This window comes from Bacteroides sp. An269 (assembly GCF_002159755.1).
Taxonomy (GTDB): Bacteria; Bacteroidota; Bacteroidia; order Bacteroidales; family Bacteroidaceae; genus Phocaeicola; species Phocaeicola intestinalis.
In genome coordinates this window covers 1-57671 of record NZ_NFJG01000007.1, presented here as the reverse complement: position 1 = coordinate 57671, position 57671 = coordinate 1, and the positions used below count along the sequence as shown (strand labels likewise).

Here is a 57671-nt window from a genome sequence, read left to right as displayed (position 1 = left end):
CACGGTGGTGATGATTTTCTGCATACCCACCTTGCCATAATCGGCTTCCAACTGCGGAAGTTCCTGAAAGCCAAGTGCCACGCTCACCTTGTTGCTTCGGGCTGTGCCTATCAGTCGGTCTATCTTGTGGAAATACAAGGTCGGCAACTCATCGACGATGATGCTGACAGGAACGTTCTTGCCCTGTCCTGTATTCACCCTCGTTACAAGGCGGTTGAGAATCAAGGCATTCAGTGCACCGATGATGCTCTCCATCTCGGGGTCGTTGGCAATGAGCAGATAACTTGGATTCTTCGGGTCACTGACCTTCAGGTCGAAGTCATCGCCGTCCTTGTGGAATATCCAGTAAGATTCCTTGGTGGCGAGACGGGAGGTATAGACACGTAGCGTGCCAATCATACCTTCCAACTGCTCCATGGCTTTGTTGGCAAAGGCAGTCTGGAACGGGCCAAGCAAGGGGGCTACCTCGTTGTCGGTCTGAAGTACCTCGAAGATGGTCTGATAACTCTCATTGAGGAACGATAGGATATGTGGCATGTCGCTGTACTTGCCCAACCAATAAGCGGGCTGCACCTCCGCGCCCGAATGGTCGAACACCCGTCCTGTGGGTATCAGCCTTTTCGTCTTTGGGTCTTCACGCCGCTCGGCAATCAGCATCTTTCCGTCCTTGTCGTAGGGCTCCTTGCCGTAGTTGCAGAAGAAATAGATGCAGGCGGCAAGGAAGTTGACGGCAGAGGTCTGGAAGAACTGGTCGCTGCCACCGCCGCCTTCCTTCTTGCCTTTTTGCAGGGATTCAAGCAGGGTCTCGGCGGTCTCGCTCGCTGCGGCAAGGTTGTTGATGTACTTCAACTGGATGGGGTTCACACGGCGCGAATACTCCACATCCACAAAGTTGATGATGTTGAACTTCATGCCATGGGGCATCTTGCTGTCCTTGGCATTCTTGTTCTTCAAGTAATGATAGTAGAGTTTGGTGGCGAGAGTGGGAAACTTATAGTCGTACACCACCATGGCAAAGCCCTTCTCGCTGTGCTGCCTGATAAACGGCTCGATGATGGAGAAGGTCTTACCAGAACCAGGAGTACCCACAACCCATGTGCCACGGAACGGATTGACGATGTTCACCCATCCCTTGCGGAACTTGCCCTTGTAATAATAGCGCATAGGGATGTTCACGCTGTACTTGTTCTCCTGCAACTCCCTGCATTGCTCAAAGCTCTCATTCTCGAAGTTGAAGCGGTCTTTCAGCAGCCCTTCCTTCAGGAACTTAGAGATATTGTCGAGGGCGATATGCACCAATACGACACCGACGATGGAAGTGAGCATATAGAGCCAAGTGTTCAAACGGAGGGTATAGAAACAGGGCATTATCGAATGACCGAACAGCCATACGGACTGCACAATCAGCAGCACTCCCGACAGCAGCGGATAGAGCACCTGCCTGCGAGCGTCAAACTCCAGATGCTTCTTGTTGCGCGTTCCCACACAGGTGATACATATCAGCAGGAACGTAGCCACCTTGCTATACACGAGGTTGCCGTCATGGTAAATCATCCACCGCTTGATGCGAGTGTGGATATCCGTCACTACGCCGCCCAAGAAGTCCAACTGCTCCGGCTCCAGTGCGTAGGCGAAGAACTCCATCAGGATGGAGACATAAATCACCGCCCTGAATATCTTGTAAAAACCCTGTAACTCTTTGCTTTCTTCCATTTACTTTACGATGATGTTGGGTGATAATGAGAAAAGATGAAGGATGCCACGGTGGACACCCTCCAATCCTCTTATGAGTTTTATTCGTAGCCGTTGATGGTCTTCTCAGACTCTACTGTCCACGGAGAAATAGTTGCAGATATGACCTCCAAGGTGTTGCGTACAGGCTTCAATGAATAGCTGTAGGAATGACCCGCTTTCCACGTGTCGTTTGTGAGGAATACGAAGTTCTCCCCATTGCTGAGTTGCAATGTCATGTCTGGCATAACCTGTGCAGGAACATAAAGCGTATATTCCATGTGGTCACTTTGTGGGTCGCCGAAATAATAGGTCGTCACCGACTCGTCACTGCATTCTACCTTTCCGGTCTTGATGTTGAAAGTACCGCTGTCAAAATAACCGACGAACGTGAGTAGGCTTCCTGCAAAATCATTGGTGGTGAAACCGTATTCTGGTGAGGTATAGACCTTGATGATGACACGCACCATCTGATGGGTGAAGTTCAATGTAAGGCTCGGATTGGCGTATGATGCCGCTCCACTGGCAAACAGAAAATCATTGACCTTCTGCTCACTCTGTACAGCTGCCTCCGGCACTTGGAACTCTATGAGGTCGTTGGTAGGATTTGCCGTATAGGGATAGTAGGCATTGAAGGTGTGAGTGTCTGTGTCCGTGAAAAACACCTTGTTGGCTGACACAAACTGATTCGTGCCGCCGCTTCGGGTGAACTTCATATTGTTGATCATCCCTGTGGAAGAGATGCCAATCATATCATTGAGTTCCCACTGGTTGTCAACGGCTCGTGTGGAAACGGCAGGTTGCAGCATCTCCAGATTGGTGAATACCTGAAGCTGCTTGGTTGATGTGCTGTCGGTCACGACCACAGAACCTCCGCCACCGGGCAGGTAAATCTCATTGACGATGTCTTGGTCACAGGACGTGAGGAGCATGGCTCCAAGTCCCAACATTAGAAACAAATTCTTTTTCATGCTTTTTCTTTTTTAATTGTTGTACTTTGATGATGATACGGGTGATACTCGATGTCTGTATATGGGCTAATCCATAATCGTGATGATGGGTCTCGCCTTATGCGGCTGCCACTTGGGAGTCTCCTGTATGGCACCGCTTCCCAGTGAGTAAAGCCATGCCTTGGCGGTCGCTTGTCCTTCTACCTCCGTTGAAGTCCAATACCAACAGTCATCATCCTCATCGGGGATAGGTGTGCCGCCGCATTTCAGGATGTATGGGTTGATGATGTCCTTGGCATGATAGAGCAGACGCATCTGTGCCACACTGGGGATATAGGCACTTTGCCCGTAACGCCACATGTCGAAGACACGCTCAGCCAAAGGCGACTTCACATCGGTCGTGCCATAAAGGGCAAAAGTGTTCTTGTTGCCGTCGTAGGCGGTGAGGTCACAGGATGTGTCCTGTTCCACACCGATACTGTCAGCAAAGGCTTCGGGAGCGATGTCCCACAGATAGACGGCATATCCGTTTCCCTCCATTTCTTCCCTCTGATTGACGTTGAACACCACTGCAATGGCTTGCATGCACGATTGCTCGTAGGTTTCGTAGGGCATCACCTTGCCGTCAGTGGTCAAGATATGGGTGACCTTCATGGCTGTGTCGGGAAAGTCCTGATGCTCGTCACAGGCAGTCAGCAACACCGTTGCCGCAACTGCCAAGATTGAAAACAGTTTCTTCATACGCATAGTCATTTTACAGGAAGTTTCACACCCAGGACAATACCCGTTCTGAACAGGTCTTCACCCTTGATCATCACATCGGTCTTCACCTGCCAGAAGAGCTTCCAGCCGTGTCTGAGTGTATAGTTTTGCTCATAGCCGAGGTGGATGCCACCCAAGAACCTGTCAGTATCGCTACCTGCCGATGCTCCTATGCGCATGTTGCCATGGTGGTTGCGTCCTCTTGCCACACAGGGCTTATAGGCAAAGCCGAAACCATAACTGCGGTAGTTGTTCCAAAAACTCTCAGGACAGACATGACCGCACGATGCGCACTCGTTCCACTTGATATATCCGTTTGCAAAATACTCCCACGCATTGTGGTACTTCGTCTCATACTCGTAGGACAGCGTCACGTCCAGTCCTCGCTCATACAGGCATCCGAACCCCAAGGATATGCGGTCGCTATTCTGCTGCGCCATTGCCGGAGTCATGCTTGCCATAAAACAGATGACAACGAGTAAGGTATGCACAAGCCAATTCCTCACTCCTAATTCCTCATTCCTAATTCTCATTATTCCTCCTCCAACAGTATATGGTTAAACGAATCGGCAGACAGCACATCCTCATAGTCGATGCTGAGCGAGATGGTGCGTCCACTTATCTGTTTTTCCGACAGCTCGATGGTCAGCACCTTGTCGTTGGGGAAGGTCATCTTCTTCACCACAATCACGTTGCGATAGCCATACTTGAAGGTCTTCGCATCGTCCAACACAAGAGATGGGGTCAGTTCCACTATCTGCGCATTGGTAGCCTTGCTCTGCTTCTTGTCCGATAGTTTGATGCGCATCTCGTCGATGTCGAAGCGGATGTTGGTCTTGTTCTCCACGGAGAAGTCGATGAAGAAATATTCGCCCACGCTGTAGATGTTGTTCAGGCGCATTACCATGCGGTGCATCTTCGTCGCCACGTTGCGGTATTTGGCAGACGATGACCATATCTGACGTGCATACTTGGTCATGTCGGCAGTGGACAGGCTTACAGCGGGATTGTTGTAGGCATTGCGCTCCGAGCATTCTATTTCCTTATCGGTTACTGCCTCCTGCATCCTCGTGGTATAGAGCAGTGCATACTGCGTGCGGTAGCGTTCCGTCACGATTGTCACTATCGCCAACACCTCACCGTCGGCATACACGTTGTCCTTCGGCTTCAGGCGGATGGTGTTGTTGATGGGTTGGTCGCCCACCACCTTGTCTGTGGATATATCGACAAAGCGGATGGGTTCGGAGGCGGTGATGACGGTGGTCACTTGGTCGTTGACCGTCAGCTGCTCCATCTCCATGTAGGTGGTCTGCGCCTTGGCTGAAAGCACGCTCAGCGAAAGCAATGCACAGACATTCATTTTCTGAAAACAATTCATATTAGTTGATTTTTTGATGTTTATACTCTATGAGCCACCGTTCCCGACAATTCCGTTGTCGGGCAGTGTCTATTTCCTTTTCTCTTTCCCATTTACAAGGTAAACAAACGTCCCATACTTCAGCTTCACTTTGTTCTTCTTGATAGCCTTGCTGATGGCATTGCTTGTCTTCTGGTAGGCATTGGTCACGGCTTGCATTCCCCATTGCGAGAAACTGTTGTTCGCTCCACTCTGGTCGATGTTCATGTTGCTCTGCATAGCACCGCTCGCCACATCTTTCGTGGTCTCACGGAACTGGCTGCCGGGGACATACAGTCCCTCCAGTCCGTCCGTGTCATAAAGCGAAAGCGAAACCTTTATCAGCTCGTCATCCACAAGGATGGAGTTGATGCTACCCTTCACTCGCTGCGAACCGAAACCGCTCATGGTGGCATAGAGGTACGACCCTTTCTTCACCACGGTCTCACCAATCTCAATATCGTCCAACAGTCTCAGCCGCACCCTCGACCCGTCCGTAGCCTTCACGTCCTCGTCAATGATGGCCTTGATGAGCTTTGGCTCATGCTCGTTCTGCGTCAGGGTGTTGAAATAGTCCGAAGTCACCTTCACCTTCTTCACCACCTCCTGTGCCTTGTCCTCCTCGTCCAGTGCCTTCACCGCCTTGCTGTCCTCGGCAATCTGACCTTTCACCTCAATCTGCTCCTTGGGAGGCCCAGCCTGTGTGGTATCCTGGGCCACGGGGGCAACTGCCGCCTGTCCTCTCAGCCTCGCTTCGGCGAGTGCCTTGTTGAGTGCTTCGAGTGCTTCCGCTTCTCGCGCCTTGGCATCGGCCACTTCGGCTGCATCGTCCTTCTCTTCTGCCTGACGGACGAGTTCCGCAAGGTCTTCTTCTGTGTACTTGGATTCATACGCTTCTTTCTCTTCTTCGTTGTCACGCTCAATGTTATCAACAGCCGAATAGTCTGCTATGCGACCATACGACTTCGCCATGTTCTCATACTTGCCACCGATGCCGTCACCATTCTTAATCTGCGCTCCGGGCAGGTTGGGGTTCAGAAACTCGGTGGTCTGCAGGTTCTTGTCCTGCGTTTCCGCCACCTCCGTATTGAACATGTCAAAGACAAAATAGCCTGTGGCAATCAACGGGATGTACACGATGGCTGGCAGCATGTACTTCGGCTGACGGAAGTTTATCTTATCTGTTATTCTCATCGCTGTCTGATTTTGATGTTACTGACTTGTCTCGATTCTCCTCGTTGGTTCGATGCGTCACGGGAGGAGTGATGCAATGGGCTGCATTCATCATCTGCTTCATGCGCCCTTCCTGCCGCTCGATGGCACTTGCAGCCTCCGTCCGATGACCGTAATACCGCACCATCCTGTAGATGTTGATGCCGAAGCACGTGGCGACAAAGCCGAAGACGATGACGAGAAACAGCGTCTTGTGGGCATTGGCAAAGCCTTGCACCTTAGCCGCCGCACGGTCTATCCTCGCGGTCTTGGCAAACTTGCGCCCTGCCGCCACCTCCTTCTCATACCGCTTCTTGTACTTGGGGTCGTTCTTGTCGGGCATATCCTCGCCCACAAGCATCCGTCTGATTCCTTTTACACTCATACCGCTAGGATATTAGAAGTTTGACTTCGACTTCTGCTCAATATCCTTGTTGAGCAAGGTTCTCCAGTTCGTGATGAGCAGTCCATGAGGATTGTTCTCCGTCCTCGGCACGCGCTTCACCTGTCCCGCCGTCACCAATTCACGCATCAGAATATTGCTCCTTCGCTCTATCCTTTGCCTACCGTAGTAGGTGAACTCCATCTTCTCCTTGTTGAACTTGATGCTGTCGCAAAAGATGCTGAACACGGCACTCGTACCCATGATATTGTTGTAAAAGCCCTTTTCCTTCAGCGTATTGTACTGCGCCAAACCAGTTTCATCGACCAAATACATCGCCTTCTCCATCGAATAGCGGATGTACTTGTCATCGGGAGCAAGCGTAAAGAAGTAATGGTGGAACATCTCGATATGGCTCTTTGCCTCCACATCCAGCGTTTCCTCCATCGTGGTGCGGTTCACCAGTATGGGCACGTTGCCGTCCAATACATACACCTTTTGCTGCGCGTCCGTCACCATGCAGCGCGCCGTCCAGATGCTCGACACCGAGATGATGATGCAGCCCATGAGGAACGCAGAGCAGATGATGCCCACCAGCTTGATTTTGTTTTCTAAGTTCTTGATTACCATACGTTACTGCTTGTTTGAGGTCTGATTTCTCTTCATTCTCACATATTCACGGTGCAGGATGGTGTATATGTCCTTCTCAACTTCTTCCACCAGTTTGGCGTAATACTTGATGCAAGCCTCTACGTAGATGCCTTCGTATTTCAGTTGGATCCACACCCACCAGATGTCACGTTCACGTCTCCGTCGATTTCTGTAGATTTTGGCACGATGCAAGCGATAACTCAGGTAATCTACCATAGGCACTACATACTCGTCGTTATCCTCAAAGCCTTCTGCCATCTCCTCATACTGTGGGTCGATGTAGTTGTTTTCGGAATTGAAAAACTCTTCCTTTGCACGCTTGTTGGCAAACGCCATGAATTTCTCATCTTTGAGCCAACGCTCAATTTCATTTTTTGCTTTCATTTTTCTTGATGGTTACTTTTATTTGTTTCAATAGGAGGTGCGGTGACTCACCGCACACTCACATGTTATCTCATCACGGTCGCCATGGTTCCCGTAGCCGTCATCTTGGCTTGTTGTGCCACGCCCTCGCCGAAGTTTCGGGTTGAGAAGGCGGTGTCGCCCTCTGGTATCATCCATGCCGCAAGGTCGGGCACGAGGTTCAGGCATTTCAACGCCACGATGCTCGCTGCCATCAGATAGCCTGCCGAGAAGAACGAGTTTTGCAGATAGGCTGCCATCGTCTGCTCACTGGCGGTGATGGCCGTCAGGTTCTCTACCTGTATGCAGAGCACAATATCAAACAGCAACAGGACGTAGAAACCGACGAAGTAGAGCATGGCTCCGTAGAAATGAACTGTCAAATAACGGGTTAGCCACTTCGCCCACGCTCCTTCCCACTTGGGCAGCAACGAAAATGCCCATTGTATTGGACCGAATATAGTGAGCATTCCGAGCAATATCTGCTGACAGTATATCGTCGCCCACCAACCGATGCGGAACACGATCAGGGCTATCAGCATCACTATCTTGTCGATGCCCACCACGGCCCCTGCCGTCAGTGAGGTGAACCACAGTTTGCTGGCATCCTTCTCCATGTTGGTCACTTCGTCCACGCCCGTCTGCTCCATCGTCGCCTCTATCAGGTTGGGGTCTGATGTGCCCTTATGCGCCACGTCTGCCTGTGCCTGGAGGTCAGTGTACATCGAGTCCCTGACATATACCAACTGCTGCACCTCCTCAAACTTGTCGGAAATTTGGGTCGCCTCTGCCTCATAGAGGTCGTGGGTGTAACTGCCGATGCAATTGGGAATATAGGATAGAAAATCCAATACGCACCAGCTGCTGCCGCTGTTGGTCATGCCTGTGTCAGCAGGTGGGTACCACCAACAGAGGATGATGCTCACCACCAAGGGCTTGAACAGTTTCATCACGTCCAACGGTTCGTTCTTCACCATCATCTTGTAGGCCATGCTTGCCGCCACGATGATAGAGAACAGTGCCGCCAATGCCATACACATTTGGAGGATCCACCAGTAACCACCAATTACTCCAGATGGGTAAAACCATAGGAAAACATATCTAACATAATCTGCCAAATATCACTGATTTATAGTTGGTTATGAATAGAGGCCGTTTTTTGATTGGATAGTTATATTTGCCTAATTTGGGATATAAAAGCACGCTTTTTGTCCCGTTTTTGTCCCGCCGTGAATTATCTTTGTAACGCTTGCAAGTGACTGATAAACAATATAATAACAAATCCAAAAATCGGATAACACAGAAAAGAAAATGGGACGAAAGAAGAAAGAAATCAAAATTAAGGAGCCTGTCCGCATACGCGAGAAGAGGCTCAACGACGGCAATGTAAGCCTGTACCTCGACATGTACTACCGTGGCGCAAGGAAGAAAGAGGGCCTGAAACTCTACCTCGTGCCTGAAACGGATGCCGCCGCAAGGTTGCAGAACAGGAACACGCGCAAGCTGGCCGAGCAAATTAAGGCGCAACGCATCCTCGACATTCAGGAAAAGGGTCTTGTGAACTGGGAGGACGTAAAAAAGGCAAGGATGACGCTCAGCGCATGGGTGGCGAAGTACACTGCCGAGGAAAACGGCCTAAGTCCGGCCAGCATGAGATCGAAGCGGAACGCGCAGGCAAGGGTGGAACAATACCTATTATATATAGGCAAACCAAGCCTCACCCTAAAAGAGGTTGACAAGGATTTCTGCAAGGGCTTCATCGCCTTTCTGAAAACATGCACGTTCAACCAAGGCAAAAAGACATTGAGCAGTACCACTTGCCGAATATTCATGAATCGCCTTGCCGCCGCGTTAAACAAGGCCGTAAGCGAAGGACTAATAGACCGCAATCCATTCAAACTGTTGGAAACAAAGGAAAAGCCGCAGAAGTTGAACGCCATGCGTGAGTTCTTGACAATTGAGGAACTTCGCCAACTGATGGCCACGCCGTGCCGCTACGACATTGTGAAAAAGGCATTTCTGTTTTCCTGTTTCACCGGGTTACGGTACAGCGACATGATGACCTTGAAATGGAGCGAGATACACAAGGCGGCGGACGGAAAGACGCTCTACATCGAGCATCAGCAGGTGAAAACCAAGAACACGGTGACGATACCGCTCTCCAACGAAGCTTTGAAATGGATGCCCCGAAAGTCAAAGGACGAAGAAAGGGTATTTCACCAGTTACGCATCACTTCTACCACAGTGGAAGTGGTGTTGGGCGAATGGATGCAGATGGCCGGAATACAGAAGCACATCACCTACCATTGCAGCAGGCATACGGCGGCGACCATGTTGCTGACCCTCGGCGCAGACCTTTACACGGTGAGCAAGATACTCGGACACCGTAGCATCCGCATGACCGAAGTCTATGCCAAGATAGTGGATAAGAAGAAAATCGAGACGATGAACCTCGTAAACAATATGTTTGTATAACCGATTAAAAGAAGAATTTTATGAAAGTAGAAATCAAAGTGAGAATGTTGACAGCCGGAAACCGCAGCTTGTATCTGGAATACTACGAAACGGGCTTCCGCAAAAGAGAGAACCTGCATCTGTACCTTGTACCCGATGACGCTCCGAACGCAAGGATGCTCAACGGGCAGACCTACCGAAAGGCGCAAGAGATACGGGCGCAGCGCATCCTCACCCCTCCGTCTTTCGCGAAGAAGAAAAAGAGGGAAGAAAACGAAGCGGCCAAGTCCATGACCTGGCTCCAGTGGTGCAGTGATTATGTGCAATGTGCCATGCTGAACGGTAACTGTAAAAAGATGATACAACACAAGGATGTCGTGCGCAGACGGATTGAGACTTATTTGAAACGAGCCAAGAAAACGGATGTCCTGCTGAAAGACGTTGATAGGGATTTGGTAAGCGGACTGTTCGGATATATGCGCAATTACCGCAACAGAAAGCAGATAAAGGCAAATGGTGGCAAGTTGGCGGCTTACACCCTCGTGCTGTTTGAAGAAACGGTAAAGGCTATTTTCAACAAAGCCGTGCGTGACGGACTGATGGCTTTCAATCCCGTTCAGGAACTTACGAGGGAGGAACATTTCCATGCGCCGGACAAGCACCGTGAATACCTTACAGCGGACGAATTGAAACGCTTTCTTGCCGTAGAGCCGCAAACCTTTATGGAAGAAGTTGTGCAGAGGGCTTTTGGTTTTTCCTGCATGACGGGGCTTAGGCTCGGCGACATGCAACGGTTGCGGTGGAGCGACATTAAGGACGTAAACGGTGTACAAACGGTGTCGGTCATTCAGCACAAGACCAAACGGCCAGTTGCTGTGCCGCTTAATGCGCTGGCTCTGTCCTTGCTTCCGCCACGACCCGAAAACGGGGAGGATGGTATCATCTTTCCGTTGGTGAAGAAGCCCGACAACGTGGCGAAGTACGTGCGCCGCATCAAAAACAAGGCAGGGATAGAAAAGGACTTTACCTATCACAGCAGCCGCCATTCGGCGGCAACGTTGGCGATAACGGCAGGTGCGGAACTTTACTCGGTCAGCAAGATTTTGGGACATGGGAGCATCGCATCCACGCAGGTTTACGCAAAGGTGAATATGGAGAAAAAGGTAGAAGCTATGAGCCTTACCAATGGCGTGTTCTAAGTTGAATGATAGTCAAACTGGGGGTTGTTGAAATGACATCCTCCTGTATTTGAATTGTTGTTTAGGGGGTCGATGATTTATCGACCCCCTATAAAGTTCAAATTTGCAGTGGTAGAAACATTTTTTCAAAAAAACACAACTCGTTGGTTGTGCTTTCTCGGATAATTGTATTACCTTTGCATCCAGACAAGATAAGGTAATCTTTCAATGAATACAACGACAGATAAAATGCCTCGTATGGCTATGGAAGCCGTAAGGCAGGAAACTGATGTGAAACAGGATAAAAAGGATTGGGCGGAATACTCGCAGTTGATTGCCGCCGCCATGTCAAAACGGATGACGGAACTCGGCTTGACGCAACAGATGCTTGCCGAAAAGATGAACTGCACCCAGCAATACATATCCAAAGTGCTGAAAGGCAAAAAGAATATGTCGTTGGAAACCATTTGCAAGATAGAAAACGCATTGGGCATTGAGATTATCAGAAGTCTGAACGATAATGAGTAACGCATAAAAGGCAGAACAGGAATATGTCTATACAAAGTGAAGCGGCATTGGAAGCCGGACTTATCGCCACGCTCCAGCAAATGGATTATGAATATGTCCAGATTGCCGAGGAAGAGAATCTTCAAGCCAATTTCAAGCGGCAGTTGGAGATACATAACCATAAGCGATTGGCAGAGCATGGTCGTACCGAATTTACAGATGAGGAATTTGACAAGATACTCATCTACCTTGAGGGAGGCATCCGCTTTGAAAAGGCGAAGAAGCTCCGCGACCTTTATCCGCTTGACACGGCAGACGGCAAACGCATCTGGGTGGAGTTCCTTAACCGTCAACAGTGGTGCCAGAACGAATTTCAGGTTTCCAACCAAATCACGGTGGAAGGCCGAAAGAAATGCCGCTACGATGTGACCATTCTTATAAACGGCCTGCCTTTGGTACAGATTGAATTGAAACGCCGGGGTGTAGAGTTGAGAGTAGCATACGACCAAATCCAACGCTATCACAAAACTTCTTATCACGGTCTGTTTGATTACATTCAACTGTTCGTGATTTCCAACGGTGTCAATACACGCTATTTCGCCAACAATCCAAACGGAGGCTATAAGTTCACGTTCAACTGGACGGACGCAGCCAATGTGCCGTTCAATGAAATGGATAAGTTTGCTGCTGCATTCTTGGAGAAATGTACGCTCGGCAAAATCATAGGCAAATACATCGTGCTGCATGAGGGCGACAAATGCTTGATGGTGCTTCGTCCGTACCAGTTCTATGCTGTAGAGAAGATATTGGATAAGGTAAAGAACTCCAACGACAACGGCTATATATGGCATACAACAGGAGCCGGAAAGACATTGACTTCATTCAAGGCGGCACAGCTTGTTTCCGAACTGGATGATGTGGATAAGGTGATGTTCGTGGTTGACCGCCACGACCTCGACACCCAAACCCAATCGGAATATGAAGCCTTTGAGCCGGGTGCGGTGGACGGCACGGACAATACGGACGAGTTGGTGAAACGGTTGCACAGCAATTCCAAGATAATCATCACTACCATTCAGAAACTCAACGCCGCAGTCAGCAAGACGTGGTACAGCAACAAGATTGAAGCCATACGCCACTCCCGTATCGTGATGATATTCGATGAGTGCCACAGAAGCCACTTCGGAGAAAGTCACAAGCGCATCATGAAGTTCTTTGACAACGCCCAAGTGTTCGGCTTCACGGGTACGCCCATTTTCACGGAGAATGCCATTAACGGGCATACTACCAAAGAGATATTCGGCAACTGCCTGCACCAATACCTTATCAAGGATGCCATAGCCGATGAAAACGTGCTGGGCTTTCTTGTGGAGTATTATCACGGAAGCGAAGAAGTGGAAAAGGGCAATGCCAACCGCATGGAGGAGATAGCCAAATTCATCCTTAATAATTTCAATAAGTCAACCTTTGACGGTGAGTTTGATGCTCTGTTTGCCGTGCAATCCGTACCGATGCTTATCCGCTATTACAAGATATTCAAGTCGTTGAAGCCGAAAATCCGTATCGGCGCAGTATTTACATACGCTGCCAACAGCAGCCAGGACGATGAACAGACGGGAATGAATACGGGGCAGTATGTCAGCGAAAGCACAGGCGAGGCGGACGAACTGCAAGCCATCATGGATGACTACAATGAAATGTTCGGCACAGCGTTCACGACCGAGAATTTCCGCGCCTACTACGATGACATCAACCTACGCATGAAAAAGAAACGGGCGGATATGAAACCGCTTGACCTCTGCCTTGTCGTGGGTATGTTCCTTACGGGCTTTGACAGCAAAAAGCTCAATACGCTCTATGTGGATAAGAACTTGGAGTATCACGGATTACTGCAAGCATTCAGCCGTACTAATCGTGTGCTGAATGAGAAAAAGCGTTTCGGTAAAATTATATGCTTCCGTGATTTGAAAAGCAATGTTGATACGGCCATCAGGCTTTTCAGCAACTCCAACAATCCCGAAGAAATAGTACGTCCTCCGTTTGAGGAAGTAAAAAAGGAATACCAGCAGTTGGCAACTGACTTTTTGCAGAAATACCCGGAGCCAAGCAGCATAGACCTATTGCAGAGTGAAAAGGACAAGAAAGACTTTGTGCTGGCTTTCCGCGACATTATTCGTAAACATGCAGAAATTCAGATATACGAGGATTACAGCGATGATGCGGACGACCTCGGCATGACCGAACAGCAGTTCATGGACTTCCGAAGCAAGTACCTTGATATTCACGATACGTTTATCTTAGTTGACACTGTTTCACCCACCAAGCCGTGGAATGATGAAACGCCGGGTGATGAAAGGTTGGAGGATGTGGATTTCTGCCTTGAACTCCTGCACAGCGACATTATCAATGTAGCTTATATCCTTGAACTGATTGCCAACCTTGACCCGTATAGCAATGACTATGCAGAGCGGCGCAAGAACATCATTGACACGATGATAAAGGATGCCGAAATGCGTAACAAGGCGAAACTCATTGACGGCTTCATCCAAAAGAATGTGGATGATGATAAGGAGAACTTCATGATGCAGCGGCAAAAGGCGGACGGTACAAGTGAACTGGAAGAACGATTGAATAACTATATCACGACCGAGCGCGAAAAGGCCGTGAACTCTTTGGCACAGGACGAGGGACTTTCTTCTGATGTACTCGACCATTACTTGAAAGAATATGACTACCTGCAAAAAGAGCAGCCGGAAATCATACAAAAGGCTCTCAAAGAGAAGCACCTCGGACTGATTAAGACACGAAAGGCTTTGACAAGGATAATGGATAGGTTGCGCAGTATTATCAGAACTTTTAGTTGGGATTAAATTATGGACGAAAATGTTTTTCTTGTAAAGTGGTATGGCCCATTTACTACTTCAGAGGAAGAAAGATTATGGGAAAAAGAACAATCATTCAAGTGTTCTTTATATTTACTACATGGCAAATTAAAATACGCAAAGTCACGTGAAGTCTATTATTGCGGGGAATCCACACGGAACGTATATAAAAGACTTTGTGATAAAGGGCACCATATCGCCGAGATAAAAGAGCGTTTGAACTCAATTTATGTAGGTCGTATATCCAACATCAAACATCCTACAAGAAGCCAAATAATGTTAGTAGAAAAGACTATTACAGCATATTTGGCTGAAGAGCTTGGGGAGCAGAATCTACTTAATGCAACAAATTTCTATTATTCAAGCCAAAATGTATATGTAATTAACGAGTGGTGGAAAATAGATGGTGAATCCATGTGGGCACGTCAACCCATAAATGCACCATCCCATATTGTGCCAGATGTAATATGCTCTCATTGTACGGAGAACAAAGATATAGAGCTGTATGGTTGTAAGAAAATGAAACGGTTGTAACCAATAAAATCTCAACAATGAAGTTAGGCAAATTAGAACAAGTAACAGACCTCCGCTCTGTTTGGAAGCACGAAGCTAAGGATTTCACTCCTTGGCTGGCCAAAGAAGAAAATTTAGAGATTCTTAGTGAAGCGGTGGGCATAGATATAGTTGTCGAAGAACAGGAATCCAATGTAGGCGATTTTAGTGTTGACCTGTACGCTACAGAGGAAGGGACAGGGCGGCGAATTATCATAGAGAACCAACTGGAAGAAACTAATCACGACCATTTGGGTAAGATTATTACGTATGCTTCGGGTAAAGATGCGGAGGTGATTATTTGGATTGTCAAGAAAGCACGTGACGAGCATAAACAAGCCATAGAATGGCTGAATCAACATACAGATGACAAATTTGAGTTTTTCCTAATAGAGATTGAATTATGGAAAATCAACGATTCTGAACCAGCTCCTAAGTTCAATATCGTAGAACGCCCCAATAATTGGGCAAAGGCTATGAAAAAGACTGCTGGACTTTCGGAAACTGAAAGTCTGCAACTCGCTTTTTGGGAACAATTCAACAATGAAGCTCCCAAATATTCTGCTTTTATGAAGAATTTCAAATTACGAAAGCCGCAAGCTCAACATTGGTATGACCTTGGGATGGGGTCATCCGCATATCATCTTTGCATGACATTGAATACTAAAAATAACAGTCTATCTGCAGGATTGTATGTTCACGAAGACAAAGAAATTATTGCAAAATTCAAGGCTAATGAAGAACTTGTCACCAAGATTTTAGGTATATCAGACCAAAATGAAATCGAATGGCGTTTGAATGATAACAAAAAGTCAAGTCGTTTCTTAGTCCTTCATTCTATGGGAGATATGAATGACAAAGATAATTGGAATAGAGGCTGTGCATGGCTTTGTGACATGTGCATAAGAATAAAACAAGTAGTTAAAGAGATACTAAAATAGATATGAGCGAAGAATTACAACAGAAACTCCGTGACCAACTTTGGGAAGTGGCCAATAAGTTGCGCGGTAATATGTCGGCCAGTGATTTCATGTATTTCACTTTGGGCTTCATCTTCTACAAATACCTTTCGGAGAAGATAGAGGCATACGCCAACAATGCTTTGGTGGATGATGAAGTGTCATTCAAAGAATTGTGGACTATGGAGGGCGAGGATGCCGCCGAACTGCAAGAGGAACTGAAGAAGCAATGCTTGGAGGGTGTCGGCTACTTTATCGAACCGACTTACCTTTTTTCATCGGTAATAGACCGAATAAAGAAGAAAGAGAATATATTGCCCATTCTTGAACGCTCGTTGAAGCGCATCGAGGATAGCACATTGGGACATGACAGTGAGGAAGATTTTGGAGGTCTGTTCTCTGATATTGACCTCGCTTCACCGAAATTAGGCAAGACGGCTGATGACAAAAATACCCTCGTCAGCAATGTATTGTTGGCTTTGGACGATATAAAGTTTGGTGTGGAGGCATCGGAAGAAATAGACATTCTTGGCGATGCCTACGAGTATATGATTGGCCAGTTTGCCGCTGGAGCCGGAAAGAAAGCCGGGGAGTTCTACACGCCACAGGAAGTCAGTCAGATATTGGCAGAAATCGTATCTATTGGTCATGCGCGGCTTCGGAATGTGTACGACCCGACTTGCGGTAGCGGCTCGTTGCTTCTTCGTGCGGCAAAGGTGGGTCATGCCGTGGATATTTATGGACAGGAAAAGAACCCGACAACTTACAACCTTGCCCGAATGAATATGCTGTTGCATGGCATTAAGTTCAGCAATTTCAAGATAGAGAACGGTGATACGTTGGAATGGGATGCCTTTGGTGATAAGCAATTCGATGCGGTAGTGGCTAATCCTCCGTTCTCCGCAGAATGGAGTGCAGCCGATAAGTTCAACAACGATGACCGTTTCAGCAAGGCTGGACGACTTGCACCGAAGAAAACCGCCGATTACGCTTTCATCCTCCACATGATATACCACTTGAATGAGGGCGGCACAATGGCTTGCGTTGCACCTCATGGCGTTTTGTTCCGTGGTAATGCCGAGGGCGTAATCCGCCGTTTCCTTATCGAAAAGAAAAATTACATTGATGCCATCATCGGTTTGCCAGCCAACATTTTCTATGGTACAAGCATACCTACCTGCATCCTTGTGATGAAGAAATGCCGTAAGGAGGATGATAACATCTTGTTTATTGACGCAAGCAAGGAGTTTGAAAAGGTCAAGACCCAAAACAAGCTCCGTCCGCAACATATTCAAAAGATAGTCGAAACCTACCGCGACCGTAAGGAAATAGAAAAGTACAGTCACCTTGCCACGCTGCAAGAGATAGCCGATAATGACTATAACTTGAATATTCCTCGTTACGTTGACACCTTTGAGGAAGAAGAACCGATTGACATCAAAGCGGTAATGTCTGAAATCAAGGAACTGGAAGCCAAACGTGCTGAACTGGATAAGGAGATTGATGTGTATTTGAAAGAATTGGGAATTATATAATTAGATATAATCATTTGAAGTCGCAATCTGCGACTTCAAGATTTGTAAGCTATGGCTAAAGAAAGGGAAAAAATAGAGGGCAAAGCAAGTAAACCGGTCGCAAATTGCGACCAGTTACCTTTGGCTGCGGAACATCAGTTCTCCGGGCAGGAAGAGATTGCGCAACTTATTATGAATGTAAGAGGGATGCAAGTTATGGTTGACCGTGACTTAGCTATTCTTTATGGTGTTGAAACCAAACGTCTTAATGAGCAAGTTCGCCGTAATATTGAGCGGTTTCCTGAACGCTTCCGCTTTCAATTGACAAAAGAAGAAACGGATGAACTGGTCGCAAATTGCGACCGCCTCAATTCCTTAAAACATTCTTCGGTTATGCCTTATGTCTTTACAGAGCAAGGTATATCCATGCTTTCAACCGTTCTCCACAGTCAAACGGCTATAGCTGTAAGCATAAAGATTATGGATGCCTTTGTATCCATGCGCCGCTTCATCGCTACCAATGCCCAACTGTTTCAACGGCTTGAAACGATAGAATATCATCAGCTTGAAATGAAGCAGCATCAAGAAGTGACGGACAAACGCATTGATGAAGTGTTCAGACGGTTGGATGCGAATATTCCACCCATACAAGGTATTTTCTATGATGGGCAAGTGTTTGATGCATACCGTTTTGTGTCTGATCTGATGCGAAAAGCCAAGCGCTCAATCGTGTTGATTGACAACTATGTGGATGACACTGTACTTACGTTGCTTGATAAAAGGGGAAACGGGGTTACAGCAACTATCTACACACAGCGAATTAGTAACCAGTTCCAATTGGATGTTGACCGTCATAACGCACAATATTCGTCCATTGAAATAAAGCAATTCAACAAAGCACACGACCGTTTTTTGCTTATTGACGATGAAGTGTATCACATAGGAGCATCCATCAAAGATTTAGGTAAAAAATGGTTTGGTTTCACCTTGATGCGTGACATCACGGCAACAGAACTTATCAACAAAATTAAAGAGTAATAACTATGGCAGATAATAAAGAAAATAAAGTCCTTAATGTTCCGGCTTTACGATTCCCGGAGTTTACAGACGAATGGCACAAACAGTCGTTAGGTGAAATTGGAGAAACTATTATAGGCTTAACATATAAGCCGTCTGATGTTGTAGAGAGTAATGGTACAATAGTTCTTCGTTCTTCAAATATAAAAAACGGGGTAATTGATTACTCAGATTTAGTTCGTGTGAATAAGCCTATCAAAGAAAGAATCATAACCAAGGAGAACGACATTTTGATATGTGCAAGAAACGGGAGTCAACGTTTAATTGGAAAAAATGCCATAATAAAGAAAGAAGATGCCAACAATACATTTGGGGCATTTATGATGGTTTATCGTTCTAAAGATAATCCATTTATATTGCCATTACTTAGCACGAAAAGATATTTTTCACAAGTAGGAGAAAACCTTGGTGCAAGAATAAATCAGATAACCACATCAGATTTCAATGGATTTGACTTCTATTTTCCCAACAGCCATGCAGAGCGTGCCAAAATAGCGGAACTGTTCAGGCTCATAGACGAGCGTATAGCTACCCAAAACAAAATCATTGAGAAATATGAATCCTTAATTCAGGCAATTATTTATCAGAAAAAGACAGATGGAATACGCAAGGGGAATTGGCAGAAAACGGAATTAAGCAAAGTCCTACAAGAGAGAACTGAAAAGAATATAAATGGCTATACCGTTTGTTCCGTATCTGTAAGTCAAGGTATTATAAATCAGATAGAATATCTTGGACGCTCTTTTGCAGCCAAAGAAACATCACATTACAATGTCGTTAAATATGGTGACATAGTTTATACAAAAAGCCCAACAGGTGATTTTCCTTATGGGATAGTAAAACGCAGCTATATTAAAAACGCTGTTGCGGTATCACCTCTCTATGGTGTATATAAGCCGATTGATGATAACATCGGAGTTATTCTGCACTTCTATTTCATGCAGCCCAACAATGCGTTCAATTATTTGCATCCACTTATACAGAAAGGAGCGAAAAACACTATCAACATTACTAATACTCGTTTCTTGGAAAACTCCATTCCTCTTCCAAAAACAGAGGATGAAGCAGTCTATATTGCTAACGCCCTGACAAGGATTCAGACAAAGATTGATATAGAGAAAAGTTTGTTACGTTCGTATGAGAGAGAAAAACAATACCTACTTCGTCAGATGTTTATATAAACAACTGACGTAAGAGGAAACTTTTCTGTTCACAAAGTAATTTGGCTATACGCTTTTCAATAGAAAGCTTATCCGAATAGGCTTTGAGAGTTGTGTATATCTTGTTCTGTTTTTCTACCATTGGGAAAAGAAACATTTTGTTCATGAAATCGCTCTTTTGCAAATTGAAACGTGTACTGCCTTGTGCCAATGGGAAAACAGCCTTTCTAAATGATTTGGTTGAAATATAGTATGCTAAAAACGGAGGGAAAATCTTACTTTCGTCTATAATACGGACACCAAAGCAAAAACTATTCAGGTATAAAGGATAAGTATCACCCAAGTACACAGCACCCATTCCGACTTCATTTGGCGTTTCAGACGACAAGGTGAAAAGAATGTCGCCATAACGGACAACTGATTGTTGTTCTGTTTCATTGATTTTGACTAAACCGACATCAGTTGTATCAATGATTTGATTCTGATAGACATTCATATATGTTATGTACTGGCATCCCTCACCAAAATCTTCTGCACTTTTACCAGATAAACCTGAATATGGCTCTCCAAAATCGTTAAAAGATAATTCGACTTTATGTTGTTCTGCTTCTATTAAGGTATCGCATATTGCCTGAATTAAGGATTTGTATTCGTAAATTAAAGGGATTACAATTTTACTGACAACCAAAGGAAAGCCTAATGCGACTATCGCTCAATGTTTAGAGTGCCACAGTTCAACGCTTCAAGAAAGTGAAGTTTCACACAGTGGATTGTATAAAGTGTTTGGCGCAAACGGCTTGATCGGATATACTGATATGCCGCAAATGAAAGGTGATGCGATACTGATAATCAAAGACGGTTCTGGTGTAGGAACAGCATCCTACGTACAAGGTGAATTTTCAGTAATTGGCACGCTCAATTATCTTACAGCCATAAATAACTATGATTTACGGTATCTATACTTCGTTCTGTCTGTGTTTAATTTTCAGTCGTACAAAACAGGAATGGCAATACCACATATCTACTTCAAGGATTATGGTAATGCGAAAATATATTGTCCTCCACTTTCCGAACAAAAGCGTACTGCTAATGTACTTGGAAAATTGGAGAGCAAACTCTGTTTGGAGCAAAATATTCTTGCATCATTCAATCTACAAAAGCGGTATCTATTGGGGCGGATGTTTATATAAACAGTTGCTTCAATAAATATTGTTTCAAATCGAATAGCTTTTCCAATATGGTTTCTTCTATAGAAAGTTTCGCTGAATATTCCAGTATGGTTGAAACGATTTTGTCTTGTTCTTCTATATTAGGGAGTTCAATGGCAACATTCGCAATCTCATTATAATGTAAATGAATTATGGTTGTTCCTTTTGCATACTTAGCCAACCGTTTATTGGCAATGTAATTGAAGTAGTAGCTAAGGTAAATAGGATTATATGCTTCTGAGACTTTGATACCAAACATATCTCCACCTAAAATTATACCCTTTTGCATTAAAGCTGACGGAGCAATCAGTGAGACTGCATCTACGGTAGTTGATGCAGGAAATAACAAGTCTCGCCCATGACTTAGTGTAGATGATACTATTTCAAGACTTGTTCTGCTCTTTACTTTATCAATGACACAACCATATAATGTAAAAAGTTCACCATAGAAGACGCATAGATTACCGTCATTCGTGAGCTGTTCCTTAGACATTACCATTGTTGAATATGCCTCTCCTAATTCTCGAATTTTGACTTTTATTGTATGGGCTGTTGTTGAGTAATGAGAAACTATAATCCCTTTAATTAAGGATTGCAGTTTCTCAATGATTTTGTTTTGGGTAATAATACGTTCATCGATAAGAGATAAGATTTTGGCAATTTTTGCCTGTTCTATTTTTGATGGTACGTTTATATTTAGCCGTAATAATTTGTTTACGGCTAAACCGGGTTGTGCAGATTGGTCTGAATACTGTCCCAATTTCATCTTTTGAAAAAGATATTGTAAAAATGTCGTTTCATTTTCCTTTGATGCACAAACAGCAATGGCATGTTCTGTTACATACGTTTTTCCTGTAACTTTTCTGATATTTCCACATAAAGCACCTTGTCGTCCAATAAGTATATAATCTCCATCATGATTATAACTTTCTGTAAACCCACGTAGGCCATTCCCTCCGTAAACAGGATAAAGTCCTTGACCAGTTATCATTTCTGCTTTAATGTTTTTACCACTCTGGAATTCCGAGCAAGCTTCTTTAATAGTTATGCTTCCCCACTCATCTGTAAACTCCGGGAATCTCAGATCCGGAACATCGCACACTATATTTCTCTAATTATAAGAACCAATTATTTAGAAATCATGATTCATAAAACAGTTAGAGAAATTGCGGCGGCTTGGAAAGAATACAAGCGCCCTTATGTGAAGCAGTCCACGATGGCGGCTTATGTGTTAATCTTGGAGAACCACGTTCTTCCTTATTTCGGAGATGGTGATTCGCTTCACGAACAGGAGGTGCAGGCTTTCGTCTTGCAAAAGTTGGAACGTGGTTTGAGCGTTAAAACAGTCAAGGACATTCTGATAGTCCTTAAAATGGTAATGAAATTTGGGGTCAAAAATGAGTGGATGACCTATTATGAATGGGATATAAAGTACCCCACGACCTCCACCAACAAGGAACTGGAAGTGCTGTCTGTTGCCAATCACCGAAAGATTCTGAACTACATCCAAAGTCACTTCACTTTTACCGGGCTTGGCATCTATATCAGTCTTAGTACCGGGCTGCGCATCGGAGAAATTTGCGCATTGAAGTGGAGCGACATCAATGTAACGGACGGCACAATAACAGTAAGTCGCACCATTGAGCGCATCTATATCATTGAGGGAGAGAAAAAGCATACAGAACTTATCATCAACACGCCTAAAACCAAAAACTCCTGCCGCGAAATTCCTATGAGCAAGGAATTGTTGGCTATGATTAAACCGTTGAAAAAGGTAGTCAATGAAGATTTCTATGTGCTTACCAACGATGAACGTCCAACAGAGCCACGCACATATCGCAACTATTACAATGGTTTGATGGTGAAGCTCGACATCCCCAAACTGAAATATCACGGCTTACGTCATAGCTTTGCCACCCGTTGCATTGAAGCCGGATGCGACTATAAAACTGTCAGCGTATTGTTGGGCCACTCCAACATTTCAACCACGCTCAACCTTTATGTCCATCCCAACATGGAACAGAAGAAGCGGTGCATTACCAAAATGTTCAAATCACTGGGCAAGTAGAAGTTGTATTTCATCTTCTGAATACAGCCCATAAGATTACGGCAAGATAACTGACAGTCAAAACTATCACCACGAATATGAGCCACGGTGTAGAAAGCCAAATGCCTTCATTGCTTTGGAGGTGTTTGGCCATTTTGATGCTGTGCTTCTCCAACAGCTCTTCTTCGGCCTTGATGTGTTTGGCTGTGCATTGATGTACTTTCGCCAGTTCATCGGTGCCGATTTTGGCATGGATGACGGTGTGCTGTTCCGCCTTGACAATGGCACGGTTGATGCCGTCCACGATATTGTCCGCACTGTCCTTTGCCGCAACCAAGGCATTGAAGGCAGTTCGTTCACGTTGGGCGGTATGCTTCAAGCTGCCGTGTATGTCATACAACTCTTCCTTGAGCGCATTGATTTCTTTCAGCAGATTGCGAAATTCGATTAGTTGGCAGTTGATTTCCTGAAGCAGTCCTTCAAGTTCCTGCCTGTCCTGTTCCAACTCATCTTCGGGTGTATAATTGGCAAGCCTCTCACGGAGAGCCGCCGTATCGGGTTGTTTCATTGCATTACTGTTTTTTAGGTTTGTCATTTGCGTTTTATTCCGCCTTTGGGATGTCTGCCGATTCTGTTTGAAGCGGCTTGTGCACATCTTCGGGCAAACTCAATCTCATCCTCTTTCGGGTCGCGTCCCCATTTGAGGTCTGACTGAGAGCCGCCACCACCTCCACCTGATGTCACCTCATAGGGGGATGCTATAAGGGTGAAGTAAGCCATAGCCAAGTTCTGCAAATCCTGCCAGTTGGCCAGTTCCCGGTAGTCGAACTCATCATTGAAGAAGTCAAGCACCTTGTCAGGGAGATAACGCTTGTAGGCCTTGCCGTCATAATCAAACTCCGTAGGTTGGCTGTTCGGCTTATAGGTCGTGTAGCCCTCGAATATAGGATTACTTTGCCGTATAACAGGCTGTGGCTTTTGTTGCGTACCATTGGGAACGGACGGCGTCGGTAAAACAGGCTGTTTGGTAGCAGTGCGGACTTGTTGCGCCTTGTCTTGATGCAGTTTCTCCCATGTCTGCTTGATATGTGATGCGGTCAGATTGCGCCCCTTACCAAGTTCCGATGCCTTGAATTTCGTGTTACCTTTAAGAAGCACATAACCACGAATGACATCTTTCTTATCCTTACGCAGATATAGCTCGTAACCTTTGGCGGCAAGCCGTTCCTTGTAACCGTCCCATGACCATCTGTCAAGCTCGCGCAAGGCTTCCATACAGTCGGTACTTACTTGGGGTATGTTCGTTTCATGTATGTGCATGGCTGTAGTCCATCTCCTTTGCCTTGCAATCATTTCCGCCGCCCGTTGTGCGCGCAGGTGTATGGCATGGTCATTGTTGATGTTCCCGTCCTCGTCCACGCGGCTGATGATGGCATGAAGGTGCGGTATGCCACTCTTAGATTCCTCATGCAGCCACACGGATGATTTGCTGCCTGATATGTTCGTCCTGCTGGAAACTACCTTGCCGTACTTGTCGCGGATTTCCTGAATGTCGAAAGCGGCGGCGAAATCCTGCCACAGTTGCTGCCAATCCTCCAAAGTGAAGTCCTTGGTATGCTCCATCGCCGGGCTTATCTCCATGCGGATGACATTGTTCCTGATATTCGGGTGGTTCATCGCGGCGAACTTCATTTCCGTAAAAATGCCTGTCGCGTCCATGCCTTGCGACATGAAGTTGTCACAGATACGGGTAATCCTTTCGGGGTGTTTCTTGTTTCTCGATTCACCCGACACATACAGCATCGCCCTTATACCGTGGGCTACGGCCTTTGCCTTGGCTATCATGCTCCGTCCTCCTTCGCTTCTTCATTTGTTGTCCCTGCCGGATAACTGTTGGCCGTCTGTGCGGACTGCAAGAAGTCGGTGACACGGTTCGTGACATATGCCACTTTCTCGTACCAGTCAAGCATGGTCGGCTGGTGCCGGAAAAGTTTTACCTTCTCATTGTCGCTCAAACCATGCAGGGCGTTGGCGAAGTTCACCATGTCCGTCCTGCAAGCCGCAAGCTGGCGCAAACCATCCAATTCCGCATCGGAAAGCCTCAATCTTGGCTTATAGCCGAGTGCCCTTGCACGGATGAAGTCGCTGCGGGTCATGCCGCATTGGTTGGCGGTGCTTTTGATTTGTGTAAGCTCCTGTTCCGTGACTTTGGTGACCACCACCTTGTCACGCCTTACAACAGGCTTTTCCTGTTCGGATTGCTGCTTGGAAGTATCTTCTTCATATGCCATAAACAAAAGTTCTTAAAATGGAATAATACGGTATCTACAAAAGGGATGGTGCGAGCCTGCGAGCGGCAAGGACAACGGGCTGCCAGACCGTTGCGAGAGTGTCGTGGTAATACCGTCCGAAGGCGGTAATACCTCGGCATATCTCGCAACTCAACGCTGACGCTCCACGCCATTCATCCCTTACGTTAGCCATCGGAAAGCCTTATGTGTGCCGGATGATTTGCCGGATTGGAGAACAACGGGAAAGCGGGAAATCAGCCAGTCTGCCCGTTTGCCACCATTCAGAGCGGTTCTATTCTTTCCCTTTGTTTGTGGATGAACGGATTAGAAACTACGCTGCCATCCTTTGTCATCCATTGCAGGAGGCATGGAAAAGTCATCACGGACGCAACCCTTGAACGGGAGGTGTCTATGAGTTCCAGTCTTGCCAGTTCGTCCAACAGGCGGCGGATGCGCTTCCTGCCCATATTCCATTGTGTTGAAAGCAGTTCCTCGGAATACTGCGCCTGACCGACTGAAAGCATAAGCGGTCTGTGGAAACCTTTGGCCGTACCGTCCGCAAGAGCCATCCTTGCCAAGAGGTCGCCAAACAATGTGAAGTTGCCGATTTCCCTGCCGTCATCATCCGTTGTTGTCCCGTGCAACCATTGCAATGCTCCTGCGGAGAATATGAACGCAAATGTTTCAATCCCTGTCGGGCGCAAGAAACCGTATTTTTCCTTGTCCATAAAATTTTGTTGTTATAAGTGTGATATAAATGTGATGCTTTTGCTGTAAGAGTGGAATGAAGCCGTACAAGTGTATGTACGGAATTGCCTGTTTAGTATTTCGTTGTACCCTGTACGGCTTCATCCTTTTGTGTAATGCCTAAGTGGAAAATTGTATTGCCGACAAGCAGCATCCGTCCAAAAAAGTGTTCCAATCCGAAATAAGGGAAGAAAAGGAACGGGATGCAGCCATAGACTTGTCTGATTTTACATTGGCACTTGGATTTTCCAATCTACATACAATTACTTTCCTGCGCCGCTGGTGCCAGTATTATTAGGGAACGGTTGCCCCGATGCAGGACGCTTGTCAAGTGAGGAAACGGCTCGGCTGATGTCGGTCGCGTCCACGGCGATGGAAAGCAATGACCTATTCACCGTGACTAATTGCCGCTTGTCGCAAAACTCCGACACACGTTCCAACAGTTGAAACGCACGGTTGAGCCGATGTTCCTGCGCATTGTCCGCAGTCATACGCTCGTTGTCCTTTCCGCTGTTGAGCGCAAGGCGGTCATCCGATGAAATGTTTGTTGCCGTGGCCTTGCCGTCAGCGATGGCGATGCTCACGCGCAATGCGTCCGCCTCGTAAACGCTCAGGCTTTCCAAAAACGAGCGGATGGCCAACACATCCTTTCCGCTGGTTTCACGTTTTCTACTCTCGTACTTCTTCCCTGTGGAAACGATCGAAGCTGCTCCGGCCTGTTCCAAATTTCTGTTCTCTTCCATTTTACTTTAATTTTAGTGTGAATGATAATGGTTTACTGCCTTTCGTTCATTTCCTGAATCTTGGCGGCTGCTTCCTCCTTGATTTCGTCAACGGACTTCGACTTTGCGCCACGCACCCAATCAAGCAAGGCTTTCTTCTCAAAGAAGATGAGTTTTCCCGAAGGCTTGAAATAGGGCAAGTGGTTCTCATGTGTCATCTTGTAAAGAGTGCTTTTGGCTATGCCGAGAAAGGTTGCCGCTTCCTCCAGATTCAATACATCCTTGGCCGCATAGCAAAGGTTCTCCAATCGGTTCACCCGTTCTTGGAGTTCAATAATCCTGCGTTCCTGTTCGAGGTTCATTTTCGAGTTTCTGTTTTCCGTCATAATCGTTCTATTTTATTGTCTTGTTAATCAATTTCGGTCGCAAATGTATATGGTTTGATTTGTAATTCGGATAAATTAGAATGGGATAATTGCCTGAATTATAATCATTTAATTCTTTGAAAATCAGCGATTTTATGGCATTGTACAAAGTCTGCATTGTCGCATTGTCCGGCGATTGTCCCATGTCGCATTTTTGAATAACACGTTGATTTAACATCTATTTGGAAGCACTAAAACCGGCAAACGGCTTGGACACTTCCGATGTGCATTGTACAGCGGTGAAGTTGCCATAGTGTACAAAAGCTGCAAAACAGATTTTAACAGGGCTTTTACACCCAATCGCAGAAATGGAGTACCGATATTTGATGTATCTTCTTGAAAATGCCCAATTCCTCGGAAAGTATTGTTTGACAGCATATTTGTAGTAATTTTATGGGGTTATGCTTGGTATTCACGGGACAAAATCGTACCTTTGCGTCGTGAAAAGGTATCTACGGTAAGGGATGTCCGACAAAGAGCGTTCTTGATTTTATTTTCCAGTGGTTTTGTCCCGTTTTTGTCCCGTCAGGGATTTGTATCACGATACAAAGTTTTACAATGTCGCTGAATGTCAATGTTTTGCGAATGGTAAAAGTGAGAAAAATGCGCTAACCACCAGAACGGCCCTTGTGAGCCTGTGAAGGTGGCATCGGTCAGGAACTCGTTGGTCTGGAATATCACATCGTCAATCTCCTCTTCGAGGATGTTGATGCCGAAATCGCTGAGTATGTTGTCTGCCATCAGTGCCTGGTTCTATTGTTGATAATCTCTTTGATAAACTCTATGCCTTTCGGTGTCCATGACAGATAGAAGTGGTAGAAGCAGCGCATCCTGCCTGTGACATATACCGCAATGCCCTTGTCCTGAAGGTCTTCACGCAGTTTCCACATTCCATATTCCTTGGTGATGATGCCTTCCTCTTTGAGGGTCTTCACAATCTTGCCGTAGTAACTTCCGACATATTTGTGAAGCTTTGACATTGAAACTACCTCTAAATCAGATGGCATATAATGCTCATCAACGATGGGTGTCCTGCCGATAACGCTGATTCGCTTCGGCATCCTTGACATCTCCAACTGCCACTTGCCGTTTTTCCTCTTGGCGGCATAGAGACGTAACTGTATTTTTGATATTGATTCCATAGCTATTTCTTTATTTTATGTTCTTTCGATAACAGGAATGACTCCCACGCTCTTCAGTTTCTCATAGAGGAAGCGGCGACCTTTCTGTGTCCATTTGGTGTTCATGCGCACATCCTCCGTACCGTCCTTGTGTTTAATGAGGTAGGTCTCGCTGGTCACATAACCGCAGTCCTTGTAGTCGGCATACAGAATCCACTGCTTGCCACGCTGATACTGGATGTTCATCTCCTTCAGACGTCGGTTGAAGCGGATGGACGACTCGCCATAGTCCTGTGCTATCTGTGTGACCAGGACACTGCTCTTCGTGGCAAGGATGATGTCAAGGTAACTCACCTTGTCCTTCATCTCCGTCACCTCCTGTTGCAGGTCATCCACCTTGGATCCCAACTCAACGATGCGTGTCCTTTGGTGTTCACACTCCTGTTCGACAAGCAGACGCTTTTGTCGTTCTTCCTTCAGATTGACTGCTAACCGTATCAGGAAGTCTGGCTCTGCCAATGCCTTCTCGATGGTCTGCTGTGTCATATAGGCACCATGCTTGCGGATAGAGGGGAGCACCTCCGATGTCACCCACTTGCGGAAACGTTTGGCTTCGGGTTTGCGACTGTCAAGGATGACATCATACAGTCCGTCTTCATTGATAAAGTTTGTAACCTGTTCTCTTCCAAGACTATCCGAGATGGGGTACTTTGAAAGTACATCATCCGAAAGTCGTTGTACCAACTTGCTGGTTTTTAGTCCAAGAACTCTTGCCACATCAGCCAAACAGAACAAGGGTTGCTCTGGTGTTCCTGTGGTTCGGACTGCTCCAAATTCCTCGTTGTTGAAAATCTGAATATCGTTCATATCTCTATGCTGTTTTGTGATTATTTCTTCTCTTCCCTTATTTCTATCTGTTCACACTTTCTTCACCCTCACCGCTGTTGGCATCATCGCCGTCAGTGCCTGTCGAGCTCCTCACGCCCTTCATGTTTTCCTGCCAACGGCTCTTGGCATCGCTGATGATGCTGCCTTTATGTACTACACGGTCGTTGGTGGCTGCCAAGAGGGCGGTAGTCTGGCTTTGGGTGTTGAGCTGCACAAGGTATTTCAGTAGTGTCTCGTTCTGTGTCGTCAGGTCGGCATAGATGCTAAGATACTGCCGCTTTCTCTGTGCATTGGGCATATAGGCATCCTTGGTGGCTTTCACGGCACACTGGTACATATTGTACAGTTCCTCCCACCGACGCTTGTCGTTGATGGTGCCTCCTGTAGGGATGATATGGTCTATGTTCGCCTTCATCTTGTCCAACTGACCGTTGATCTTGCTGCTTTCGGCAAGCCAGGCGAGGTCTATCTGTCGGTCGGCTACGTTCAAGGCTTCCACCTCAGCACGCTTGGTGAGGGCAGAGTCTATCTTCTCCGCATCATCTACTTGGTTGTAGAGGTTGATGCCGGCAAGAGTGCGGAAACCTAACTTGTTCTTCTCTGCCGCTGTCTTCTTATAGTTGTTATGTAACAGCCAATAATAGAACTCAGGGGTGAGAGAACCGCCACCTGTCTCCATCACCGTTATCTGGTTCTGCTTGGAGGAGTCGTGGTTGTAGGTCACGCTCTGGGCTGTGGCTTTGATGGTGGTTGCTACCGCCATGATGAGTATCATTGTCTTCTTCATGTCCGTTCTTCTTTTGTTTACAATCCGTCAATAGTCAAGTTTTCCTGCCACTTTCCATCGGCTGAAGGCATCTTCCAGTATCTCTTCCTTCGTCCTCGTCCGATACACCTTCTCCTTCCAATAGCCCATGCGCAGCTGCACATACCGCCATGTCTGGAAGTAGGCTTGGTTCAGATGTTTTTCTATCAGGTCCAACGAATTGTTGATATTGTCCAACACCATCAGCAGGTCGGAAGTTGAACAGGCTGCCGCTCCTGTGGCATACAACACGAGGTCGTTGACGCTATGGTAGAGTTGGCTTCCTTCGTTGTATATGTTGTCGATGGCTTTCTTGTTGATGCTGATGAGCATCGTGTCAGCCAGTTCGATGTGTTTCCGCTTGATGACCTTATCATTGAAGTCCTCCAACAGGTTCTTGTAGTCACTGATGCGGTCGCTCACCGTCTGGTAGGTGCTCTTCACGTTCAGCACCGTGCGCAACGACTGGTACATCACATCGATGATGTCGAAGGCCCGGGTGTATTTGTCCAAATCCACATTCAGTTCCTTGTATTTGCCCACCTCTTCACTGCTGTATTCATGCAGCAGTTGATTGCTGTACTCCAAAGTGCTGCGTGCCAGCAAGAGGCTGCGCTGCTTCTTGTGGTCGTTGATGTATGCTTCCACCGATACCGCATCGAATCCCCATTGCGCCAAGGCTGTATTGGGGAAGAGGGTAATCAGCAGGAGAGCTATGATGATGGTATGTCTCATTCTCCGTTCCTCCCTCAGTTTTCGTTCTCGTTATCTTCACCATTCCCTCTGTTAGGGTCTGCATTCTCTCTCCATCGCTCGTAGCACTCTTCAATGAGTGTCCTTCTGCGACCTTGGTCTGCGTCGATTGAAGGAAGAATGTCCTTCAGCACGTCAATGATGCTGCGCTTGTAGTGCATCATTTTTTCTAATGATACCAAGTCGGCGTAAATCTTGGTGATACGGCTATCTACTTCACGGGCTATCTCCAGACGGTCGCTCGACCAGAGCAGGTGTATTACATCGTCATTGTCGGCGGTCTGGGTTGCCTCGCTCTTGGCATATTCTGTGGTGATGCTGCACGACGGGAACTCCTGGGCTATCTCCGAGATACGGCTGTTCACCTGCCTCGTCTTCTCCTCGTCAGAGGCATTCGGGTCAAGGGTCAGCACATCCACCACCTGTGTGTCGGTGTATTCCGAGGTCAGCTCCCACGATATTTGCAGTATCGCACGGTGTATCTTGATGCCAAGGAAGTACTTGGGCTTCCTTGCAATGGACAGTGTCGCCTTGAAGGTGATAATGCCGTTGATGTTGGGCATGGTGGCAGTTCGGACGTAGGTGTAGCCGTTCCACGAACCGGCACCTTGCCACGTGAGATTGTAGGCTGACTTCACATCCTGCATGATGGCAGGGATGCGGTAGTAGTCATCGGTGGAGGTGGCATTGTCGTTAGCCGCCTCGCTCTTGGCATTCTGTATGTCTGCCAACTGCTGCTGCCATGTCGCCAATTCCTTCTTCAGGTTGTCTATCTTCGTCTTGTTGACATTATGTTGCTGCCGCAAGGCAGGGGCTTCCTCCACAGAGGCATTGGCTATCTGCGTGAGCAGGTTCCTGTTCTCTGTCTCCAACTGGCTTATCTGCGCCTCCAACAGGGCTATCTTGCTATTCGCCTCACGTTCCTTCTCGTCCAGTTCCGATAGGTCGAGATTATTTTCTGATACGCTTGTCCTCATGGCGCATTCCTTGCTGTGGGCATTGAGCGAACCGCCGCACTCACGGCACTTGTACTGCGTGCTGCCCTGTCCGAGGGTGACACCGTCCGAACAGGTGACGCTGATGGTCACGCTCTCCACGCCCTTCAGTTTGGCGGCATCGGTGGCTTGATAGTAACGGCGTGCGTCACTGCCGATGTAATAGACATAGCCCTCCTCGTTGTCGTTATACTCCGAGAGACGTGCCTGCAACTGACGCTTGAAGGTATTCAAGTCCATGCTGTAGGAGTCGAAGACATCCTCATACACCTCTTCCACGTTGTTCCAGCTCTTGGTAACGTGTATCTCGTAGGCGTAGGCCTTCTTGGTCTGCTTGCCGCCACGGCTGATGATGTACGACGACATCCAATAGTTCATCGTATAGGTGAAGCCGTCGCTCTGGGCGTTGAGCTGCTGCACACGGCTGCGGCTCCATCCGGCATGGTTCTCCGAGTTGGCCAGTATCTGCTCTCGCTGCGTGCTGTTAGGGTAGAAGTTGGGGTCGGAGGTGTTGATACGATACCAATGGTCACCGTTCAGAATACTGTTGTCATCGGTCGGCGGATAGTAGTCACAGAGGCTTACGCTGCCTTGGTCTCGTCGGGCAATGTACCAACGCTGTGTATAGTAGTTGCCCTGCGTCTCGCTCAGATAGTCTGTCATCCACGAGGTGATGTTGTAGTTGGAGAGGTCGAAGAGGGCTGCCACGTTGTCCTCGCCACCCACCAGACTAAGGAGTGTGCTGCCGATGCCGTTCTCTGCCTGTTCATAGAGGTCATGGTAGTTGTCATAGATGTCGATGATTTTACTCACCTTGCCATTGAAAAGGTCGTTGAAGGCACTCTGCTGCAAGAGTGCGCCTGATGCCCCGTTGATACCTGCCGTCGCCAACGATGCTCCCATATTGTAAAGCGTCTCGATGTCGGCGGTGAGGTTCTCCACGGTGAAGTTGCCGGGCACACTGGCGATGTCATCCAACAGCTGCTGCCAATCTACATTGCCTATCTCCGAGAGTTTGAGGATGGCGGCTATCTCTTGGTTGATTTCCAAGAACTGAATGTCGGCAAAGGTCAAGCTACTGTTGGTCACGACACTCTCAAACTGCATACACAGCGACTTTGTGTCGGCACATATCTTCATCAGGTAACTGCCCCAGTAGAGGGCGGTCTGCGGACTTTTCAGCATCATTCCTGCCACCGTCCATATCTTGGGCATAATCTTGTTCGCCACCATATTGTGGATGCGGCGGTAATAGTAGTTCTCCGTGCTACTGCTCCAAATGCCGAGGTCGGTGAATGCCTTGCGCTCCAAGAACTTGGCAGCGAAGATGCCGGCAGTGGCAACCTCTGCGGCATTGTAGTGCTTCAAGATTTCGCCCACCTGCTCGTTATAATAGCTCTCTGCCATAGCTCCAGCACCGAATGCGGCAGCCATGGCGGCAACGATCTGCTTGTCGTAGTTCACGCTGTAATACTGCGCATGAACCCTTCCCACGACAAGTGTAAGACACATATATATTATAATAAGGTATAAACGTCTCATTGCTTCACTACTTTACGTTTTTACTACTTTCAGTTTCTACTATTCCACTACTTTACTACTTGTAGTATTTACTATTGGTAGTATTCACTACTAATCGTATTTACTACTAATCGTAAATACTACCCAGCCACCGTTCCCGAAAGTTTTGCTTTCGGGCATCTGGGCTTTACGTCTATTCCGGGATTTCCGTTTCCATCAATCAGCCCCCGTGCTCGCCGTGTCAGCGGCGAGTGGCTCCATCGTCCGTCAAATTGAGCACATGCCCCGCCTCATTGACCTTCTGCGCAAATGCCAACGACTTCCCGATGCCACTGGCATCCCAATCTCTGCAATACCGCTCGATAGCCTCCTGATGTCTGCACTTCAGTTCATGCTTATAGAGTTTCAATGCCTCCTTCTCAGCTCGCTCGGTGGTGTAGGTCATATAGCACTCGTGCGGCTCCTCCACACCATACACTCCGCTCGTCGATCCACGTCGGATAAACACCTCACGGAAGAAACTTCTTCCCTCCTTGTTATCCAAGCGGTTGACAGTGAATATCTTCTTGCAATCCACATCCGTCAATCCTAATATCGCCTTGATCTCGTCGAATCGCTCACGAAATTTGCTTTGGTCGAGCAGCATCACCACGTCGGAGTTGTTGATGATGGCTTCCTTCACGATGGGACTGCCGATGATGTCCTGTATCTCCTGTGTCACTACGCCCACGCTCGCCCAGAACTTTCGGGCTGTCTTGTATAGGTACTTGATGTACTCGGCCATCAGCGGCGAGGCGATGGCTTTCCATGCCTCCTCGATGACAAGGCACTTGCGGTTCTTCTTCAGGCGCATCTTCTGCAGGAACACGTCCATGATGATGAGCGTCACGATGGGGAAGAGCTGCTTGTTCTCCTTGATGGCATCCACCTCGAAGACGATGAAGGTCTCGTCGAACAAGGTGCTATCCACGTTCTCGTTGAGAATCTTGTCGTACTTGCCGCCACGGTAGAAGTTTTGGAGCATATAGGCGAAGTTGTCGCAGTCGATGGTGGTGATGTTGTTCTCGATGCAGATCTGGTCGAGACGCTCACAGGCGAACTCATAGAATGAGTCGAAGGAGAGGGTCTTCACGCTCAATGCCATGCGCCGTTCCTCCAGTCCCTTGATGAGTTTCTCCACCTTGTCGTGTATCTGCGTCAGCTCCGTGCCGCGCCGCTTCTCCATGGTGGAGAGGTTTTTTCTCAGTGTCTCCTTCTGTGAGGAAGGATAGGGCTGCACACCGTTGAAATAGAAATCGTAATACTCCGTCACCAACTGCTCCACGACACGGAACTCCAGTTCGGGTATCTGCGTCTCCGAGCCTTTCCATATCAGCAGTATCAGGTTCTTCAGGAAGTCTATCTTCTCAATGTTCAGCTCCCGCTTGCTGATGTTGAAGGGGTTCATGGTGATGGGCTTGTCCTCCGTATAGGCGATGTACTTGCCGCCCACATACTCGCAGAGTCCCTCATACGAGTTACCCGTATCGACCATGACGATGTCGGTGTTCTGCTCCCACAACTGACGCACCACGCTGTTCATGTGGAACGACTTGCCGCTGCCCGAAGGACCCAAACAAAAAAAGTTCGAGTTGTCGGTCAGCTTCTCCTTTCCCTCCTTTCCTGTGATGTCGATGGCTACGGGCACACCTTGGCGGTCGGTATAGTATATCTTCAGCGGGGTGTCCTCATTATGCACGATGCGCTCCTTGTACATCAGACAGGTGGCGGCATCGCCGAGGGTGAGGAATCGGTCGTAGTCGGCATTCATGCCATAGCAGTTGCCGGGGAAAGAGTTGACGAACAGCTCCAACTGGTTGTAGGCCCGCTTGCTGATGTGGATGCCCATGCGCGAGAAGGAGTTTTCGAGATGGTTGGTGCATTTCTGTATGTCGGTGTCGCCGCTCACTGCCACCACGAGGTTGTAGTGGGTATAGACGAGCTGCTTGCTCTCACGGGCTATCACCTCCTGCACACGCTTGATGTCCTCTACAGCCATCAGGTTGCTGGGGTTGGGCATGGAGGCATGGCGGTTTTTCTTCTTGTCGAGTAGGGCAAGCTCACGCTTCTGGTTGGGCACGAACACCATCTGGTTGAACACCACGCAGTCGGCTCCGGGCACGCTATCGACGATGCTCACGAGATCAACGGGCATACTGGTGTTGTTCACCTCGATATTTGCGTAGGGACGGATGACCGACGGCAAGTTGGCATAATCCACATCCACAAGGCTATACACCTTGCAGCTACGGTCCCCCATGCCGATGGTCTCGTCATCGACCTTGAAGTTGGTCATCGACACCACCTTGTCACGGAAGTTCATGGAGAAGAAACGGTCCACATACTCGCAGGCTTCCGTTTTGCCGAGGAATCGGGACTTCACGCCGGCATCCCTCAGCTGGTCGTGCACCTTGCGTATCTTCACCAAGAAGTCACGCCATTTCTTGTTGTCGAACGACATCAGACGGCTCTTCTTGTTCTCCTGTGTGATGGTGAGGTAGCAGACGCTGTCGGTAAAGGGTCTGCCGTTGAAATAGCGGAAGTAACTCTCGCTCAGGAACTCATGATTTCCACCGTTCTCTTCCTTGAATGCCTTCCTCACAAACACGTCCTGCTTGTGCAGCGCATAGCCTTCGCCCAAGGTCTGGGCAAGGGCGGCGAAGAGGTGGGTGAACTCATAGTAGGCCTCGATGTTGGCGGAATACTTCTGCACAGGGTTCTCCATCTTCAGAACAGCGGAGTATTCGCCCGTCTTGGTATAGAGCACGCCGATGCCATCCACTTCCTCGATGGAGAAGTAGATGTCCTGGAAGATGCGCTTGCGCTTCCCTCCCGTGCCGAATGCCTTGACACTGATGGCCATGCCCACGCAGATGGCTGAGAATATGAGTATGATGTATAGGGTCATTGTTCTTTTTCTTTTTTAATCGCAAAAAGGCGGGCGCACCCTCATGCGTGATGCCCCCACCTCCATTCACTTACAATCATTGATAGCTTTCCACTTGGACATAATGGATTCTCTTTTTTGTTTTACACTTTCTTTGAATAGGCATAGATGAATATGCCGTTGTCACTCTTCTTGCTGTGCAAGCCCTTGCGCTGCTTCATGACGATGAGAACGCCACCGACAGCTACGGCGAGGACTAGCAGCACGAGTCCTGCCACGAAACCGAAGATGCAGTAGCCGAGGATGAAACCCGCAACGGCTCCTCCTGCGGTGGCTGCCGCCCAGTAGATGTAGCGTCCCTGCAACCCGAAGAACTCCAATGGACGTTGCAGTCCCTTGAAAATGGGATAATCCGGAAAACGCTCTTGCTTTGTATCTGCCATAACTGTCAGTGTTTTAACGTTCTACATACTCACAATCTCACGCTGCGTTTAACCTCCAATGCCGAAGAACAGAGGCAGTGCCTGGGCTGCTGCAATGAGGAAAATACATGCGCCGACGACCATCATGATCTTCTTTTTCACGTCCTGTTCCTCGTTGTTCATGGCGATGTAAACGCTTATGGCTCCGACAATTGCAACGACACCTGCAATGGCATAGCAGAGCTTCACCACGATAGGTACATACTTGGCAATCTCCTCCGTCACTGTGGTAAGCGCGGTCGTTCCTGCCGAGTAGTCGCCGGCTGCGTTCTGTGCCATTGCTGCGGTGGTGCCGACAAGCAACATCAGGGCGAGCGTTTTCATGCGCTGTGAAGAGAAGAATCCCTTCACCTTCTTGTTAATCCTTTCAAACATTCTTTTTACCTTTTAATTTGTTACACTTTGAGTTATCTTATCTCGTATCACCTGTATCTCAAATCTGATAACCGAAGAAAGCGGGGAAGACGATGGTCGCTCCTATGAGGAACAGGCAGGCTCCCACCAGCATCATGATGTTCTTCTTCACTCCTTCTTCGCCCGTATTCATCTTTATATATATCTGCAAGGCGCTGACTATGACCACGATGCCCGCCACTGCATAGCACAGATAAACGATATAGAGCATCATCGTCACGGCATAGTCATGGGCACTCGCAAGTGCGTCCGCTCCCCAGCTGTAGTCCACGTTGCCACACTTAGCACTGGCCAGAGCTGGGGTTAAAGCGGCATATAATGATAGAAATGCACTTCTTGTTTTTGACATCATATCTCATTATTGAGTGATTCCACCTTGACCATGTCACGTCCATTGTGACGAAGACCGCGGGCGATGATGGTGTTGTTCAATTCTTCCGAATACATGGGGTCGGAATAGGTGGTATTCACTTCCTCCATCTTCTTCTCGATTGCGCTTTGTATCTTTTCAAGCACATGAGGCTTGCTCTCTTCCGCAGTGGCGGCTGCCTCCTCTGTAGGCTCTGCAAGCTGCTTCTCCTCGTAGGCTGTCTCATATTGGTTGTCGCCTACGCTGAAACCACCGTCGCTCTCGCTGACCGCTATCGACTCTTCCTCGTCGGTCATGTCACTGACATCAAACGACTCGCCCTGTGACTTCTCGTCCTTGGGCTTTCCGTACAGATCCTGCACGATGATGACCGTATAGTAGATGACATAGATTATGGTCACGACAATGGCGAATATTACAAATGACTTCATATTTTCAAGTTTGATTTTACTATGGTTTGGCTTATTGCCGATGCAAAGGAACTACCTTTTCTTCAATCTTAAACCGAAATGACTTTCCGCGGAGCCAAATCTTAACTCTAATTTTGATTACACTCGCAATCATACTCAAAAATCAAACTCGAAAGGCACAAAAAAAGCCCTTCCGATAGGGAAGAGCTTGTAAAGAGGGTGGATGAAAAAAATGTGGATGGCTATATGGTCAGGTACTTGCCATGGGAGAAGTCCTGATGTTCGTTAGAGAAAACATAGCCCAACTGGTTGGACAAGCATTGGGTGTTGCCTATCCTGGCATCGATGTTGGTGTGCGAATGTCCGTATATCCAATAGTCTATGCCGCTATCGGTGATATAGTCCTCCAACTCTACGGTGAACGCCACGTTTGCCTTGCTGCCTTGAAACTTTGGGTGGAGCATACGGAACGATGGTACATGATGGGTGACAACAATCTTATGGGCTGCTTGCGAATATGCCACTGCATCCTTGATAAAGGTGAGGCAACGTTCATGCTCAGCATTGAATTGGGCATGGGTCATCAGCTCACCTTTATATAATATACGGCGGAAGTCGCTTATCACTTGCTCGGTGAAGTAAGCGTCCTCCAAAGGAATCCTCGACCAAAGGGTGGAGAGGATGATGTCGGTGTCGCCAATCCTCGCAATACCGTTGTAGTGGCTGAATACATTGGGACGTACCTCCAAGAGATAGCCGTCGGGCAGTGTCGCCACATCATAATATTTGTAGAACTCATGGTTGCCCATGCAGCAATGCACCTCCTTGTAGTTCTCCGATGCCCAGTCCCAAAAGGGATGCTTGGAGTAGTTGTCATCGCCGAGATAGCCGATGTCGCCGGCAAGCAGCAGTATGTCGCCCGTCACCTCCAAGGGGTGGGCTTTCAGATACCGCCAATTGTCGGCAAACTCCAGATGCAGGTCGGATGCGTATTGTATCTTCATATTGGTCATGCTTCTATAAACAATTCATCCAGTTGATCTAACAGTCCGGTCACAAATGCCTCGTCTTGACCGAGTGACTTTGACAATGGTTCTGCGAGAGTTGACCAGTCGGCTCTGATGGAGGCGACAAACTCCCTTATACATGCCACTATTGAAGCAGGAGCCTCAATGTTGTCCTCAGTCATTATGACCACATTTTTCAGGATGTCCGAACGGTGCTTCTTGATGTCTTTGGTGTTCACATGCTTGCCGTCCCGCTTGTCTGCCATGAGATTTAGGTAGGCTCTTGCCTTCAGTGCTATCAAGGCAGCGGAATTGGCATGGCGTATGCCATCAGTCAGTTGGCTGTGTGCGATAGTAAAGTGATAGTAATCATCGTCCATGATGATGGCACTAAGACTCGACACATCTTCATCGGTCGGGATAGGTTCTATGACAAATCCCTTTGGCTCTCCAAGCACGTCGGGGTGGCGTGACAGCAGTTCTATCATCTCGGGATAGCCGTCTTTACCATCAAGGAAACGATACATTTCATACCTTGGTGGCTCACCAGCCTCCTGTTTCCTCTTTTCAGGTCGATAGCCAGCCTCCCGCACAAACTGCCAGAAGCGATTGGCGAAAGCCTCGGTCATGTTCTCTACGATGACTATCATGTCGATGTCGTGTGTGGCGCGTGGACGCACCACGGTATTGGTCATGGTGATGTCACAGGCTGCTCCGCCTATCACCACATAGTTTTCTGAGTATTCCGCAAATGCTTCACGGAACTTGACTAATCCTTCCATTTCTGTTCACTGATTATTCGTTCTACTTCTTTTTCTACTCTCGGATCATCATCATCTCTCAACGAAAGGACAAGGGAAAGGCGATCAACCCACTGGCTTTTGTCGCCCATTTTGCTGACAACAGGGTATTTCCATACCTCTATGATATAGTTGCCGTCATAGATGTTGGGATTCTCCATGACATCAGCCGACTTGACGGCACGATATTCCTTGCTTGTCATCATTATCATCTCTTCCCGGTCACGATTAAGCATGGAATAATGTGCCAGGGCATTGATGCCGCATACGGGGTATTCCGCATCCAAGCGTATGTCATCGCAAAAGATGCGGTTCTCCACAGGTGACAGCAAGACGTTCTGAGCCTTGTCCCACAGTTCCTTGCCCTTCAACTCGAAGTGTACCACCTTGCTGCGCTGTCCGTTCTGAATCTTTTGACACAGTCCTACATCTTCAAGACAGGTGACACCCAACGTGACGCTTTCGTAAGAATATGGAAGCAACGGTGCAATATCCCTTGGCGACATTCCTTCAATACTGCCCACCTGTAGGTGATAGAGTAGTATGTATTGCGCCACAGGGGTCAATACTTCGGCAATCTTCCTGTTGCTTGTCTTCTCCAATGCTATGATGCCTGGCAGATGGGCATATTCCTCGGACATGACAAAGAAGACTCCTTTGTCTGCCAGTCTGTGTCGCTCGTAGGTGGGTCCGGGCGCAAGGATAAACACCGCAGGCAGTCCCAGGGCTTCGGTCAACCGCTTGCCCGTGATGGCGCAAGTCCGTGGAGAGGGATTGCCCTTCTTGGGCTCAACGAACAGCAGGGGCGTGCCTTGGTATGTGCCATCATAGAAACGGTATGAGAGTTTCTCGCCAACCGTGATGCCTTTCAGGCTTTCCTTGGCACGAGGTTCCACCTCAAAGCGTCTGCCCAATATCCTTATTTCTTTTTTCAATTCCATTCTGCTACATTTTAATAATGTATTAAAACGATGCAAAAATAAGGATAATAATTGAGAATCAAGCATGTTTGGGCGAAAAAGTGCAGATTTGATATGTAATTTCAATGCATTTGAGCCATTTTTGCATCAAATGATGGTGTTTTCGTCTTTATAATGTCATTCAGATGCCGTTCGTTTCTTCCTCATCAGATAGTCGTTGACATCCTTGTAGTCGGCATATCTGAAGGACTCGTCCGTCACCCTGTACTCGAATACATTGCTGATGCTCTCAACCGTCTTGCGTCCTGCCTGGTCGTTGTCGAGGAAGCAATGGATGTGGGTGTAACGGTCAAGGTAATGCAATGCCTGTTTGAGGTTGGCGACTGAGTTCAGTATCATATAGTCGCAAGGGCTTTCAACGACAAACCATCGGTCTTGCTGTTTAACGAGGGTCATATAAGCAAGGAAGTCCATGAAGCCCTCAAAGACCAGACAACCGTTTTGCCACTCGTTGAACGTATGGGCAAGCAGGGTGATGTCCTTATGCCCGATGCAGCCCTTGAAATAGGGATTGCGCACCTCATGTCCTTCACTCAGATTGCCAAAGGCAATGCCATAGTAATGTTTTTGCTCAACCTTGTAGTGTATCTCCCTGCAATACATCCTGCCAATGGTGATGTCTATCCGTCGGCTACTGAAATAGGACAGCAGAGAATGGTTGCTCAGTGGGAGCAGCTTCACATCGTTCATCTTGGTTGTCGTGTATTCCTTGGCTGCGATAGCGGTCTCGATTGCCTTATCCACAGTGGCAATACTCTTGGACGCAAGGTAGGCAAGGGCATCGGAAACGGATTGTTTGTTATACATACGCTTTACCAGCTCCACAAGGTCACCGCCCTCCTTAATGGCGTAGTCGTACCACAGGTTCTCCTTCTTGCTGACCTTGAACGATGCGGTCTTCTCGTCCCTGAAGGGTGACAGATACCAGTAGGCATTGCCCTTCTTCTTTTTCAGCGTTACATTCTCCTTGTCTAAGAAGTCTATAATGCTCAGTTTCTTCGATTGTTCAATATTCATTGTACTTTCATTTGTTCGGTTTTACTTTGTCCATGGAAACAGTTTACTTTACCCTTTCTCCTATATAGGCACACCCGTAAACTAAACCATTTGCTAAACTACTTTTCCGCTTCCCAATTCAGCCTCCGATTTCGGTTTACTTTGGCCTTATTTCTTATATATAGGTACGGACGTAAACTAAACTGGTTTCTGAACTGTTTTTATTCCTCTTCATGGAACAGGTCAATCTCGGCAGGTGTATATCCGAAATAGTAATGATTATCCCGCTTCACTATGAGCTTTTGCTCGTTAATCAGGTATTTCAGCATTTTGATGATGACGCTTCTGCCACGCTTAAAGCCAATGTCTGCATAGGCTTGCGTTAATTCCTCCACCATGCGATCGAATCCTTTGATAGGTTTCTCCTTGAATGCAGCCGTCAGCGCCTCGTTATGCTGTTCGGATGTCAAGTCTTGGTAAGTAAACCTTGACGGTTGCTTGTCACCTTCTTCCTTCTCCGGCGTGTGCTCGACAATCTCTGGCAACCCTTCCTCATTGACTGTAAAGGCAAACGGCTTGAACTCCTTCTCACGGATGTGCATCGCCTTCACCTCGCTGATGTCGGGATTGGTGGTGCTCTTGGTGATGACAAGCACCGTCTCTGCCTTGTTGTTCATCTCCGTACCGATATGCCCGCGCACGTTATTGTCGCCCTTGTTCTGATGCAATACGCAATGGATGTGCAGGTCATACTTTGATGACCATTCCATCATCTTGTTGATGACCTCGACCGATTCTCCCGCATTGTTGATGTCGAGAAGCAGGTCTCTGATTCCGTCGATGATGACCAGTCCATAGCTTTGGTCTTGGGCAAGCGCATAGTCTATGACCTCTATCCTGACGGAGGGCGTGTACTCTCTCAGACAGATAAAGTCAAGGTTCTCGTTGTCGATGCTTGTAGGTAGACCAGCGAGCTTCAGGATGCGCTCCAGCACATTATGGCAGTGATAGCGGCTCTGCTCCGTATCTACATACAGTATCTTGCGTTTCCCCTCTGGCAGACTGGCGCGATAGTTCAGTACCTTGCCGTTGGCGAGGGAAGCGGCTACCAAGGCAGACACGTTGAAGGTCTTTTTCGCCTTTGCCTTACCAGTAGAAGCACTGAAGTTGCCCAATGTGGCTATGCTGGAATTATCAACCCATATAATCTGAGGAGGTGTTTTATAAGTATCTGTTGCCTTTATCAACGATTCGCTCAATATGCGATTGAGACGCTGTACTCCTTCCTCTTTTGAGTTAGGCTGTACATGTTTGTTATTTTCTTCCATTTTCATTCTTTCGGATTATCAATTTCTATTTTCGTTACCATTCCAATGACCTCTTGTTTGTTTTGGAGCAGCCACTTGTCGATTTCTTCTCTATTAAAATACAGCATTTTTCCCCTTGGCTTATAGTGTGGAACTTCTTTTGCGGCTGTAAGTTTGTATAGCAGGCTTTCAGAAACACCAATATACTTACATGCTTCGTCAAACCCCAAGACGGTTTTGGTCTGCTTGACCATCTTCTCCAATTCCTCGATTCGCTCTATTAGTTTGTCAATAGGTCCCAAAGCCTCCAAACTGTCTTCTATTGCGACAATTCGCTCATAGAGTCTAAAATGTCTTTCATTCATGTGTCACGTACCTTAATTAAATTGTTTACAGACAGTAGCACGGTTATATTAGCCGTCTATTCTTTCTTTGTGTAGATAGTACATATTCCTCTGCTTCTCTTTGAATCTCGTTCTTCGATTTGCCCTTGGTTCCTTGAAGCCATTCATCTATCTCAGATTTGAGGAACATGATGCGTTTGCCTCTCTTGTGAAACGGTATTTCCCGATTGCTTGTCCAGCAATATATGGTATGCTCTACCGGATGTGTTGGGAGATAAGCACATAATTCAGCAACCGTAAACCATGTTTCTTCTTTTTCTGATTGAACAAGTTCATATATACCATCAATCTTGTCTTCTAATGATGACAGCTTTTTCAGTACCCCCGTTATAGCGTTGGGAATATCTTCAAATCTTATACTATTTTCTTCCATGCTAATTATTTTTTATGATTTTTGATGCAAAGTTATGGGGAGACTGTCACTAAATAGAAAAAGTAACGTGATAGTAAGGCAGTATCAACCAAACTATCACGTTTTTACTTTCATTTAGCAGAATTATTGTGATTTATTCCTCTCTTAATATCTGTTCGATGGATTTGCAGATGGCATATTGACTTGCTGTCATGGAAACGTTTCTTCTTATCCTTGAAAGAGAAGAGGAAAGACAACTTGAAGTTATGAATTTCTCTGTTCCATCCTTTTTGATACTGGTTAAGAAGCGACCTTCTCCCATGACATATTGCCAATTATTGTTTATCAAATGGTATTGAGCCATAGCGTCAAACAGTACGGCTACATTACGTACATTCTTTACACGGATAGATGCGTCCAAGTCGCACTTGAATAGGCGACACAACTCGCTACGCACATCACTGTTGTCGGCAAAATCAAATATGTCGTGACTTTGGACAAGTTCTACCAACAAATCCATCTGTCTGTCTGACAATTGGCATCCCAAAGTGAGGATGGACGATTTCTTTCGGGTAAGGATTGGCAGACCAGTACCCACATGTTGAAGAAACAACTCAATAAGTTCCTGCTTGGAATAATCTTCTTTTTTCTTGATTATTGACACACACTTAGAGTCTCTAAACAAAGTACCAATAATGCCAATTGCCATCTGTCGCGAGTTCTTACAACGTGCACAATCACAGTCAATATATTGGTGACTGCGCTCAAATAGTTCTATGAAGTACTCTGTCTTCATATGATTCTTTTCAGCTTGAAGATACCAACTTCTTGCGATCTCAAACAACTCATACAGTTCTCTGTAGAAGTCTTCTGTACACTCCACATGTTTGTGGACACGCTTGCTCTCTTCAAAAAGAGAGAAGCCAAAAAAGGCTGTCTTTTTTCATTTTTATCTGTTTATTGTTATAAATGTTTGGTTTCCACGAAAGGTTAAAGTGCCAAAACAATAGCATCATTACATAGAATGTTGAAAATGAAAGGCACTAAAAACCACCTGTACAATAAAGGACTTATTGATACAAGTGGTCTTCTATACTAAGTGCTTACAAATGATAATCACTATTCATCTATGTCCAACTTAAAAGCTTCTGTAGCTTCATCTTTCTTCTTGTCAATTACTTTTGCGTAGATTTGCGTGGTTTTTACATTGGTATGCCCTAACATTTTGCTTACGGTATATATGTCTGTACCGTTAGCCAATTGTAACGTTGCATAGGTGTGGCGGAAGCAATGAAAGGTGATGTGCTTGGTAATCCCTGATGCTTTTACCCACCGTTCCAAAGGCCTAGATATCCATGAAGGGTCAGGCAGTCCGGCAAACACCAACAGTTCTCCGTCTTTCTTGCGCTCACCGCAAAGCTTGTATGCCTGTGGCGATATAGGCATGTATTCAACGCCCTTAGTCTTCTGCTGAGTGAAATTGAGACGGTACCCACCATTGTATTCTTCAACCTCTGACCATTTAAGCTTTTGAATATCGCTATGTCGCATTCCTGTCAGTGCAGAGAACAAGGCTGCCCGTTTTAGTATATCATCACACGGAGTCTTTGCCAATATATTAAGTTCTTCCAGTGACAGATACTCTCTTCGAGCACTCTGAAACATGATATTTTTAGCCTTGGCAGCAATATCACAATTCAGATAGCCATCCACGAAAGCTTGTTTGAGTGCCGCCTTGAAGATAGAGAAGTACGTCGATGCCGTATTCCTTGAAATAGTTCCTTTCTTAGAACCACCCTGCGGTGCCTTTATCAAGAAGGAACGGAATGCCTCAATATACTTCATGTCAATCTGCGAGAACTGTATGTAGTCACACTTGGCAAACATTGACAACAGTGTGTGCAATCTGCGCCAGTTGACAACTATCGATTCTGACGCAGTTTCCTCTCTTTCTTTGATTAACTTCTCAATATACTCCAGAACATTGCATTTTGAGCGTTCGCTTTGTTCTGCCATTTCCATTTGCTGGTCAGTAAAGAGAGCCATGTTGTCGTACTCTTTTTGACGCAGGACTCGAACGCCATCCGCATAAAGGCAAGTTTCCATATCTTGCTTGGATTTACACTGAATAACGCCATTGTCATCTCGCTTGGGCTTGTACTTTATTCTACCAGCAACGGCTCGCTCGCTTCGTCGTTTATCCCATATAGGGGTAGTAATAGACCTCCTGAGATATTCACGCACTCGTTTGGGTTTGTCATTTCCCGTCTCATAAACAGGATAAGCTTCAAGATAGATGAACCACTCATCTCTCCACTCACTTTTCTTTAATTTGACGGAGACTTTAGTATAATCTAATCTTTTCATAATGGTTTTATATCTTTATAAAGTTTGTCTATTGATTCCTTGTGAGCATACACATAATTACCGATTTGCCGGGTCGGTATTGAGTATTTTCGTATATGAGCATACACGGTGCTGTCATCCAGATGAAATTTCTTGGAAATCTCACCTATTGTATAGCAATCCTCTGGTTCCATGCGGTACATGGTAACTGGTTTCCTTGGCTTGGTGTCAAGCGGAGACTGTCTTAACGGAAACAGATTCATTAGTTCTCCTTTGCATACAAGTCGTATTCCTTTCTCTGGCTCAATGAAGGAAATCTTTTTCATGTAGATGAGCCTATAAATGGTTGAGCGGCTTGCACCAAACATAGCATACGCTTCCGTTATGCTGATATACTCTTTAGACTTGGGCATATTGCTTACAATCTTGTCCAGTTCAAGTTGGCGTTTTTCTTCATCATGCTTACGCTTCCACGCCACCTTGGAGCATTTGGGTGAACAATACCAGGACTCCAAAGTCCTTGCGAAGAACTCTTCTCCGCACACAGGACATTTCCGTACTATCTTATACTTTGCTACTGCCATAATTCATTCATTTTGTAGTTCTTAATATCTATTCTTCTCATCATATCTACTTTTTCTTACAGGTACAAATAAGGTACAGATGTTTATAATAATAACGCAAAGATAGCAATATTATTGTGTACGGCCAAAAACAAGAAAAGCGTGTAACTCATTGAGCTACACGCTTTCCATTTGATATTGTATTCTTATTTCTCTATGTGCTTATTTCACCTCTTCAAAATCCGCATCCTGCACATTGTCTTTGTTGTTTGTGCTTTGGCTGTTGTTTGCCTGACCAGCGTTAGGACCTGCTTGTGCACCTCCTTGAGCACCGGTCTGGGCATACATTTCTGCGCTTGCTGCTTGGAAGGCAGCCTGCAGTTCTGCGCTTGCGGCGTCTATGCCTGCCAAATCCTGAGCCTTGTGAGCATCTTTCAATTTCTGAAGAGCGGCTTCGATAGGAGCTTTCTTGTCGGCAGGAATCTTGTCGCCAAGGTCTTTCAACTGATTTTCGGTGGTGAAAATCAAGCTGTCTGCCTGATTCAGCTTATCTACTTTCTCACGTTCCTTCTTATCGGCTTCTGCATTGGCAGATGCTTCGGCTTTCATACGTTCGATTTCTTCTTTGCTCAAGCCAGAGGAAGCTTCGATACGGATAGCCTGTTCCTTGCCGGTAGCCTTATCTTTGGCAGATACTTTCAGAATACCGTTGGCATCGATATCGAATGTAACCTCAATCTGGGGGACACCACGGCGTGCCGGAGCGATACCTGTCAAGTTGAACTGACCGATTGACTTGTTCTGTGCTGCCATCGGACGTTCGCCTTGCAATACGTGGATGGTCACTTCGGTCTGGTTATCGGCTGCCGTAGAGAATACTTCGCTCTTCTTGCACGGGATAGTCGTGTTGGCGTCAATCAGTTTGGTCATGACACCACCCATGGTTTCGATACCCAAGGTCAACGGAGTGACATCCAGCAATACGATGTTGCCTACACCAGCTTCTTTGTTCAATACGGCACCCTGAATAGCTGCACCTACGGCTACTACTTCATCCGGGTTTACACCTTTTGAAGGAACTTTACCGAAGAAGTCTTGAACCAGTTGCTGAACTGCCGGGATACGTGAAGAACCACCTACAAGGATGACTTCGTCGATATCCGAGTTGCTCAAGCCTGCATCGCTCATGGCTTTCTTGCACGGTTCCAGACAAGCCTGGATTAAATCGTGGGTCAATTGTTCGAATTTAGCACGAGTCAATGTCTTAACCAAGTGCTTGGGCACACCGGCTACCGGCATGATGTACGGCAGGTTGATTTCGGTAGATGAAGAAGAAGACAATTCAATCTTTGCTTTTTCAGCTGCCTCTTTCAGACGTTGCATAGCCATCGGGTCAGTAGTCAGGTCGGCACCTTCATCGTTCTTGAATTCTTGAACCAGCCAGTTGATGATAGCTTGGTCGAAGTCATCACCACCCAGGTGTGTATCACCATTGGTTGCCAATACTTCGAATACGCCGCCACCGAATTCCAGTATTGAAATATCGAATGTACCGCCACCGAGGTCGAACACAGCTACTTTCATGTCCTTGTTGGCTTTGTCGACACCGTATGCCAAAGCGGCTGCTGTCGGTTCGTTGACAATACGTTTCACGTCCAGTCCTGCAATCTGTCCGGCTTCTTTCGTAGCCTGACGCTGTGAGTCTGAGAAGTATGCCGGAACGGTAATAACGGCTTCGGTTACTTCCTGGCCCAGATAATCTTCAGCGGTTTTCTTCATCTTCTGAAGAATCATGGCTGAAATTTCTTGCGGAGTGTACAGACGTCCGTCAATGTCTACACGCGGTGTATTATTTTCTCCTCTTGCTACTTGATAAGGAACACGAGAGATTTCTTTCTGAACTTGGTCGTATGTTTCACCCATGAAACGTTTGATAGAATATACTGTACGTTTCGGGTTCGTGATAGCCTGACGCTTAGCGGGGTCGCCCACTTTACGTTCGCCGCCGTCTACGAATGCTACGACTGAAGGAGTGGTGCGTTTGCCTTCGCTGTTGGCAATCACAACCGGTTCGTTACCTTCGAATACTGCTACACATGAGTTTGTAGTTCCTAAGTCAATACCAATAATCTTTCCCATAATTGTATTTTTTTTATTTGTTTGCTAATTAAGTTGATTTTGTAACACCGAAGCGTTACGCTTATTAGTAAACAAATGCCGTGCCAAGCGTAAAAGTCCTTTGTTTTGTTTTGTGTGGACTGACAAAATGTCGGTCGAAACTGACAAGCTAAATAGATATGCTTAGACAGTGTGTCGGATAGAAGTGCAGATTGTGGCTTTTTCGAACCGGATATCAATGCAGTATTGGCAGGTTGTTACTGTTCGATTTAGACTTTATTAATGCGGATGTGTCGGGTTTTTCGTTATTTTTGCCCTTTCGTTAGCAAAAGAGTCATGAAATATCTATACCTTATTATATATATAGCAATCGGATGGTTCTTGGGAATAACAGCCGCACAAGCTCAACATCAGATAGTGACCGGACGGTTGGTATTGGAAAACGGGAATCATGAAGAACCTCTTTCATATGCCAACGTGGCGGTTTTTCGTTTACCGGATACGCTCTTGGTGAAAGGTGTGGTTACGGATACCAGTGGACATTTTTGTCTAGACTTCAAGAGAAAAAGTAAAATCGGCTATTTATTGAGGGCTTCATTTACCGGATGTGTTCCTTTGCTGAAAGTACTTGATGAAGTGGGAGATACTATCCGGTTGGGAACGTTGCGGATGCATGATGAAGCTTTACGTCTCTCGGAAGTGGTAGTGACAGCTCCACTTAAACCGATGGAACAGAAGGGAGATACTACCATTTACAATGTAGCGGCATTTCCTACTCCCGAAGGTTCATATTTGGAAGCCTTGGTACGGCGCATCCCTGGGTTGTCGTATGATTCGAAGAGCGGAGAAATGAAATTTAACGGCTATCCTATTCGGCAGATTACGGTAAACGGGAAAGACTTTTTCCGTGGGAACAAAGATGTGGTTCTGGAAAACCTGCCTGTTAGATTTGTCAGCCAGCTGAAAGTGTATGACAAACCGACAGAACAGGAAAAGATTACCGGCATGAAATCGAATGAGAAAAATTATGTGCTCGACTTGCAAACCAAACGGGAGTTTAATGGAACCCTGCTGGCAAATATTGAAGCTGGTTATGGCACGCACAAACGTCGTGATCTGAATGGCAGGATGATGCGTTTTAAAGAGAATGGGGATAATTTTATGGTAAGCGCACGTTCGACTAACCGCAATTCTACCACCGCTGATGAAGACAACATTTCCAATTCGGTCAACCTGAATGTTTCGAAGAATGTGAAAGAAGGATTAAGTCTGTCGGGAAATGTCAATTACATGTATAACCGTGACGGAGGGCTATCAGGGACATATAGTGAACAATACTTGAGTAGTGGTAATCAGTATCTTTTGTCGGAAAATGATCAGTTGGGGAAGAACCAGAATACGAATGGACGTTTCGATATGAACTGGGATATCAGCAAGCAGACCACTCTTATCTTTTCTGCTATGGGAGGTTATGGCGATGATGAAAGCCGGAACGAAAGCCGTACCGCTACTTTCAATGCTCCTCTGGATGCTGATACGAAAGCACCTTTTGCCCATATTGACGAGATAGGTAGGGAGATGTGGATAAACGACAACCGTCAGCAAACTTTGGGGCGAGGCAAACGTTTCAATTATGATTTGCGCCTGGAACTGGTGCAGAAAATCGGCACGAAGGGAGATTTTTTAAGCCTTGATGTCAACCATACTTATCAAAAGAACCGCCAGCATGCTTATACACTTTCTTCTATAGACTATTACCAATTGCAGAATGTGTCGGGAGGTGATTCGCTTTATTACCAGAACCAGTACCGCCATACGCCTCAAAGCTCGATGAATGATGAAGTGCGTTTGGGCTATACACATGCTTTTACCAAGAAATCACATATACAGCTTTCGTACGGATTAGAGAATGATTATGAACGTTTAGACGGTATGACTTATGATTTGTCTCGTCGGGAAACCGGGCATTTTGTCTTAGGTGCTTTGCCGGAAGGATATGAAGTGGATGAGGTGGATAGTCTGCGTACAAGAAGTCATAGTCGTACTCTTGGACATAATCTTTCATTTCGTTACAACTATACGGATGAAGTTTGGGGAATGGTGGCAAGTGTGGACATGACTCCCCAACGCCGTTCTATTGAACAGGCTACGGGCGAACATTATGCTGATACAGTGGTACGTTCGGTAGAATGGCGTTCGCAACTGAGTTTTTCGTACCAGAAAGACGGACGTTTTTTTGTGTTAAGTTATAACGGGAATACTTCGCAGCCTCGGTTGGAAGATATGATGGCACCTACCGATTACAGTTCGCCCTTGTATATTCGCCGGAGCAATCCGCACTTGCGTCCTTCGTACCGGCATTCGATGCATGCGATATTCAACAATTTCCAAAAAGGTTTTATGGCTTCGCTTATGTGGAATCAGACTTTCAACGCGGTGACGCGTGCTACCTATTATGATAGAGAGACAGGAGGACGCGAGACTCTTCCGGTTAATATTAACGGTAATTGGGGGATTATGGGAAACGGGTATTACGACAAGCGCATCAAGCAATTTCATGTGAACATAAATGCTTCGGGAGGATACGACCGCAACGTGAGTTTAATCAATGAAGACGGGACTCAGAATAGCCGGAGTGTGACGGGGGCTACTACATTGAGCAGTAACGTGCGGTTGGCTTACTTGCCGTCGTGGGGCAATATTGATTTGACTGGTACATGGACATTTTACCAATCGAAGAACTCGTTACAGAACCGTAATACGTATACCCGGAACTATACGTGCGGCATAGAAAGTTCGGTTAATTTGCCGTTTCATTTCATGGTAAGTACAGATGCCGGTTATGTATTCCGTAGTGGAACCGGTATGGATGGAAAAAGCGATAATGAACTTTTGTGGAACTTGAAAATTTCGTGGAAGTTCTTGAAAGAGAGGCGAGGAGAATTGTCAGTTTACTGGGCAGATATCCTGAGCCAGCGGAAAAGCTTTACGCGTTATGCCAGTGCTACGGCTTTCAGCGAACGGTATGAAGAACAATTGAGAGGGTATGCCATGGTTTCTTTCATTTATCGTTTCGAGCGTATGAAGTGAAAGAAACGCTGCTTGATGCGGATTGAGGTGGATGCGGTTACGATTTGAGTTTTTTAGATGAATATAGGTGCAATCCACCATGCAATCAACATCAAGCCGTGTTGCAGTCAAGTGATTAGTTGCCCGAAAGCTTTTCACCTGTGTTGCGTGTCAGCGTCAGAATTTCGGTACCATTTTCGTCCAGCAGGGCGAGGGTTTGGTCTTGGTTGGAAGAGAAGCTGTTCACTTTGCTCAGTGCTTCCAGAATCTGACGTTCAGTTTCCATATCAGGGCAAGCCATCATCGTGGAAATCATTTGTGAGAATTTCAACGAGTTATCTTTGCCTTCTTCTTGCGAGAAACTTCCATTGATAACATTACAACCGGCATTGCCGTGTACCCGTTTCTGTTCGATATCAAAAGCTAGGAACGGCGTGTTTTCGGTTTTGCCAAGTTGTGTATTGCCGATGGCACTGACAATCCATTCACCGTTTAGGTCATTGATGGAAAAAGCGGGGAGCTGGCGTTTCTCCAGTGTCATAAGCGCTTTGCCTTCTGCATCGGTCAGGCTTAAGCCCTGGGCTGTTTCGGTGTATCCCGTTACGTTGTCCAATGCTTGCAATACTTTGCTTTCTGTTTCCATATCCGGACACATCATACGGGTCGTTCCTATTTGTCCGAACTGTATCTTCCCCGGATGTAATGAGTCTATCTCGAAACTTCCTGTCATCCGGTTGCATCCGGCATTCCCGTATACTCGTTTTTTTTTCATGTCCAGTCCGATAAATGGTGTGTTGGCAGCATTGATTTTATCGCCGTTTACCGTTACGATGTTCCATTCTCCCGTCAGGTCAATAGGCTGTACGGCTTGTTTGCTACTTTTACATGCACTCATTCCTATGCCTGCACAAAGCAGGACAGCTGCTTTTAAAACTACTTTCTTCATAAATTTTGTCCTTGTTTTAGATAGTTTGCTATTACAAAAATACGGATATACTCGGAATACTGCATGAAGTTTCGGAAAAATTTATATCTTTGCAGGGTGAACGGTAACGTTTACCGGGCATTAAATCTGAAAAATAAGAAATGAGTAAAGTATTGATTATCGGTGCAGGCGGTGTAGGTACCGTGGTTGCACACAAAGTGGCTCAACATCCCGAGGTGTTTACGGAAGTGATGATTGCCAGCCGTACCCAGTCGAAGTGCGATGCAATTGTAAAAGCAATCGGCAATCCCAACATCAAGACCGCTAAGGTAGATGCAGACAATGTAGACGAACTGGTGGCTTTATTCAATGGGTTTAAACCCGAAATCGTTATTAATGTGGCTCTTCCATATCAGGACCTGACGATTATGGAAGCTTGCCTGAAAGCGGGCGTGAATTATCTGGACACGGCAAATTATGAGCCGAAAGACGTGGCTCACTTCGAATATAGCTGGCAATGGGCATATAAGAAACGTTTCGAGGATGCCGGGTTGACCGCTATCTTAGGTTGCGGCTTCGATCCGGGGGTAAGCGGTATATACACGGCATACGCAGCCAAGCATCATTTCGACGAAATCCAGTACTTGGATATCGTAGACTGCAATGCGGGCAACCATCATAAGGCTTTCGCCACCAACTTCAATCCCGAAATCAACATCCGCGAGATTACCCAGAACGGACGTTATTACGAGGACGGGAAGTGGATTACCACCAAGCCGCTGGAAATCCATAAGGATTTGACTTATCCCAATATCGGTCCGCGCGACTCGTATTTGCTTTATCACGAGGAACTGGAGTCGTTGGTGAAGAATTTCCCGACCATCAAGCGTGCCCGCTTCTGGATGACCTTCGGCCAGGAATACCTGACCCACCTGCGTGTGATTCAGGATATCGGCATGGCAAGCATCGAGCCGATTAATTATAACGGAATGGAAATCGTGCCGCTCCAGTTCTTGAAGGCAGTGCTGCCTAATCCGCAAGACCTGGGCGAGAATTACGAAGGCGAAACGTCTATCGGATGCCGCATCCGGGGTATCAAGGACGGTAAGGAGCGTACCTATTATGTATATAACAACTGCTCGCATCAGGAAGCCTATAAGGAAACCGGCATGCAAGGCGTAAGCTATACGACGGGTGTTCCGGCGATGATTGGCGCGATGATGTTCGTGAAAGGCTTGTGGAAGCGTCCGGGTGTATGGAACGTGGAAGAATTCGACCCCGATCCGTTTATGGACGAACTGAACAAGAACGGCTTGCCGTGGCATGAGGTATTCGACGGCGATTTGGAACTGTAATTCAGTGAATAATTAACAATGAATAATTAATTAACGGGATTTGCTTCGTTGTTAGTTATTCATTGGGGATGTCACTATTCATTATTAACTATTCATTATTAATTAAAGAAATGATTGTAGGCGACAAGGCTCCCGATTTATTGGGCGTGGACCAAAACGGGAAAGAAATACATTTGAGCGATTACAAAGGGCGTAAAGTGGTGCTTTATTTCTATCCGAAAGACATGACCTCGGGCTGCACCGCTCAGGCATGCAACCTGCGTGACAATTACGATGAACTGCGCAAGGCAGGTTATGAAGTGGTAGGTGTAAGCATCAACGACCAGAAGTCGCACCAGAAGTTTATTGAGAAAAACCAGCTTCCCTTTACGCTGATTGCTGATACGGAACATAAACTGACCGAGGAATTTGGCGCATGGGGTGAGAAGAGCATGTGCGGCCGCAAGTATATGGGCACGTTCCGTACGACATTTATTATCAACGAAGAAGGTGTCGTAGAGCGTGTCATCTCTCCGAAAGAGGTGAAGACAAAAGACCATGCGGCGCAGATATTAAAATAATCATGAAGGTACGAGGTACCAGTTGACTAGGTACTAGGTTTTAAATAGGTTTACTTATGTATTTAGAGCCTGGTCAACTAGTACCTGATACCTAGTCAACTAAAAGAATAAGGTATGGCAAAAAAAGATGAATTGGCATTTGAAGGAGGGGTAGAAAGTGCTTCTTCGAAACCGAATAACAGCGAGAAGTTAAAGGCATTGCAAGCTGCAATGGATAAGATAGAAAAAAATTTTGGTAAAGGGTCGATAATGAAAATGGGTGATGACCATGTGGAAGAAGTGGAAGTCATTCCTACCGGCTCTATCGCCTTGAATGCGGCATTGGGGGTAGGAGGTTATCCCAAAGGACGTATTATTGAAATCTACGGACCAGAATCTTCGGGAAAAACGACACTTGCCATCCATGCCATTGCGGAAGCACAAAAGAATGGAGGTATTGCGGCATTTATTGATGCTGAACATGCGTTCGACCGTTTCTATGCGGCAAAGTTGGGAGTAGACATTGACAATCTGTGGATTTCCCAACCGGATAACGGCGAACAGGCATTGGAAATCGCTGAACAATTGATTCGCTCATCGGCTATCGATATTATTGTTATCGACTCGGTGGCTGCCCTTACTCCGAAGGCAGAGATTGAAGGTGATATGGGCGACAATAAAGTCGGACTGCAGGCACGCTTGATGTCGCAGGCTTTGCGCAAGCTGACTTCGGCTATCAGCAAGACCAATACCACGTGTATTTTCATCAACCAGTTGCGCGAGAAAATAGGCGTAATGTTTGGCAATCCCGAAACTACTACCGGAGGAAATGCCTTGAAGTTTTATGCTTCCGTACGTTTGGATATCCGCCGTATCTCCCAATTGAAAGACGGGGAAGATGTAATCGGAAACCAAGTGCGTGTGAAAGTGGTGAAGAACAAGGTCGCTCCTCCTTTCCGCAAGGCAGAGTTTGACATCATGTTCGGTGAAGGTATCTCGCACAGTGGAGAGATTATCGATTTGGGGTCAGAATTGGGCATTATCAAGAAAAGTGGTTCATGGTATAGCTATAACGATACTAAGTTGGGGCAAGGACGTGATGCTGCCAAGCAGTGTATTCAGGATAATCCCGAACTGGCTGATGAATTGGAAGAGCTTATCTTTTCAGCTTTGAAGGATAAAGAATAATATGAAAATGTCCGCCAGTCTTATTTTGAGAGATAAAAGTTAGATGAAGATTGATTGCGGATATTCAATAGAATAAAATGTAATACCAATATAGAAGGTGGACCGTCATCTTCGGGCAGGGAGGACGGTTTCCCTTTTTTAATCTATCTAATTATGAATATGAAATTGACACATCTGCTTTTTACTGTCGGTGCTTTGCTGTTGGCTGTTGCCGGCAAAGCTCAGAAAGTTTCGGCCGATATACCTTATCGTTTTGCTACGCGGGCAGAAGCACAGATGCTTATTACCGACATAGACCAATATACTAACAGCTGGAACCAGTTCGATATCAATGCGCGCCTTCAGTCCCTAAACGGAAGGAAGTCACAATTATTGACATTGGCTATGGAGTCGACTCGCGAATGGGGCGATGCAGACCGGTCAAAATTGAATAAAGCATTTATGGCAGTAGAGGCGGCTATCAAAAAACAGAAGTTGAAACTTCCTTTTCCTTCCGAAGTGATTTTGTTGAAAACTTCTATGGCAGAAGAAGGAGGAGCGGCTGCTTATACTCGTGAGAATTGGATAGCTATCGGTGAACAGGTTTTGGAAAAAGCGTCAGATGATGATTTGGCACGTCTTATAGCACATGAACTTTTCCATCTTTTGACAAGGGCAGATGTTGCATTCAAGAAAAAGGTTTATTCTGTAATTGGATTTAATGTACTTGACCGTCCGATTGTTTTCCCTGCCGATTTGATGCAAAAACTTATTTCCAATCCGGATGTAAGTTGTCATGACAGTTATGCACCATTTACAATAGATGGTAAGTCAATGAATTGTGCCATGGTGATTTATACCGATAGGGCTTATACAGAGGGTTCTTTAAATCAATATATACAAATAGGGCTTGTACCTTTGAATGAACAATTTATACCTTACCAGCAAAACGGAATAACTACGATTTATGCTCCTGAGCAAGTTTCTGACTTTCAAGAACGGATAGATAAGAATACAGCGTATGCCATTGATCCGGAAGAAGTATTGGCAGACAATTTTTCTTATGTATTGTTTGGTAAAGCTGATTTGTCCGACCCGCAGTTAGTGGAAAACTTGGCAAAAGCCATGCAGTAAGAAAGTATGTTTGGAGTACAAAGACACGAAAAACACCGTTTTTTCAATGGATAATTGACGTTTTCTCTCGGTGTTTTTCGTGTTTTTATATTCTATTTTTTACATTTTTAGCTGGTAGGTAAAAGTATGTTGTAAAGCAGGGGCTGATTATTCTTATTTTTTTGTGAACGTGCACGGGAATATCCAATTTTTTTTATATCTTGCAAACGTAACCTTTTAAAAAATATACGATTATGGAAGTACATCATGATGAAGCGCAGAGAAAGTTTTGGGTAGAAGTTGATGGCTATAAGGCAGATATGGCTTATGTATTGGGTAAAGATCATTTGGATATTCGCCATACACTTGTACCGGAAGCGATTGGTGGAAGAGGCATTGCCTCAATGTTGGTGAAAACTGCATACGATTATGCTCGGAATAAGGGTTTAAAGCCCGTTGCTACATGTTCTTATGCTGTACGATGGTTGCAAAGGCATCCTGAATATCAAGGCGAAATCAGCGCGGATTATGCAGGAAGTGGTACTTGCGCCTTATAAGAGAAGTAAAGAATAGGGGGCAAAATTCAATTTTTGAAATATGAACTTTCAATTTTAAAAACTGTTTTTGAATTTAGTTCCTATGTTTGTAATGTGCTAGCAAAATAGCATAAAGCCAAGAGAATTATTAAATTTGTAAATGAAAGAAATAACTTAATAAAACCTATGACTTTATGCGT

General features: G+C 46.3%; 57 protein-coding genes and 1 pseudogene (1 of these 58 running past the window's edge). 17 read left to right on the top strand and 41 right to left on the bottom strand.

Annotated elements, in window-relative coordinates; genetic code table 11:
- From B5F71_RS03185 to B5F71_RS03140, 10 genes and pseudogenes are all read right to left on the bottom strand, one after another.
- Positions 1–1713, bottom strand: the 5' portion of a protein-coding gene (locus tag B5F71_RS03185; RefSeq protein WP_005816140.1) for a type IV secretory system conjugative DNA transfer family protein. The gene continues 477 nt to the left of window position 1, outside the view; the window shows 1713 of its 2190 coding nt (coding positions 1–1713); it begins with the start codon at positions 1711–1713; its stop codon lies beyond the left edge, outside the window.
- An 80-nt stretch (positions 1714–1793) separates the two neighbouring features.
- Positions 1794–2702 carry a fimbrillin family protein gene (locus B5F71_RS03180; protein WP_005816138.1) on the bottom strand — a complete coding sequence of 303 codons (909 nt, stop codon included), beginning with the start codon at positions 2700–2702 and terminating at the stop codon, positions 1794–1796.
- Positions 2703–2768: 66 nt separating this feature from the next.
- Positions 2769–3422, bottom strand: a complete 654-nt coding sequence (locus B5F71_RS03175) for a DUF1566 domain-containing protein (RefSeq protein WP_206423820.1) — start codon at positions 3420–3422, stop codon at positions 2769–2771.
- 8 nt (positions 3423–3430) lie between these two features.
- On the bottom strand, positions 3431–3976 hold the full coding sequence (locus B5F71_RS03170) for a hypothetical protein (protein ID WP_005816135.1): 546 nt from the start codon (positions 3974–3976) through the stop codon (positions 3431–3433).
- Complete coding sequence (gene traN / locus B5F71_RS03165; protein WP_005816133.1) at positions 3976–4821, bottom strand: conjugative transposon protein TraN; 846 nt, start codon at positions 4819–4821, stop codon at positions 3976–3978. Before traN ends, B5F71_RS03170 begins: the two co-directional genes overlap by 1 nt.
- A 69-nt stretch (positions 4822–4890) precedes the next feature.
- A complete protein-coding gene (gene traM / locus B5F71_RS03160; protein ID WP_005816128.1) occupies positions 4891–6033 on the bottom strand; it encodes a conjugative transposon protein TraM in 1143 nt (380 codons plus the stop codon).
- A complete protein-coding gene (locus B5F71_RS03155) occupies positions 6017–6436 on the bottom strand; it encodes a hypothetical protein (RefSeq protein ID WP_005816127.1) in 420 nt (139 codons plus the stop codon). The genes traM and B5F71_RS03155 overlap by 17 nt, the downstream gene beginning before the upstream one ends.
- A 12-nt stretch (positions 6437–6448) precedes the next feature.
- Positions 6449–7063, bottom strand: a complete 615-nt coding sequence (gene traK / locus B5F71_RS03150) for a conjugative transposon protein TraK (RefSeq protein WP_005816126.1) — start codon at positions 7061–7063, stop codon at positions 6449–6451.
- 3 nt (positions 7064–7066) lie between these two features.
- A complete protein-coding gene (locus B5F71_RS03145) occupies positions 7067–7468 on the bottom strand; it encodes a hypothetical protein (protein WP_005816123.1) in 402 nt (133 codons plus the stop codon).
- A gap of 65 nt (positions 7469–7533) precedes the next feature.
- A pseudogene (locus B5F71_RS03140) lies at positions 7534–8544 on the bottom strand (hypothetical protein); the annotation flags it as partial.
- Between the two features lie 253 nt (positions 8545–8797).
- Here B5F71_RS03140 and B5F71_RS03135 point away from each other — a divergent pair.
- The 9 genes from B5F71_RS03135 (at position 8798) to B5F71_RS03095 (ending at position 19790) form a co-directional block, all read left to right on the top strand.
- On the top strand, positions 8798–9961 hold the full coding sequence (locus B5F71_RS03135) for a site-specific integrase (protein ID WP_087207631.1): 1164 nt from the start codon (positions 8798–8800) through the stop codon (positions 9959–9961).
- A gap of 20 nt (positions 9962–9981) precedes the next feature.
- The gene (locus B5F71_RS03130) at positions 9982–11139 is read left to right on the top strand and encodes a site-specific integrase (RefSeq protein ID WP_087207630.1); all 1158 of its coding nucleotides are present in this window, start codon (positions 9982–9984) and stop codon (positions 11137–11139) included.
- A 207-nt stretch (positions 11140–11346) separates the two neighbouring features.
- Complete coding sequence (locus tag B5F71_RS03125) at positions 11347–11646, top strand: helix-turn-helix transcriptional regulator (protein ID WP_087207628.1); 300 nt, start codon at positions 11347–11349, stop codon at positions 11644–11646.
- A gap of 23 nt (positions 11647–11669) precedes the next feature.
- A complete protein-coding gene (locus B5F71_RS03120; RefSeq protein WP_087207626.1) occupies positions 11670–14495 on the top strand; it encodes a type I restriction endonuclease subunit R in 2826 nt (941 codons plus the stop codon).
- A 3-nt stretch (positions 14496–14498) separates the two neighbouring features.
- Positions 14499–15041 (top strand): hypothetical protein, encoded by a 543-nt coding sequence (locus B5F71_RS03115; protein ID WP_087207624.1) that lies wholly within the window; start codon positions 14499–14501, stop codon positions 15039–15041.
- A 17-nt stretch (positions 15042–15058) separates the two neighbouring features.
- Entirely contained in the window at positions 15059–16000 is a 942-nt protein-coding gene (locus B5F71_RS03110) for a DUF4268 domain-containing protein (protein WP_087207622.1), read from the top strand.
- A 2-nt stretch (positions 16001–16002) separates the two neighbouring features.
- On the top strand, positions 16003–17553 hold the full coding sequence (locus B5F71_RS03105) for a type I restriction-modification system subunit M (protein WP_087207620.1): 1551 nt from the start codon (positions 16003–16005) through the stop codon (positions 17551–17553).
- Positions 17554–17604: 51 nt separating this feature from the next.
- The gene (locus B5F71_RS03100; RefSeq protein WP_032570791.1) at positions 17605–18570 is read left to right on the top strand and encodes an ORF6N domain-containing protein; all 966 of its coding nucleotides are present in this window, start codon (positions 17605–17607) and stop codon (positions 18568–18570) included.
- Between the two features lie 5 nt (positions 18571–18575).
- Positions 18576–19790 carry a restriction endonuclease subunit S gene (locus B5F71_RS03095; protein WP_087207618.1) on the top strand — a complete coding sequence of 405 codons (1215 nt, stop codon included), beginning with the start codon at positions 18576–18578 and terminating at the stop codon, positions 19788–19790.
- Here the strand turns inward: B5F71_RS03095 and B5F71_RS03090 are convergent.
- Positions 19783–20457, bottom strand: a complete 675-nt coding sequence (locus B5F71_RS03090; protein ID WP_241148541.1) for a restriction endonuclease subunit S — start codon at positions 20455–20457, stop codon at positions 19783–19785. The genes B5F71_RS03095 and B5F71_RS03090 overlap by 8 nt on opposite strands.
- On the opposite strand from B5F71_RS03090, the gene B5F71_RS03085 reads away from it, so the two are divergent.
- Positions 20426–20959, top strand: a complete 534-nt coding sequence (locus B5F71_RS03085; protein ID WP_343285790.1) for a restriction endonuclease subunit S — start codon at positions 20426–20428, stop codon at positions 20957–20959. The genes B5F71_RS03090 and B5F71_RS03085 overlap by 32 nt on opposite strands.
- Here B5F71_RS03085 and B5F71_RS03080 read toward each other — a convergent pair.
- Positions 20952–22079, bottom strand: coding sequence for a restriction endonuclease subunit S (locus B5F71_RS03080; RefSeq protein WP_087207615.1), 1128 nt, complete (start codon positions 22077–22079; stop codon positions 20952–20954). The genes B5F71_RS03085 and B5F71_RS03080 overlap by 8 nt on opposite strands.
- Before the next feature lie 39 nt (positions 22080–22118).
- Between B5F71_RS03080 and B5F71_RS03075 the strand changes: the two genes are divergently transcribed.
- Positions 22119–23045: a site-specific integrase gene (locus B5F71_RS03075; protein ID WP_087207613.1), complete on the top strand. Its 927-nt coding sequence runs from the start codon at positions 22119–22121 to the stop codon at positions 23043–23045.
- A 10-nt stretch (positions 23046–23055) separates the two neighbouring features.
- On the opposite strand, the gene B5F71_RS03070 is transcribed toward B5F71_RS03075, so the two are convergent.
- The 28 genes from B5F71_RS03070 to dnaK all read right to left on the bottom strand — a co-directional run bounded on the left by B5F71_RS03070 (position 23056) and on the right by dnaK (position 48788).
- A complete protein-coding gene (locus tag B5F71_RS03070) occupies positions 23056–23592 on the bottom strand; it encodes a hypothetical protein (RefSeq protein WP_087207611.1) in 537 nt (178 codons plus the stop codon).
- Positions 23593–23615: 23 nt separating this feature from the next.
- Positions 23616–24869 (bottom strand): relaxase, encoded by a 1254-nt coding sequence (locus B5F71_RS03065; RefSeq protein WP_087207609.1) that lies wholly within the window; start codon positions 24867–24869, stop codon positions 23616–23618.
- Positions 24866–25315, bottom strand: a complete 450-nt coding sequence (locus B5F71_RS03060; RefSeq protein WP_206423819.1) for a hypothetical protein — start codon at positions 25313–25315, stop codon at positions 24866–24868. The genes B5F71_RS03065 and B5F71_RS03060 overlap by 4 nt, the downstream gene beginning before the upstream one ends.
- 281 nt (positions 25316–25596) lie before the next feature.
- Complete coding sequence (locus tag B5F71_RS03055; RefSeq protein ID WP_087207607.1) at positions 25597–26043, bottom strand: hypothetical protein; 447 nt, start codon at positions 26041–26043, stop codon at positions 25597–25599.
- A gap of 282 nt (positions 26044–26325) precedes the next feature.
- Complete coding sequence (locus tag B5F71_RS03050) at positions 26326–26805, bottom strand: hypothetical protein (protein ID WP_087207605.1); 480 nt, start codon at positions 26803–26805, stop codon at positions 26326–26328.
- A gap of 32 nt (positions 26806–26837) precedes the next feature.
- The gene (locus B5F71_RS03045; protein ID WP_087207603.1) at positions 26838–27170 is read right to left on the bottom strand and encodes a helix-turn-helix domain-containing protein; all 333 of its coding nucleotides are present in this window, start codon (positions 27168–27170) and stop codon (positions 26838–26840) included.
- 564 nt (positions 27171–27734) lie between these two features.
- Positions 27735–27950, bottom strand: coding sequence for a hypothetical protein (locus tag B5F71_RS03040; RefSeq protein ID WP_087207602.1), 216 nt, complete (start codon positions 27948–27950; stop codon positions 27735–27737).
- On the bottom strand, positions 27950–28351 hold the full coding sequence (locus B5F71_RS03035) for a hypothetical protein (protein WP_005816121.1): 402 nt from the start codon (positions 28349–28351) through the stop codon (positions 27950–27952). Before B5F71_RS03035 ends, B5F71_RS03040 begins: the two co-directional genes overlap by 1 nt.
- Before the next feature lie 15 nt (positions 28352–28366).
- A complete protein-coding gene (locus B5F71_RS03030) occupies positions 28367–29197 on the bottom strand; it encodes a phage antirepressor (RefSeq protein WP_005816120.1) in 831 nt (276 codons plus the stop codon).
- Positions 29198–29240: 43 nt separating this feature from the next.
- On the bottom strand, positions 29241–30005 hold the full coding sequence (locus B5F71_RS03025; protein WP_005816119.1) for a DUF5045 domain-containing protein: 765 nt from the start codon (positions 30003–30005) through the stop codon (positions 29241–29243).
- A gap of 27 nt (positions 30006–30032) precedes the next feature.
- Positions 30033–30758, bottom strand: a complete 726-nt coding sequence (locus B5F71_RS03020) for a hypothetical protein (protein WP_005816118.1) — start codon at positions 30756–30758, stop codon at positions 30033–30035.
- A 14-nt stretch (positions 30759–30772) separates the two neighbouring features.
- Positions 30773–33313 carry a hypothetical protein gene (locus tag B5F71_RS03015; protein ID WP_005816117.1) on the bottom strand — a complete coding sequence of 847 codons (2541 nt, stop codon included), beginning with the start codon at positions 33311–33313 and terminating at the stop codon, positions 30773–30775.
- Between the two features lie 220 nt (positions 33314–33533).
- Positions 33534–36239, bottom strand: a complete 2706-nt coding sequence (locus B5F71_RS03010; RefSeq protein WP_008021336.1) for a TraG family conjugative transposon ATPase — start codon at positions 36237–36239, stop codon at positions 33534–33536.
- Between the two features lie 122 nt (positions 36240–36361).
- Positions 36362–36661, bottom strand: coding sequence for a DUF4133 domain-containing protein (locus tag B5F71_RS03005; protein ID WP_005816074.1), 300 nt, complete (start codon positions 36659–36661; stop codon positions 36362–36364).
- 48 nt (positions 36662–36709) lie between these two features.
- Complete coding sequence (locus tag B5F71_RS03000; protein ID WP_007837354.1) at positions 36710–37075, bottom strand: DUF4134 domain-containing protein; 366 nt, start codon at positions 37073–37075, stop codon at positions 36710–36712.
- 58 nt (positions 37076–37133) lie between these two features.
- Positions 37134–37466 carry a DUF4134 domain-containing protein gene (locus B5F71_RS02995; RefSeq protein ID WP_005812854.1) on the bottom strand — a complete coding sequence of 111 codons (333 nt, stop codon included), beginning with the start codon at positions 37464–37466 and terminating at the stop codon, positions 37134–37136.
- On the bottom strand, positions 37463–37915 hold the full coding sequence (locus tag B5F71_RS02990; RefSeq protein ID WP_005812857.1) for a hypothetical protein: 453 nt from the start codon (positions 37913–37915) through the stop codon (positions 37463–37465). The genes B5F71_RS02995 and B5F71_RS02990 overlap by 4 nt, the downstream gene beginning before the upstream one ends.
- 221 nt (positions 37916–38136) lie before the next feature.
- On the bottom strand, positions 38137–38898 hold the full coding sequence (locus B5F71_RS02985) for a metallophosphoesterase (protein WP_005812859.1): 762 nt from the start codon (positions 38896–38898) through the stop codon (positions 38137–38139).
- Positions 38899–38903: 5 nt separating this feature from the next.
- Positions 38904–39683: a hypothetical protein gene (locus B5F71_RS02980; RefSeq protein ID WP_005812861.1), complete on the bottom strand. Its 780-nt coding sequence runs from the start codon at positions 39681–39683 to the stop codon at positions 38904–38906.
- Positions 39671–40642: a hypothetical protein gene (locus B5F71_RS02975; protein WP_005812863.1), complete on the bottom strand. Its 972-nt coding sequence runs from the start codon at positions 40640–40642 to the stop codon at positions 39671–39673. Before B5F71_RS02975 ends, B5F71_RS02980 begins: the two co-directional genes overlap by 13 nt.
- A 156-nt stretch (positions 40643–40798) precedes the next feature.
- A complete protein-coding gene (locus tag B5F71_RS02970; protein ID WP_005812865.1) occupies positions 40799–41698 on the bottom strand; it encodes a toprim domain-containing protein in 900 nt (299 codons plus the stop codon).
- Between the two features lie 200 nt (positions 41699–41898).
- Positions 41899–43005: an AAA family ATPase gene (locus B5F71_RS02965; protein WP_005812867.1), complete on the bottom strand. Its 1107-nt coding sequence runs from the start codon at positions 43003–43005 to the stop codon at positions 41899–41901.
- Between the two features lie 2 nt (positions 43006–43007).
- Positions 43008–43349, bottom strand: a complete 342-nt coding sequence (locus B5F71_RS02960) for a helix-turn-helix domain-containing protein (RefSeq protein ID WP_005812869.1) — start codon at positions 43347–43349, stop codon at positions 43008–43010.
- A 43-nt stretch (positions 43350–43392) separates the two neighbouring features.
- Complete coding sequence (locus tag B5F71_RS02955; RefSeq protein ID WP_004320284.1) at positions 43393–43761, bottom strand: helix-turn-helix domain-containing protein; 369 nt, start codon at positions 43759–43761, stop codon at positions 43393–43395.
- Positions 43762–43894: 133 nt separating this feature from the next.
- A complete protein-coding gene (locus B5F71_RS02950; protein ID WP_021935591.1) occupies positions 43895–44449 on the bottom strand; it encodes a hypothetical protein in 555 nt (184 codons plus the stop codon).
- A 410-nt stretch (positions 44450–44859) separates the two neighbouring features.
- The gene (locus B5F71_RS02945; protein ID WP_005812874.1) at positions 44860–46107 is read right to left on the bottom strand and encodes a site-specific integrase; all 1248 of its coding nucleotides are present in this window, start codon (positions 46105–46107) and stop codon (positions 44860–44862) included.
- The gene (locus B5F71_RS02940) at positions 46104–46670 is read right to left on the bottom strand and encodes a hypothetical protein (protein ID WP_005812876.1); all 567 of its coding nucleotides are present in this window, start codon (positions 46668–46670) and stop codon (positions 46104–46106) included. Before B5F71_RS02940 ends, B5F71_RS02945 begins: the two co-directional genes overlap by 4 nt.
- 201 nt (positions 46671–46871) lie before the next feature.
- Positions 46872–48788: a molecular chaperone DnaK gene (dnaK, locus tag B5F71_RS02935; RefSeq protein WP_013617574.1), complete on the bottom strand. Its 1917-nt coding sequence runs from the start codon at positions 48786–48788 to the stop codon at positions 46872–46874.
- A 315-nt stretch (positions 48789–49103) separates the two neighbouring features.
- Here dnaK and B5F71_RS02930 point away from each other — a divergent pair, with 315 nt between their 5' ends.
- A complete protein-coding gene (locus tag B5F71_RS02930; protein WP_087207600.1) occupies positions 49104–51857 on the top strand; it encodes an outer membrane beta-barrel protein in 2754 nt (917 codons plus the stop codon).
- Positions 51858–51972: 115 nt separating this feature from the next.
- Here B5F71_RS02930 and B5F71_RS02925 read toward each other — a convergent pair whose 3' ends face one another.
- Positions 51973–52782 carry an META domain-containing protein gene (locus B5F71_RS02925; RefSeq protein WP_087207599.1) on the bottom strand — a complete coding sequence of 270 codons (810 nt, stop codon included), beginning with the start codon at positions 52780–52782 and terminating at the stop codon, positions 51973–51975.
- Positions 52783–52922: 140 nt separating this feature from the next.
- Here B5F71_RS02925 and B5F71_RS02920 point away from each other — a divergent pair, with 140 nt between their 5' ends.
- From B5F71_RS02920 to B5F71_RS02900, 5 genes are all read left to right on the top strand, one after another.
- Positions 52923–54116 (top strand): saccharopine dehydrogenase family protein, encoded by a 1194-nt coding sequence (locus B5F71_RS02920; protein WP_013617571.1) that lies wholly within the window; start codon positions 52923–52925, stop codon positions 54114–54116.
- 110 nt (positions 54117–54226) lie between these two features.
- Positions 54227–54676 (top strand): thioredoxin-dependent thiol peroxidase, encoded by a 450-nt coding sequence (gene bcp, locus B5F71_RS02915; RefSeq protein WP_013617570.1) that lies wholly within the window; start codon positions 54227–54229, stop codon positions 54674–54676.
- Positions 54677–54790: 114 nt separating this feature from the next.
- A complete protein-coding gene (recA, locus tag B5F71_RS02910) occupies positions 54791–55843 on the top strand; it encodes a recombinase RecA (RefSeq protein WP_022038606.1) in 1053 nt (350 codons plus the stop codon).
- A gap of 153 nt (positions 55844–55996) precedes the next feature.
- Positions 55997–56956, top strand: coding sequence for a hypothetical protein (locus B5F71_RS02905; protein ID WP_241148540.1), 960 nt, complete (start codon positions 55997–55999; stop codon positions 56954–56956).
- Positions 56957–57189: 233 nt separating this feature from the next.
- Positions 57190–57492: a GNAT family N-acetyltransferase gene (locus tag B5F71_RS02900; protein WP_022039157.1), complete on the top strand. Its 303-nt coding sequence runs from the start codon at positions 57190–57192 to the stop codon at positions 57490–57492.
- The last annotated feature ends 179 nt before the right edge of the window (positions 57493–57671 follow it).

Coding starts and splice junctions, on each gene's coding strand:
- B5F71_RS03180 (WP_005816138.1), bottom strand. CDS start 2,702: ATGAAAAAGAATTTGTTTCTAATGTTGGGACTTGGAGCCATGCTCCTC.
- B5F71_RS03175 (WP_206423820.1), bottom strand. CDS start 3,422: ATGAAGAAACTGTTTTCAATCTTGGCAGTTGCGGCAACGGTGTTGCTG.
- B5F71_RS03170 (WP_005816135.1), bottom strand. CDS start 3,976: ATGAGAATTAGGAATGAGGAATTAGGAGTGAGGAATTGGCTTGTGCAT.
- traN (WP_005816133.1), bottom strand. CDS start 4,821: ATGAATTGTTTTCAGAAAATGAATGTCTGTGCATTGCTTTCGCTGAGC.
- traM (WP_005816128.1), bottom strand. CDS start 6,033: ATGAGAATAACAGATAAGATAAACTTCCGTCAGCCGAAGTACATGCTG.
- B5F71_RS03155 (WP_005816127.1), bottom strand. CDS start 6,436: ATGAGTGTAAAAGGAATCAGACGGATGCTTGTGGGCGAGGATATGCCC.
- traK (WP_005816126.1), bottom strand. CDS start 7,063: ATGGTAATCAAGAACTTAGAAAACAAAATCAAGCTGGTGGGCATCATC.
- B5F71_RS03145 (WP_005816123.1), bottom strand. CDS start 7,468: ATGAAAGCAAAAAATGAAATTGAGCGTTGGCTCAAAGATGAGAAATTC.
- B5F71_RS03135 (WP_087207631.1), top strand. CDS start 8,798: ATGGGACGAAAGAAGAAAGAAATCAAAATTAAGGAGCCTGTCCGCATA.
- B5F71_RS03130 (WP_087207630.1), top strand. CDS start 9,982: ATGAAAGTAGAAATCAAAGTGAGAATGTTGACAGCCGGAAACCGCAGC.
- B5F71_RS03125 (WP_087207628.1), top strand. CDS start 11,347: ATGAATACAACGACAGATAAAATGCCTCGTATGGCTATGGAAGCCGTA.
- B5F71_RS03120 (WP_087207626.1), top strand. CDS start 11,670: ATGTCTATACAAAGTGAAGCGGCATTGGAAGCCGGACTTATCGCCACG.
- B5F71_RS03115 (WP_087207624.1), top strand. CDS start 14,499: ATGGACGAAAATGTTTTTCTTGTAAAGTGGTATGGCCCATTTACTACT.
- B5F71_RS03110 (WP_087207622.1), top strand. CDS start 15,059: ATGAAGTTAGGCAAATTAGAACAAGTAACAGACCTCCGCTCTGTTTGG.
- B5F71_RS03105 (WP_087207620.1), top strand. CDS start 16,003: ATGAGCGAAGAATTACAACAGAAACTCCGTGACCAACTTTGGGAAGTG.
- B5F71_RS03100 (WP_032570791.1), top strand. CDS start 17,605: ATGGCTAAAGAAAGGGAAAAAATAGAGGGCAAAGCAAGTAAACCGGTC.
- B5F71_RS03095 (WP_087207618.1), top strand. CDS start 18,576: ATGGCAGATAATAAAGAAAATAAAGTCCTTAATGTTCCGGCTTTACGA.
- B5F71_RS03075 (WP_087207613.1), top strand. CDS start 22,119: ATGATTCATAAAACAGTTAGAGAAATTGCGGCGGCTTGGAAAGAATAC.
- B5F71_RS03070 (WP_087207611.1), bottom strand. CDS start 23,592: ATGAAACAACCCGATACGGCGGCTCTCCGTGAGAGGCTTGCCAATTAT.
- B5F71_RS03065 (WP_087207609.1), bottom strand. CDS start 24,869: ATGATAGCCAAGGCAAAGGCCGTAGCCCACGGTATAAGGGCGATGCTG.
- B5F71_RS03060 (WP_206423819.1), bottom strand. CDS start 25,315: ATGGCATATGAAGAAGATACTTCCAAGCAGCAATCCGAACAGGAAAAG.
- B5F71_RS03055 (WP_087207607.1), bottom strand. CDS start 26,043: ATGGACAAGGAAAAATACGGTTTCTTGCGCCCGACAGGGATTGAAACA.
- B5F71_RS03050 (WP_087207605.1), bottom strand. CDS start 26,805: ATGGAAGAGAACAGAAATTTGGAACAGGCCGGAGCAGCTTCGATCGTT.
- B5F71_RS03045 (WP_087207603.1), bottom strand. CDS start 27,170: ATGACGGAAAACAGAAACTCGAAAATGAACCTCGAACAGGAACGCAGG.
- B5F71_RS03040 (WP_087207602.1), bottom strand. CDS start 27,950: ATGGCAGACAACATACTCAGCGATTTCGGCATCAACATCCTCGAAGAG.
- B5F71_RS03035 (WP_005816121.1), bottom strand. CDS start 28,351: ATGGAATCAATATCAAAAATACAGTTACGTCTCTATGCCGCCAAGAGG.
- B5F71_RS03030 (WP_005816120.1), bottom strand. CDS start 29,197: ATGAACGATATTCAGATTTTCAACAACGAGGAATTTGGAGCAGTCCGA.
- B5F71_RS03025 (WP_005816119.1), bottom strand. CDS start 30,005: ATGAAGAAGACAATGATACTCATCATGGCGGTAGCAACCACCATCAAA.
- B5F71_RS03020 (WP_005816118.1), bottom strand. CDS start 30,758: ATGAGACATACCATCATCATAGCTCTCCTGCTGATTACCCTCTTCCCC.
- B5F71_RS03015 (WP_005816117.1), bottom strand. CDS start 33,313: ATGAGACGTTTATACCTTATTATAATATATATGTGTCTTACACTTGTC.
- B5F71_RS03010 (WP_008021336.1), bottom strand. CDS start 36,239: ATGACCCTATACATCATACTCATATTCTCAGCCATCTGCGTGGGCATG.
- B5F71_RS03005 (WP_005816074.1), bottom strand. CDS start 36,661: ATGGCAGATACAAAGCAAGAGCGTTTTCCGGATTATCCCATTTTCAAG.
- B5F71_RS03000 (WP_007837354.1), bottom strand. CDS start 37,075: ATGTTTGAAAGGATTAACAAGAAGGTGAAGGGATTCTTCTCTTCACAG.
- B5F71_RS02995 (WP_005812854.1), bottom strand. CDS start 37,466: ATGATGTCAAAAACAAGAAGTGCATTTCTATCATTATATGCCGCTTTA.
- B5F71_RS02990 (WP_005812857.1), bottom strand. CDS start 37,915: ATGAAGTCATTTGTAATATTCGCCATTGTCGTGACCATAATCTATGTC.
- B5F71_RS02985 (WP_005812859.1), bottom strand. CDS start 38,898: ATGAAGATACAATACGCATCCGACCTGCATCTGGAGTTTGCCGACAAT.
- B5F71_RS02980 (WP_005812861.1), bottom strand. CDS start 39,683: ATGGAAGGATTAGTCAAGTTCCGTGAAGCATTTGCGGAATACTCAGAA.
- B5F71_RS02975 (WP_005812863.1), bottom strand. CDS start 40,642: ATGGAATTGAAAAAAGAAATAAGGATATTGGGCAGACGCTTTGAGGTG.
- B5F71_RS02970 (WP_005812865.1), bottom strand. CDS start 41,698: ATGAATATTGAACAATCGAAGAAACTGAGCATTATAGACTTCTTAGAC.
- B5F71_RS02965 (WP_005812867.1), bottom strand. CDS start 43,005: ATGGAAGAAAATAACAAACATGTACAGCCTAACTCAAAAGAGGAAGGA.
- B5F71_RS02960 (WP_005812869.1), bottom strand. CDS start 43,349: ATGAATGAAAGACATTTTAGACTCTATGAGCGAATTGTCGCAATAGAA.
- B5F71_RS02955 (WP_004320284.1), bottom strand. CDS start 43,761: ATGGAAGAAAATAGTATAAGATTTGAAGATATTCCCAACGCTATAACG.
- B5F71_RS02950 (WP_021935591.1), bottom strand. CDS start 44,449: ATGGCAATTGGCATTATTGGTACTTTGTTTAGAGACTCTAAGTGTGTG.
- B5F71_RS02945 (WP_005812874.1), bottom strand. CDS start 46,107: ATGAAAAGATTAGATTATACTAAAGTCTCCGTCAAATTAAAGAAAAGT.
- B5F71_RS02940 (WP_005812876.1), bottom strand. CDS start 46,670: ATGGCAGTAGCAAAGTATAAGATAGTACGGAAATGTCCTGTGTGCGGA.
- dnaK (WP_013617574.1), bottom strand. CDS start 48,788: ATGGGAAAGATTATTGGTATTGACTTAGGAACTACAAACTCATGTGTA.
- B5F71_RS02930 (WP_087207600.1), top strand. CDS start 49,104: ATGAAATATCTATACCTTATTATATATATAGCAATCGGATGGTTCTTG.
- B5F71_RS02925 (WP_087207599.1), bottom strand. CDS start 52,782: ATGAAGAAAGTAGTTTTAAAAGCAGCTGTCCTGCTTTGTGCAGGCATA.
- B5F71_RS02920 (WP_013617571.1), top strand. CDS start 52,923: ATGAGTAAAGTATTGATTATCGGTGCAGGCGGTGTAGGTACCGTGGTT.
- bcp (WP_013617570.1), top strand. CDS start 54,227: ATGATTGTAGGCGACAAGGCTCCCGATTTATTGGGCGTGGACCAAAAC.
- recA (WP_022038606.1), top strand. CDS start 54,791: ATGGCAAAAAAAGATGAATTGGCATTTGAAGGAGGGGTAGAAAGTGCT.
- B5F71_RS02905 (WP_241148540.1), top strand. CDS start 55,997: ATGAATATGAAATTGACACATCTGCTTTTTACTGTCGGTGCTTTGCTG.
- B5F71_RS02900 (WP_022039157.1), top strand. CDS start 57,190: ATGGAAGTACATCATGATGAAGCGCAGAGAAAGTTTTGGGTAGAAGTT.